This window comes from Duganella sp. Leaf61, assembly GCF_001421905.1.
Classification (GTDB): domain Bacteria; phylum Pseudomonadota; class Gammaproteobacteria; order Burkholderiales; family Burkholderiaceae_D; genus Rugamonas; species Rugamonas zoogloeoides.
Genome location: NZ_LMLM01000006.1, coordinates 57,672 through 106,380 on the forward strand (window position 1 = coordinate 57,672; position 48,709 = coordinate 106,380).

The following is a 48,709-nucleotide window of genomic DNA, read 5'->3' on the forward strand; positions in this document are numbered from 1 at the left end:
TCGCGCCGTGCATCGTAGGTGGCGGCGCTGCCCTTGACCATCACGGTCTGCATGACCGGTGCTTGCGCGCTAGTGGAGTTGGCCTTGACCGGCGCCGGCGCAGGCGCGTCTTCGGCGCGGGCGGCATGGCTGACAAGGAATATGGAGCAAACGGCAGCAGCGATCCGGGTAGGACGCAGGACGGACTTGGACATGGGATGACCAGGAGATAGACGATGGGATGCGTCATTATGCATTGCCCATGTTAAACATTGATGAATTAGGGCACTACTGTTGCGTCCACGCGCCGGTTTGGCGAAATTTCATAACGGGGTTTGGTAAAAATCTCACCGGCGCGTGACTTCGCTACAACGGAAGCGATCCGTTTATAATGCGCGATCGTCTCTTCGTTATTGGAATGCCATCGTGTCCGACCGCCTTGCCGTTTTGCCCCAATACCTGCTTCCCAAGGGAGCGCTGACCAACTTCGCCGGCCGTGTTGCCGGCGCCAAGGGCGGCGCCATGACCACGCGCCTGATCCGCTGGTTCGTGGGCCGTTACGACGTCAACATGGGTGAGGCACTCAATCCGGACATCGCCAGCTACCCGAGCTTCAACGAATTCTTTACGCGCGCCTTGCGCCCGGACGCACGGCCGCTGGCCGACGCCGCATTCATCTGCCCGGTCGATGGCCGCATCAGCCAGTTCGGCGCGATCGAGGACGACCAGATTTTCCAGGCCAAGGGCCACAAGTTTTCGACCACCGCGCTGGTCGGCGGCGACGCCGCGCTGGCAGCCAAGTTTCAACATGGCAGCTTCGCCAACCTGTACCTGAGCCCGCGCGACTACCACCGCATCCACATGCCGGTGGACGGCAAGCTCACGCGCATGATCTATGTGCCGGGCGAGCTGTTCTCGGTCAATCCCACCACCGCGCGCGGTATCCCCGGCCTGTTCGCCCGCAACGAGCGCGTGGTATGCGTGTTCGACACGGCCCACGGCCCGTTCGTGATGACGCTGGTGGGCGCCACCATCGTCGGCAGCATGGCCACCGTGTGGCACGGCCTGGTCAACCCGCCGCGCCTGCCCAAGGTCACCGAATGGACCTACGACGACCAGAACATCGTGCTCAAAAAAGGCGATGAACTGGGCCGCTTCCTGCTCGGCTCCACCGTGGTGATGCTGTTCCCGAAAGATACGCTCTGCTTCAACCCCGCCTGGCAACCGGCCGGCCCGGTGCGCCTGGGCGAGGCGATGGCTGCGCTGGCCTGACGCAGTGGCCTGACGCAGTGGCCTGACGTACTGGCCAGACTACTGGCCTGATGTACTTGGCCTGATGCGGCGGCATGACGCAGTAACCTGAAGCAGTAGCCGGAGCTACTTGGGCCGCGCCGGCGGCACCTCGGCATCGGGCTGCTGCAACTGCCCGGCGCGCAGCAATTTGACCGCCTGCGCCACCGAGGCCGCCACGTTGTGCACCTCCTGCTGGAATGCCTGGTCGCGGTCCAGCACCTCGTGGCTTTCCGCATACGATTCGTAGTAGCCGATGTAGCGGTCCAGCGTGGACTGCTTGCCCGCGTCGATCAGCCCCATCCAGGTCAGCCAGTCCGACAGGTTGCGGCGCAGGGTTTCGATGCCGGCCACGTCGCCATGCACCACCAGCCCGAACGCGCGGCCCGCCAGGTGCTTGGGATAACCCCACCCCGCCAGTTCGATCGCCTTCGCCTCCGCCGCCTTCTTGCCATGCGTGGTGGTGGGATCGGGATTGCCGCCATCGGCACAGACCAGCCGGTCGATCATCGACTTGAGCACGGCCGGCGCCTGGTACCAGTAGGTGGGCGTAAGGATGATCACGCCGTGCGCGGCTACCCATTTTTCGTAGATTTCCGCCATCCAGTCGCTGGTCTGGCGCTCGGCGTGGTTCGGGTAGCACGTGCAAGGCCAGTGGCACAGCGGCATCGCCGTCGAAACGCAGCCCTTGCACGGATGGATGTGCAAATCGTAGCTCGAGGTGAGCAGGCTCAGGTCGAGCACATCGCTGTCGATATCGGACCGGGCCAGCGTCTGCTGCGCCCATTCCACCATGCGGTGGGTCTTGGAGATTTCGCCGGGACAGGTACCGTCGTTGCGGGCCGAGGCGTTGATCAGCAACACGCGCGACCGCGTGGCGCCATCCTTCTGCACGCGCTCGGCCTCGATCAGGCGGTCGCGCGTTGCCTTCCACTCCACCGACATATCGTAGTCAGGATCTGCAAAGCCGGGGCCGGCCTTTTGCGTGACCGGCGCCTTGCGGCTGTCGTCATAGTTGCGCCAGGCGACCTCCTCGACCTGGGCCAGCGCGTCGTGGACATCGTCAAAGCGCGGATCTGCGTAGGAACGCATGAACTGCAGGTGAAACTCGTTGCGGCCCAGTTTGGCGGGCGCCTGGCCGGTGCGGACGTCGGGAATGGGTTTGGTCATGATAGTCTCCTTGATATTCCAGCGTGGCACGTGGAGATATCTCCCTCTGTACGCTTGCGTACCTAGATTTCTAAAAGTCTCATCAAGAAGCTTCCTACATTTGGACGGCATGTGCGCCTACGCGGAAGGCAAGGGGGAAGGCATAGAATGTGAGTTCGGGCAATGACAATGTTAAATTTAACGTTATCACTTCAGCACTTTTCAGCACTTTCCAGGAGAATCATCATGAACCAAGCGAACAAACGCGGTTTCAAACCCGGCGCCAACATGCCGCACGACGATTACGATCCCATGGAACAGGGCATGTCCGACAGCGGCAACCACGCCGTGGGCCATCCCGGCAACGACAACCCCACCACCAACGCACAACACGGCCGCCAGCCCGCCCGCTCCGAGCAAAGCGTGCGCCAGGGCAACCTGGGCCGCAGCTACTACGACAGCAAGCAAGCCGCCTCGGCAGCCGCCCAAACCACCCACCGCTACAACGCCGCCGGCGCCAGGGGCGACAGCAATACCGGCAAAAGCCGCTAAGCACGCCACTGCAGAACACGGGCGCAACCAGCGCCCATTTTATGCATTGAGCACAATTTTCGGAACGCCAAACGAACCTCCAGAGCGAGGCGCAGCAACGAAGCCCCGGAGGCTTCGTTTTGCGCGCCATTAGATGAAATCGGTTTCGCCGTCTATATCTACCGGGTAGCCACTAATCGCACGCGACGTCTGCATCCCCGCCATCACCGCCGCCTCCACGCAACCGGCATTCAGGCCGGTCTTGATCCAGTCGCCCGTCAGGAACAAATTACTGAATCCCGACTGATCGGTGCGCAGCCGGTATTTCGTACTTCCCACCACCGACATCACATAACGCTCCGACGGATCAACATTGGCGCGCCAGTACTGGGCGTCGAAGCGCTGCACGCCGGTGGCGTCCGAGCCATCGACCAGCCACTGCCACGGGAACGCGCCAGCGGGGCCGGCAGCCGACCACAGCGCAGCGATCTCGTGGCTGAGCTGGTTGATCGCGCCCTCCTTCGCCTGCAGCGCCATGCGCGCCGGGAAGCCGGTGTCGGTGGCCGGCGGGTAGTCGGTCACGGTCAGCGCGCTGCAGAAGTACGAGACGTTGCGCGGCTCGAGTCCGGCCGGCCAGTCTTCGCGCACCAGCAGCTGGTCCATCGGCGCCCAGGTGTCGTACGGCTCGGTAAAGCCGCTGAGCACAGGTTGCTGGCCTTGCGGCTGGTAGCTCCAGCCCATCTGGGTCAGATCCTTGTCCAGCCACACCTGGTAGGCTTGCGTCGCTACCGTTTTGACTTGCTCGGACGTGGCCAGCAGCGCCGGGCTTTGCGCCAGCAACTGCGGGCATAGCACCGGCAGCGAGCCGATCGAGATACCGAACACCACCTGATCGAAATCGATACCGCGCTTGAGCGTGTGCGTAGGCAGCGGCTTGCCGAAGCGTTCCTGGTACTGCTGCGGCCAGTCGGTCCAGTGCGACTCCAGGTTGATTTCCTTGACTTGCAGCAGCTCGGCCTGGTCGGGATCGAGCTGCTCGTACAAAGGCTGGCTCGGCCAGCACGCCAGGCCCTTGACGTCCACCAGCGGGTAGTACTCCTGGCCGGCGGCCATGGTGACCTGCTCGGTCATGCGGATGCTGCCGATCTGCGCCCCGTCCGGCACCAGCTCTTCGACCTTGTGGAAGAACTTGAACTTGACGCCGCGCGCCACCAGCGCCTCGTACAGCGGCGTAAACACCACGTCGCCCATGCCGGCCTGCATCTTGAACATGATGCCGCCCTTGTAGCACAGGCCGATGCGCGCCATCGCCCGCAGCAGCGTGCCGGCCTCGATATTCGGCTTGCCGAAGTCGCCGCCCTCGTAGGCAAACACCAGGTCGTAGAAGCCGCGCACCGGCGCCGAGTTGACCGACAGCTCTTCGTTGCCGCCATGCTTGCGCAGCCAGGCGCGGAAATCGATGTCGTTGATGACATCGAAGCCGTTCTTGAGCACGCCGTCGTCGAACACGCCCTTCATGACGGTAGTGCCGAGGTCGATGCAGATGAACAGGCGGCGTACGTCGTCCATGATGTCGGCGCCGGCGCCAGTGGCGTTGGCGCTTTCCGCGCGCGCCAGCAGCTTGTCGTAGCGGCTGTGCAGGCGCGAGCGCACGCCGGCCATCACACCGGCCAGCGCGTGGTGCTCGAGCGCGCTATGGCGGCGGGTATCGGGCGACAAATTGGCCACCATGCCGGACAAGGCGCTGCCCAGCAATTTGAAGTCGTCGGCCAGCTCGCCCACGGTGTTGGCCACGCCCTCGGCCAGGTGGTACAGCCAGTCGGGCACGATGCCGGTGTGGTGTGGGTGGTCTTCGAGGTCCAGCGCCTCGGTCAGGCGGTCGAGGCTCTTGATCCATTTTTCGATCCAGCCGACCATGGCCACGGCCAGCTGCCACAAGGTGATTTCCTGGTCGCCCTCGCCCGGCACGCCCGGCAGGGTCGGGAACACGATCGACCAGTTGCGCCAGTGGCCGCGCACGTCTTCCGACAGCGCCACGTAGTCGTGCTGCTTGAAGGCGTCCTGCCAGGTGGCCAGCGGGGCGCCGGGCGGACGGTGCAAGCTGCCGTAAGCTTGCTTGATCATCTTGAAGGCATTGGTGTAGAAGCCGAACCAGATGTGCAGGCCGTGCTCCTCGATGCGCTGGCCGTACTGCGGGTTGCGCCCGCTGGCGCCCTTGCCGCCCAGCCGCCAGCCCTGCTGGTACACGGTAATGTCGTAGTTGTTCTGCCAGCCCGGCTGGTCGCTCAGGTAGTACGCCGCTGTCATGGCCGACACGCCGCCGCCAAGCACGGCAATCTTTTGCGGCGCGATGGTGGAATTATCGATCAGCTCCTCGCCCGGCTGGGCAGTGAAATCGAAATTGAGGTTGAACGGCAGGATCGCTTGCTGCGACCCCAGCTTGAAGCCGAGGGTCTGGTCGAGCGGGAAGCTGTCGAAGGCGTGCAGCACGGCCTGGTACTCGTAGCCGAGCAGCTTGCCGCCGTGGATTTTCTCGATGGTGGCAGGCGCGGCCAGGATGGCCTGGTACACGGCCTTGATGCCGGCGCTGTCGGGGAACTGCTTGAGGAAGATCTGGTCGATGCGCGGGTTGCGCAGCAGCGAGATGATGTCGTCCCATCCGGCCACGTCGAGGTTGAAGAAATCGGGGATCGACAGGAACAGCGTGATCGCTTCCTCGATAAGGTCGAGCACGCTGTGCACGGGCTTTTCGATCCCGGTCTTGTGGGTGGCGTTGACCTCCAATAACGGATGCAGCGCAATGCGGGTCTCCGGCGAAAACGGCTGAAAACCCTTGGCGGCCACCGAACAGCGCAGCGGTTCGGTGCCGGCGGTGGGGATCTCGTATTCACACAGGTATTTCGGGTAGCCGAACAGCTCGCGGCCGTTGATCAGCGCCATGCCGTCATCGACAAAAATGTGCGCCGGATAGTAATAGATGTGGGCCAGTTCGCCCTCCTCGTCCATGGCGCCCACCATGATCCAGGTGACGATATCGATCTCGGTGATCCAGCCCTTGGCCTGGTCCACCGGCACCGCCGAATTGGCGTGATTAACGCGGGTAAACGTGGTGAGTACGTACGGGGAAATCGCCTTGAAGCGCATCCGGGTACCGGCCACGCGGTTGAGCGTGTCGTCGAGCGTGGCCTGCAGGCGGGCGCTGTCGCCCTTGATGAAAAAGCCGTACATCTCGGCGTTTTTCAATTGCAGCGGCGAGTGCATCATCGCCGAACCGCCCTGATAAATGTATGAAGGTCTGGTTGCCATAAAAGCCTAGGTTAAGGATTGAACAAGATCAATAGTGTAGGACAAAACTCGGGCAAATTGCCGATTAAGTTGCCGAAATAAAATTTTCGCTGCTGGTGTACGATCTGGCGATGACCGAACACACTCCCCACAAACCCGATGGCCGCACGTCCATCCTGCTGCCCTCCGGCTTCGTCCTCAACCTGCTGGCGCCCGACGCCACCGGACTGCCGATCACCGATATCGCGCTGTGCCTGGCTTCGCAGCCGCGCTGGGGCGGCGCCGCCCGCCCCTGGTACTCGGTGGCCGAACACTCGATCATGTGCTCGCGCCTGGTAGCGCCCGAACACGCGTACGCCGCGCTGCTGCACGACTGCGAGGAATTCCTCGGCGACTGGCCGTCGCCGGTCAAGGTCATGCTCGGAAGGGATTATGTAAAAGAACGCATGCATCCCGTCAAGCAGGCGCTGCGGCGCCGCTTCGGCTTCCAGGACGACGTCCCGGCAATCAAGCACGCCGACCTGGTGTGCATGGCCACCGAGCTGCGCGACCTGCTGCCACCGGCCTGGATGGAATGGGGCCACCTGCCGCCACCGGCCGAAGCCGTCATCGTGCCGGTGGGACCGGAGCGCGCGTATGCGTTGTTCCTGGAACGGTTCGAAGAGCTGCGGCCTTTACATGTAAAGACCGCCGGTTGACATGACAAAACTTCGCGTTTGACAGCGGGCCACTACGGTTTTACTGGACTTTCAGGCTGGCACAGCCTTTGCAACAAGGCCCGTGCAGTACCAAAACCGGGAACTCCAACTAAACCAAACTCAAGAGGTCATCATGTCCACCGTACAAAATCCATTCGCAGGCGCTTACCTGGTAAAAGGCACGATCGGCAACGTCGGCACTCCGGGCGCGCCCATCGTCACCTTCGCCGTGGTGGTGGTGCCGTCCACCCACAGCGTGACGGGCAGCGTGCACGTCACCCAGGCCGTCGAGAACGGCAGTTACACGGGCCAGGTGTCGGGCACCATCTATGCCACCGGCTTCGGTAACGTCACCCAGGTCGTCGCTCTGAACGGCGCCATCCGTCCCGACAGCCCGTCGACGGTCGTGCTGCCCTTCGAAGCCCAGCTGGCCATCAACGGCGAGTGGAACGGCACCGGCGGCTTCAACTACGCCAACGTGCACGTTGAAAACGTACCGGTGGCCCGCGTAGTGCAATAAGCGCGCAGCGCGTCATAGGGAGTGGCCATCGCTCACTCTTTCGGGTGATGGCCATGGTGAATTTAACCTTTTTAACCGTTTCACCATACCTTCGTATAACTATCCGTAACCGCCAGCTTTGCGCAAAATGTGCTCATCCAACCACACGAGGAGCACGACCATGAATACCCTGACTTCCGCATCCATCGTTATCGCCGACGTACACCCGCTGATCCGTGCCGGCATGGCGTCGCTGATCGAAAAGCAGGATTCGTTCACCTTGCTGGGCCAGGCCGCCAGCGGCATGCAAGCGATGGAAATGTGCGACCGGCTGCAACCGGACCTGCTGCTGATGGACCTGAACATGCCCGACTGCGATGGCATCGAAGCGATCGGCCGCATCAGCGCGCGCCATCCCGGCGCCAAGATCATCATCCTCAGCGGCCACGAAGGCGAAGACGAAGCCGACCGCGGCATGCGCGCCGGCGCCAGCGCCTACATGGCCAAGAGCGCGCCGCTCGACGATTTGATGGCCTGCATCCACACCGTGCTGTCAGGTAAAAAATACATGATGCCGGAAATGGCGATCAAGCTTGCCAGCCGCATCCACGGCAACCAGCTGACCCCGCGCGAGCGCGACATCCTCGGTCACCTGGCCACCGGCATGAGCAACAAGGTCATTGCCCGCGCCGCCGGCATCGGCGTCGGCACCGTCAAGTTTCACGTCAAGAGCATCATGTCCAAGCTGAACGTTTGCACCCGCACCGAGGCAGCCATGGTGGCGGCGCGCCGGGGCCTGGTCCATTTTTCCTGATATTTTCAGTCGAGCAACACCGTTACAAAGTTTGCAAGTTGTGCTAGCATAACTATTTTTGCTGAGCACCAAAAATGATCGTCGGGATAGATTTAGGCACCACCAACAGTTTGATCGCAGTATGGGAAAACGGCGCCGCGCGCCTGATCCCGAACAGCCTGGGAGAAATCCTGACACCGTCGTGTGTCAGTGTCGACGAGGACGGCACCATCCTCGTCGGCCGGGCTGCCCGCGAACGGCTGCAAACCCATCCTGACCGCACGGCAGCCGTATTCAAGCGCTACATGGGCAGCGACCGCACGCTGCGCCTGGGCCAGCGCGATTTCCGGCCCGAGGAATTGTCGGCGCTGATCCTGCGCTCGCTGAAGGAAGACGCCGAGGCCGTACTGGGCCACCCGGTGACGGAAGCCATCATCACCGTGCCCGCCTACTTTTCCGACAGCCAGCGCAAGGCTACGCGCGCGGCCGGCCAACTGGCCGGCCTGAAGGTGGACCGGCTGCTGAACGAGCCGACCGCAGCGGCGCTGGCTTACGGCATCCACCAGCGCGATGCCGAAACCCGCTTCCTGGTCTTCGACCTCGGTGGCGGCACCTTCGACGTGTCGGTGCTCGATTTATTCGAGGGCGTGATGGAAGTGCGCGCTTCGGCCGGCGACAATATGCTGGGCGGCGAAGACTTCGTGCTGGCCATGGTCGATCATTTTCTGGCCCACCACAAGCTGCCGGCCACGCTCAAGAACGAGCCGTATTTCATGCAGCGCCTGCTGGCGTCGTGCGAACGGGCCAAGCGCGCGCTCAGCGAATCTGCCAGCGCCAGCATCGAGATTTACCACGATAACACCCAGTACACGCTGGCGCTGGACGAAGCGGCGCTGGAACGCATCTGCACGGTGCTGCTGCGCCGCCTGCGCGATCCGATCGAACGGGCGCTGCGCGACGCCAACCTGAAAATCTCCGAACTCGACAACATCGTGCTGGCCGGCGGCGCTACCCGCATGCCCGTGGTGCGCAAGCTGGTGGCGCGCATGTTCGGCCGCTTCCCTGCCTGCGACATCAATCCCGACGAAGTGGTGGCGCTCGGTGCAGCCGTGCAGGCGGGCCTGAAAATGCGCGACGCCGCGCTCGACGAAGTGGTGATGACCGATGTCTCGCCGTATTCGCTGGGCATCGAAGTGTCGATGCAGCTGGGCGAGCGCAATTTCGCCAGCGGCCACTTCGATCCCATCATCGAGCGCAATACGCCGGTGCCGGTCAGCCGCGTCAAGCAGTACCACCCGGTGAGCGACAAGCAGAAATGGCTGGAGCTGCGCGTGTTCCAGGGCGAGGCGCGCATGACGCGCGATAACATCCTGCTCGGCAGCCTGAAAGTGAAACTGGCTGGCGGCGCCATTGCCGACAGCGGCGTCGATATTCGCTTTACCTACGACGTCAACGGCCTGCTGCAAGTGGAGGCCACCGTGACCGCCACCAGCGCGGTGCACACGCTGGTCATCGAAGGCAATCCGGGCCTGCTGTCGGAAGCTGATATCGCCAAACGTTTCGTCTCGCTGTCGGAACTTAAAATCCACCCGCGCGATCGCATCGAACACCGCACCCTGCTGGCGCGCGGCGAACGGCTGTACCAGCTGATGCGCGGCCAGGGCCGCGAATGGTTCGGCGCCCAGATCGTGCTGTTCGAACAGGCGCTCGACAGCCAGGACAAGCGCGTGGTCGAACCGGCCCGCAAGCAGTTCGAGGCCATGCTCAACGATATCGAGCATGACAGCTTTGTTATGCCACTCAACGAACCGCAATAAGGCTGTGATGGAACTGATGTTTTTGCAACGGCTGTCGCTACAGCGGCTGTCGCTACAGCGGCTGTCGCTGGCCGGGGATGCCGACGAGCGCACCATTCGCCGCGCCTATGCGCGCGAACTCAAGCTGATCGACCAGGAGCACGACGCGGCCGGTTTCCAGAGCCTGCGCGAAGCGTACGAGGCGGCGCTGTTCTGGGTGCGCAATCCCGAGTATTTCGCCGGTGATGATGATGGCGATGGCGATGGCGATGGCGACGAAAAGCGCGCGCAAGTGCAGGCCGACGCGCCACCCGCCCCTGATGCCGGCGGCACCGAGATTATCGAAGCCACCGCATTGCCAGCCGAGGTGCTGCCGGCCGACGAAGACCCGCAAGCGCTGGGCGACGAAGTTTTCGAAGAATTCACTGCGCGCCTGCCCGCGCTGGCCGCCGCCGCAAAGGGCCCCATCGAAAGCGAAACGCCGTGGACGCAAGCCCTGCAAACCTGCCTGGACGACTTGCGCCTGTTCGGCATCGACGCGCGCGAGCAATTCGAGCGGCGCGTGGCGGTGCTGCTGGCAGAAGGCTGGCGGCCGGGCCACGAGGCGCTGCTGGTAGCGGCCGTGGATACTTTCGGCTGGTCGGCCGACCGCCGCCGCGTGCAGGGATTGGGCTACGCCGGCATGCTGATCGACCTGGCCATCGACGAACGCGCATTGTTCGATTCGCAGCACGACGACGAAGCCGACGCCCAGCGCCGGCTGCTGCAACAACTGCGCGATCCGGTTATGCCGAGCTGGCGCGTGTTGGCGCTACAGGTGCACGCACTCGATACGATGACGGCACGGTTTCCAAACTGGTTGTCCATGGTAGTGGACGTCGACACCATTGTCAGCTGGCGCAAGATGGAGGAAAACATGCCCGGCTGGCAGCGCGTGCTGGCACTGCTGGGCCTGAAGCGGCGCGCAACGATGAGAGATGCACGGGCTGAGGACACGTTTCGCTGGTATTGGGTATGGGTCTTGCTGGTCGTTATATTCTTTGCAGTCCGAACCCTGTCGAACACGGGGGCCGACCATCACAACGTGCCGCCAGTCATGGCTCTCGACGAAGAGGCCCTGATAAATCAGGCGGAACACCAGTACTTCGCCGGACAGATGGAAGCGGCGATGACAAGCCTGGACCAGGCCAACGCCCTGAAGCCCGACTTTGCCGACGCCTATGCCATGCGCGCCTACCTGTGGCAACTGGCCGGCGCAGACCAGCCAATCGACAGCATGCTGGAAAAAGCGGCCACGCTCAATCCCGATTCCGTACGGCTGCTGCGCCTGCGCGCCGCGATCTCGGCCAATCGCGGCAACTACCAGGAAGCACTGCGCGATATCGACCGGCTGCTGCCCGGCGACGAGGACCTCTATTTCACGCGGATCTTGCAGGTCGAAGTCCTGCTCAATGTACAGCGGTCGCCGGAAGCGCTGGAACAACTGGAATCGATGCTCACGCATTTCAGCGACAAGCCGCGCGTGTATCACCTGATCGCCTTTATCCACAAAAAAAACGGCAACCTGGAAAAGGCCATGGAGGTGCTGATGCGGGGCGTGGCCAGCGCGCCCGACGCCACGATGTACCTTGACCGCGCCCTGCTGCGCCCGGCCAGCGACCGGGCCGGCAGGGAGCGCGACTTCGACTCGGCCCTTGCGCTCACCGACAATCCGATAGGAGTACTCAGTGCACGGGCATGGTGGGAGCGCGAAGCGGGCCGTCCGGACGACGCCATCGCCACCTACAAGCGAGCGATGGAGCGCCTGGACGATACCGATACCGTGATCCAGCTGCTGGCGTTGCGCAGCGTGGCCTACACCATGGCGGGCAAGCCGGACCAGGCCGCTGACGATGTGGAAAAGGCCCGCACCCGGGCCGACACGGCACAGCGGCTCAACAATCTCGCATGGATCCTGGTCACCAACAATGTTGCCCTGCCCACCGCGCTGACGCTGGCGCAAGAAGCCAATGCCGGCCAGCCGGACGCACCAGCCTTCCTCGACACCGAAGGCGTGATCCTGCTGCGCCTGGGCAAATTCGATCAGGCGGTCGCGCGTTTCGACCGCGCCCTGGCGCTGGCGCCCGCCATGGCCGGCACCGAGTTCGTACGCGGCATCGCCAGACAACACCTGGGCCAGCATGCCGGCGCTGCAGCGGATCTGAAAGCGGCGCGGGCAAAACGCCCCGGCATCGACGCCGAGTACGCCAGCTACGGCATCAAACCGTAATCAGATAGTAAGCTGGCGCACCGAACTCCCCCAATGGCAGAGGTGCCATGCTCCCGCGCGCGGTACACTCGCGGGAGCATATTGCCCCTATATCACGAGGAGTCACCATGATCGACCGCCATACCGCCCACTACGTTCCCTTGGCCACCGCCCGCACCAAGGACGTGGTCAAGCACCTGCTCGCCCCCGGCGAGCGCCACAAGATCGACATCGTGCGCATCGGCGACCGCCACCAGCGCGCCGAGGTCGATGCCTGGCTCGTCGCCGACGAAGACGGCCCGGTACATTTCTTCTACCAGGACGGCGTCGACGGCCACGACGTGCAGTTCGGCTTTGCCGACGAGGTGCGCGAAGCCATCGACGAAGCGGAAACCGAAGTCTAGGCAGGAGCCTCAGCCCCGCCTTAATGGAGGTGGCGTAACGACAGCGGACCTTTACCATTCATCTATTCAAGATGACACGTAAAGGACCGCCATGAAAATCAATAAAACCCTGCTGCTGCCCCTGCTTGCAGCGTGCGCCCTGCTGATCGCCGTGGCCAGCCAGGCCGCTGCGCCGCTGGTCAAGACCCAGGCGCCCGGCTACTACCGCACCATGCTGGGCGAGTTCGAAATCACCGCGCTGTCCGATGGCAGCCATCCATTCCCCATCGATACGGTGATGACCCATATCGAAGCGGCGCTGATCAAGCAGGACCTGGCCAAGGCCGAACTGGCGCAGCCAGTGCAAGGTTCGATCAACGCCTTCCTGATCAACACTGGCAAGAAGCTGATCCTGGTCGATGCCGGCGCTGGCGTGCTGTACGGCGATTGCTGCAACAAGCTGCTGAGCAACCTGCGCGCCGCCGGCTACCAGCCGGAACAGGTCGATGAAGTGCTGCTCACCCACCTGCACAAGGACCACGCGGGCGGCATCATGGCGCAGGGCCAAGCGGTGTTCCCGAACGCCGTGCTGCGCCTGTCGCAGCTGGAAGCCGACTACTGGCTGTCCGCCGCCAATCAAGCCAAGGCGCCCGACTTCCTTGCGACCTTTTTTGATGCAGCCAGGGCCGCCGTGGCGCCATACCAGGCCGCCAACCACTATCAGCCGTACCAACAGTTCGGCCAGCTCGACGCCGGCATCGAAGCGCTGCCGGCGCCGGGCCACACCCCGGGCCACGCCATGTACCGCGTGCAAAGCGCCGGCCAGTCGCTGCTGATCTGGGGCGATATCGTGCACGTGACCGCGATCCAGCTCGAGCACCCGCAAGCCACCGTCAAGTACGACAGCAGCGAAGCGGACGCCGCTGCTACCCGCGCCCGCCTGCTGCAATCTCTCGCCAACGATCACACGCTGGTCGGCGCTGCCCATATCGCCTTTCCCGGCCTGGGCCGCATCCGCCAGAACGGCAAGGCGTACGACTGGCTGCCGCTCAACTACGACGGCGCGCCCGGCACCATCAACTGACGAGCACCCCATACGAGTGCGCCGGCACTGCACTTTTGGCAGGAGCTTTTCAACGGTGCGCTGACTACACTGGGCAGGTAGTCACCCCTCACACACCAAGGAGCAACAACATGGCAAACAGCAATCTCTCAGTTGACAGCGTCATCACCGAAGATGGCACCCGCATCCATTTCAAGGACTGGGGCACCGGACCGGCCGTGGTGTTCAGCCATGGCTGGCCGCTGCAAGGCGATGCCTGGGAAGACCAGATGATCTTCCTGGCCAGCCACGGCTACCGCGTGATCGCCCATGACCGCCGCGGCCACGGCCTGTCGAGCCAGCCCTGGGGCGGCAACGACATGGACACCTATGCCGACGACCTGGCCACGCTGCTGAACGCGCTCGACATCAAGGAAGCCACGCTGGTGGGCCACTCCACCGGTGGCGGCGAAGTGGCGCGCTACATCGGCCGCCATGGCAGCGCCCGCGTCAAGAAGGCCGTGCTGGTGGGCGCCGTGCCGCCGCAAATGGTCAAGTCCGCAACCAACCCGGGCGGCTTGCCGATGGAAGTGTTCGACGGCATCCGCGCCGGCGTGCTGGCCGACCGCTCGCAGTTCTTCAAGGACCTGACCTTGCCGTTCTACGGCTACAACCGCCCCGGCGCCAAGGTGTCCGAGGGCGTGCGCGACACGTTCTGGGCCCAGGGCATGCAGTGCGGCATCAAGAACGCCTATGACTGCATCAAGCAGTTCTCGGAAGTGGACTTTACCGAAGACCTGAAAAAGATCGACGTGCCGGTGCTGGTCGTGCACGGCAGCGACGACCAGATTGTGCCGATCGACGCCGCCGGCAAGGCCTCGGCCAAGATCATCAAGAACGCCAAGCTGGTAATTTACGAAGGCGCGCCGCACGGCTTGCCAACCACCCACAAGGACAAGCTCAACGCGGACTTGCTGGAATTCCTGCAGTCCTGATCACCCGATAGGGTGAGTCAAATCCCTCCCCTGTTCAATCTTCTGCCTCACTCTTTCGGAGCTAAACGCCATGGCGATCACGGTCCATAATCAATCGGTGGGCAAGAAGGCACTTTTAAAGGAAATACATCATGAGCAAAGCAAATACCAGGCAGGTGCTGCAAGACTTCGGTTCTCTGGCGGACGTGCGCATCGGCCTGTCGGCCGAAGTGCGCACCCACAGCGTGCAGGCGCTGAACCGCCTGCTGGCCCACACCATGGCCATCCGCGACGCCTACAAGAAAGCCCACTGGCAGGTGTCGGGCGCCACCTTCCATCAACTGCACCTGCTGTTCGACCAGCACTACAACGAGCAGGTCACCATCATGGATGCCATCGCCGAACGCGTGCAAACCCTGGGCGGCGTCACCTTCGCCCTGGCGCAGGACGTCATGGAAGAATCGACCATTTCGCGCAGCGCCCCGCGTGGCCGCGAGACGGCGGCAGCCCAGCTGTCCGGCCTGCTGGACGCGCATGAAACCATCCTGATCGAAGCCCGCCCGCTGGCGCGCGCTGCTGCCGACAACGGCGACGACGGCACCAACGACCTGATCGTCAGCCAAGTGGTGCGCAGCAATGAGCTGCACAGCTGGTTCATCGGCGAACACCTCGCCGCGCAAACCCAGGCCGCCAAGTAGGCAACATGCCCGCACCCGCAGACCTCGCGACGGACAAGTCGCTCGACAACGAGCAGTTGTACCGTCGCTACCTGGCCGAAAAGGCCCGCCGCCTGCAGGCGGAAGAGGCGCTGCGGGAAGCCGAGGAAGAACTGGCAAGACTGGCGCGCATCTCGTCCATGGGCGAGTTTGCCGCCTCGCTGGCGCACGAGGTCAGCCAGCCGCTGGCGGCCATCGTGCTGCAGGCCGAAGTGGGACTGATGTCCCTGCAATCCGATAACACCGAGCGCGTGCGCGATGCGCTCCAGCTGATCCGCCACGCGGGCGCTACTGCTGCCGACGTGGTGCGCAGCATCCGGGGCATGTCCTGCCGCACCAGCGCCGAACCCACCACCTTCGATGTCGATGAAGCGCTGCGCGAAGTGCTGCGCATGCTGCGGGCCGAATTCCACAAGCACGGCATCGCCGTCCACGACGCGCTGGCGCTGAACGGCCACCAGTTGCGCGCCGACCGCGTGCAGTTGCAGCAAGTGATGATGAACCTGGTACTGAACGCCATCGAAGCGATGAAGGACGTGCATACCCGCCCGCGCCAGCTGCACGTGCGCTCGGTGCTGGCCGATATTGCCGGCACGGTCCGCATCAGCGTGGAAGATAACGGTGTGGGCGTGCCGGCCAAGCTGGCCGAGCGCCTGTACGATCCGCTGTTCTCCACCAAGCCCGGCGGCACCGGACTGGGGCTGGCGATTTGCCGCACCATCGTCCAGGCACATAACGGGCGCATCTGGTCCACCTCGCGCCAGCCGCATGGCGCCGCCTTCCACATCAGCCTCAAAGGACATCCCGGATGAATACGCCCGACGACACCATTTCCGTCCTGATCGCCGACGACCACCCGCTGATCCTGGCCGGCCTGGCCGCCCTGATCGCCGCCATGCCCGGCCTCGCCCTGGCAGGGCAAGCCGGCAACGGCGCCCGCGCGGTGGAACTGTACCGCCAGCATCGCCCGCAAGTCACCATCATGGACCTGAGCATGCCGGTCATGCACGGGCTCGAAGCGATCGGCCAGATCCTGGCGTTCGATCCCGATGCCCGCATCGTCATCCTCACCACGTACCAGGGCGACGAAGACGTGCACCGGGGCATGCGCGCCGGTGCGCGTGGCTACCTGCTCAAGGACAGCAGCCCGGAACAGCTGGTTGCATGCATCCACGCCGTGGCCCAGGGCCGCAAATTCCTGCCGCCGGAAGTGGCCAGCAAGCTGGCCGCACACACGGAAGTTGCACGGCTGTCGCCGCGCGAGCTGGAAATCCTGGCGCACTTGGCCACCGGCAAGAGCAACAAGATGATCGCGCGCAGCGCAGACATCGAGGTGGGCACGGTCAAATTTCACGTCAACAATATTCTTGCCAAGCTCAACGTCGGAAGCCGCACCGAGGCCGCCACCGTGGCGTCCCGGCGCGGCTTGCTCAGCGCGTTTTAGTTACTTGGCCGCTTATTTGGCTGGCACGGGCGCCAGCGTCTTGTGGTCCGGGTTGGCGCGCGAAGCAGCCTTGTGCACCATGGTGTAAGCGTAGTCCACGCCCATGCCGTAGGCGCCCGAGTGTTCCTTGACGATGGCCATCACGTCGTTATAGGTTTCCTTGTGGGCCCAGTCACGCTGCCATTCCAGCAGTACTTGCTGCCAGGTCACCGGAATCACGCCGGCTTGCACCATGCGCAGCATGGCCATATCGTGCGCTTCTTTCGAGGTGCCGCCCGATGCATCGGACACCATGTAGATTTCGTAGCCGCCTTCGAGCATCGCGCACAGGGCGAACGTGGTGTTGCACACTTCCGTCCACAGGCCCGACACGATCACTTTCTTCTTGCCGTTGGCAGCCAGCGCGTCGCGCACTTTCTGGTCGTCCCACGAGTTCATCGAAGTGCGTTCCAGGATATCTTTGCCCGGGAACACGTCCAGCAGTTCAGGGTAGGTGTGGCCCGAGAACGATTCGGTTTCGACGGTGGTGATGGTGGTCGGGATATTGAAGACCTTGGCGGCTTTGGCCAGCGCAACGGTATTGTTTTTCAGAACCTGGCGATCGATCGACTGCACGCCGAACGCCATTTGCGGCTGCTGGTCGATGAAGATCAGCTGCGAGTTTTGCGGGGTCAGGACTTCGAGTTTTGGGTTCATCATCATGCTTCCAGAGTGGTGTAAAGGAACCCTCATGGTAGGGCGCGCAACCGCCCTTCACCACTGCAATAAGATAGGCTCCGCCATAGGGGGGACTCTGCTAAGCTGCGGCCATCCCCATGATCAGGAAGATCCATGAATAACGACGATACCGCGCAACGCGCCAAACTGACCAGCCTGGGCCGCGCCCTGCGCGGCCTGCACAAGCAGCTGATTCACATCGAGAGCCAGTACTTCGGCGCCGTGGGCGGCCCGCTGGAACTGCTGCAACTGGTCACCAACCATCCCAACTTTGCCTGGCTGCAAAAACTGTCGGGCCTGATGGCGCAGATGGACGAACGCCTGGACGAAGAAGAACCGGTGACAGCCGAAGACGCGGTCACCTTCCGCCGCGCCATCGAAGCGCTGATCGGCCCGTCCGAACAGGGCGACCTCGAGTTCCGCGCCAAGTACAACGCCATGTTGCACGATGGCCCAGAGCTGGTGATGGCGCACGGCGCCGTACGCAAGCAATTGTCCGAAATTGTGGCGATTTAAAGATATCCACACGAATTGTGGATAAGGTTGTGAATAACAGCCACTTGACAGCCGGGACCGCCTTTAATGGCGGGCGTTTCAACAAAATGCCCAATCGGAAGGCAAAATTTTAGCCGAATAAAATCAATGACTTACAGCGAGGGCCGAAAGGCCCTCGCGTGTTTTTGAGCCCGCTTGAAAAATATTTTTGTGTGCATAAATACGGTCCATGGAATCTCAGGCCGCGAATTCTTTGACAAATCCGCATACGAGGAATAGTGTAACTCCAGAGTTTCGCAATTTCTTCCAAGAACTCGTTTCGGGATCAATGCATGAATCAGAATGATGACGACACAGACTGGATGATCGACGACGACGAAGCCGTCGCCGCTGAAGCGCAGTCAAGCGGCAAGGCGGCCGCTGCCGCGCCACCGCCGTGGCGGGTACTGATCGTGGATGACGACGTCGATGTCCACGTTGTGACAAAATTTTCACTCAGCAATGTTTGCTTCCGTGGACGGCGCCTGAGTTTCCTGCATGCCTACAGCGGCGAAGAAGCGCTGACCACGCTGCGCAACACCCCCGACATCGCACTGGTGCTGCTGGACGTGATCATGGAAACCAGCGATGCCGGCCTCAACGTGGCGCGGCAAATCCGTGACAATCTGCACAACAGCCTGGTGCGCATCGTGCTGCGCACGGGACAGCCGGGCCAGGCGCTCGAGCACAGCATCATTCTCGACTACGACATCAACGATTTCTGGTGCAAGACCGACCTCACCACCCGCAAGCTGTTTACTACCGTGATCTCGTCGCTGCGCGCCTATGCCGGCCTGCAAGAGGCGCAGGAACACGCCGCCGTCCTGCAAACCCAGCTCGACCATGCGAGACGACTGCTGGACGCCGTGGACCAGCACGCCGTCATCGCCACGTTTGACGCGCGCGGCCGCATTGCCAGCGTTAATGACAAGTTTTGCGCCAAATTCCAGTTTTCGCGCCAGGAACTGGTGGGCGCCGACCTGCGCCTGCTGCACACGCCGCCCTACCCGCCCGACCAGTTGGCCGACGCCCTGAGCGCACTGGGCGCCGGCGAAACCTGGACCGACGTGGTCACCGGCTGGCGCCGCGACGGCCAGGAACTGCGGCTGCGCGTGACCGCAAGCGTGGTGGACGACCCGGTCGCGCCGTACGTGGTGGTGGGCAGCGTGATGCAGCCTTTGAAGAAACCGCTTTGATCCCGCGCAGACAACTCTAAGTACAGGATTTTCAAGCGTTTTTTACGATATCCACAAGCTCTGTGGATATCTATGTGGATATCTACCCATTGACAACGAAGCGCGCCTGTAACGGCGCGGGGTTCAACAAACTGCCCATCCAACAGGCAGTTTTTATCCCCATATAAATCAAGCACTTACGTTGATATATTTTTCAACACGAAAAATTTTCAAATTCATTCTTGCCATCATGATGTGTGCATAAGTAAACCCGCCACTTACATGAGGTAAAGCCTATGGATGGCTAATGCACGGCCTGACGCCGTTGCTGCGGATGGAGCAGCACCCGTTCGATGATTTGGGGCTGGACGTTGTGCGACCGCAGGTATTCGATGGCGCACACGGTATTGAAGGTGGACTGGACAATGATGCCGCGCTCGACGATGGCACTGCTATGGCTATCGCTGCGTTGGTAGTGCTGTTGCATGGTCGGGGGGAAGTGCAAATCGTTCATCATGAGCCTCGCTAAAAATTAGGGGTTTTGATCAGGATCAAGCAGACATGCAACGGGAGTATGCGCGACCGTTTTGTAAAGTCAATGTCAGGATCCTATCATTTCGCAATTAAAATGTTGCGCGAATTTGATGGGCGTGGACACGAAGCAATGAGCAGGGTCATAATGCCAAGATGACTGAAGACCATCCCCGCCCCGCCTCCCTTACCGACCTGTTTATGTCATTTACCGTGCTGGCGTTACAGGGCTTCGGCGGCGTGCTGGCCGTGGTCCAGCGCGAGATGGTCGAGCGCAAGCGCTGGCTCACCCAGGAAGAATTCATCGAAGACTGGGCCGTGGCGCAAGTGATGCCCGGTCCCAACGTGGTCAACCTGTCGCTGATGATCGGCGACCGTTATTTTGGCCTGCGCGGCGCCATGACGGCGCTGGCCGGCATCCTGACCGTGCCGTTACTGCTGGTGTTGTGCCTGGCCGTACTGCATTCGCAGTACGCCAACCATCCCGGCGTGGCTGGCGCGCTGCGCGGCATGGCGGCGGTGGCGGCCGGGCTGATTGCCGCCACCGGCATCAAGCTCGCTGCCGCACTGCGCAACCATCCGCTGCCCGGCTGGTTCAGCGGCGCCGCCGCCGTGCTGTGCGTGGCGATGCTGGTGGTCTTCAAGGTGCCGCTGGCCTGGACCCTGCTGCTGCTCGGTGGCACGTGCGTGGGCCTGACGTACCGGATCTTGAAAAAGCGCAGCCTGAAAGCGGCAACGCCATGAGCGGCGCACCGATCCACATCGTGCTCAGCCTGGCGGACTGGTGCAGCCTGTTCGGCCATTACCTGCTGTTGTCGCTATTGTCGGTGGGCGGCGCGATTTCCACCACGACCGAGATGCACCGCTACCTGGTACTCGAACAAGGCTGGCTGACGCAATCACAGTTCAACGACTCGGTGGCCATCGCCCAGGCGTCGCCAGGGCCGAACGTACTGTTCGTGGCATTGATGGGCTGGAACGTGGGTCTGAATGCGGGCAGCTACGTCGCCGCGTTTGCCGGCGTGGTGGTGACCATGTCCGGCGTCCTGATCCCCAGCACCTGCCTGACCTACATGGCCGCGCGCTGGGCGCGCCTGCACCGCGACAAGCTGGGCGTGCGCGCCTTCAAGCAGGGGATGGCGCCGGTGGTGGTGGGGTTGATGGTATCGGTGGGCATTACCCTCGGCAGCGCCCACCGCGATTTCGCCCTCGACTGGCCACTGTGGCTGCTGTCGGTGGTAGCAGGCGTGCTGATCTGGCGCACCCGCATCCACCTGCTGTGGCTGCTGGCAGCCGGCGCCATCCTGGGTTGGTTCCAGCTGGTTTAGAAGCTACTTGTTCTGGTAGCCGCCGTAATATTTGACGGGGCTCCAGTCGGGCTTGACTTCGGGCGACGATGGCGCCAGTTGCTTGAATTGCTCACCGGCGTACACCACCTTGCCGTTGACGATGGTCAGCGCGCTTTCCAGGTTCTTGATCTGCTCGACGTCCATGCTGAAATAATCTTGCGGCAAGATCACCAAGTCGGCGTACTGGCCTTTTGCCAGCGTGCCCTTGAGCTTTTCTTCGCCGCTCATCCAGGCGCTGCCCTGGGTCATCAGCTTGAGTGCCTGGTAACGGCTCAGCACGTCCTGCGGTTGCCACAATTTCAGGCCGCCGGCGGTTTTACCGGTCACCGCCCAATAGATCGACGGCCACGGACCGTAGCTGCTGACACGGGTGCCGTCGGTGCCGAGGCCCACCGGGATGTTCATCTCCAGCATTTTCTTGATCGGCGGCATCTGGCGGGTCTGGGCGCCGTATTGTTTCCAGTAGTGTTCACCCTGGAAATACATGCGGTTTTGCACGGCGATGCCGCCACCGAGCGATTTCACGCGTTTCAGTTGCTTGTCGCTGATGGTCTCGGCATGGTCGAAGAACCAGCGCAGGCCGTTCAGCGGCAAGTCCTTGTTGACCTTTTCGATCACGGCCAGGTCGCGGTCGATGCTCTCGTCGTACGTGGCGTGGATGCGGAACGGCCAGCGGTTCTTGATCAACAGGCGCAGCACGGGTTCCAGTTCGCCTTCCATTTCGTGCGGCATGTCCGGGCGCGGCTCGAGGAAGTTCTCGAAGTCGGCCGCGCTCCACACCAGGTTTTCGCCGCCGCCCTCGGTGTTGTAGCCATTCGCATAGAACAGGTGTTCGTTCTTGTCGGGCCTGGTCTGGGTGAGCCAGCGCTGGTAGTCTTCGAGCTCCTTGCCCGGCTTTTGCGCGAACAGGTAATACGAGGTGCGCACGGTCAGCTTGCCATCCCTGGCCAGTTCCAGGCTGACGGCGTAATCGTCGGGATAAGCCTGGCCGCCGCCGCCGGCATCGATCGCGCTGGTCAGGCCCAGGCGGTTGAGGTCGCGGTAGTACTGGATGGTGGAATTGAGCTGTTCATCACGCGGCAGCACGGTGGTCTTGGCCAGCGTGGTGTACAGGATCATCGCGTTCGGTTTGGCGATCAGCTTGCCGGTCGGCATGCCGTCGGCGCCCAGTTCCACCACTCCGTCCTTGAACCTGGTCTCGGCGGTGTAGCCCAGCGTTGCTATGCCTTTTTTATTCAGGAAGCCCAGGCCGTACAGGTACAGCAGGAATACCGGCTTGTCCGGCACTGCTTCGTTGATTTCTTCCAGGGTCGGCAGGCGCTTTTCCTCGAACTGGAATTCGTTCCAGCCGCCGACGACCTTGATCCAGGCGCCGTCCGGCGTGCGCGCGGCCTGCTCCTTGAGCATCTGCATCGCCTGTTTCAGCGACGTCACACCGTCCCAGCGCAGCTCGGCGTTGTAGTTGAGGCCTTCGCGGATGATGTGCAGGTGCGAATCGTTCAGGCCGGGAATCACGGTCTTGCCGTCGGCATCGATCACTTGCGTGGCGGTGGTCTTGAGTTTCAGTACGCTGGCATTGCTGCCGACGGCGGTGATCTTGCCGTCTTTCATGGCGACGGCCTGGGCGAAAGCGCCCTCCCTGGTCATGGTGGCGACCTTGCCGTTGGTGATGATCAGGTCGGTGGCGTGCGCCGTCGTGGCGGCCAACACCGTTATAGCAAACGCGAGCTGCGTCATTTTCATTGTCTTGCTCCTAAAAAAATGGACTGCTGCGACACGATGTCGCAACAGTCCAGGTCAGTGCAATGAAATGAAGCCAGCCCAACGGACCGGCCCGTTTCAATTACTCCTTGATGGCTTCGATGGCGAGGGTCAGGGTGACTTCATCGCCTACATTCGGTGCGTATTTACCGGCGTTGAACTCGGTACGCTTGATTTTGGCCGTGGCGTTGGCGCCGCAAGCCATTTTCTTCATCATCGGGTGATCGGCGCACTGGAAGTGCGTAACAGTCAGGGTCACTGGCTTGGTGATGCCCTTGATGGTCAGGTTGCCGTCGATGGTGGCAGGCACGTCACCCTTGAAGTTGACCTTGGTCGACTTGTAGGTGATGGTCGGGAACTTGCCGGTGTCCAGGAAATCTTCGCCCTGGATGTGGCCGTCGAACAGTTTCGAGCCGGTATCGACCGACTTGGTGTCGATGGTCGCTTCCACCGAGCCGGTCTTGGCAGCGCGGTCCACCGTGAACTTGGCGGTGGTGTTGTTGAAGCGGCTGGTCTGGATCGAGTAGCCGAAGTGGCTGTAGCTGAAGCTCGAGAACGTGTGGTTGGCATCGGAAGTGAAGGTTTCCGGTGCGGCAAATGCGGACATCGAGATACCGGCGGCGACCAGCAGGGCAAAGATTTTTTTCATTGTCAGACTCCTGTGTGTTGGGAACAGTGAGACATGCGACCGGTCCGGGGTTCCGGCCAAGTCCATGTCTCGGGTGGCAATGATTATGCTCTGCACAATTGACGTTGTAAAACGAAAAATTTGCCTCGTTACTATCGAGAAAATCGATCATAACCAGCGGTTAAGTTCAATCTCGTGCACAGGTGGGAATGATACTGGGGGATGGGAGGGAGAGGAATCTGTCGGAAGGGTGAGGATTGAGTCACCTTGAGCCTGCCACCCTCCGAATGGAGGATGGCGCAGTGGGACTCAAGGCTCAGGCAGCAGCCGCGATCTTGCCGGCTTGCCTGGCTGGTGCCGGATGGAGGATGCTTTCCAGCAGTTGCTGCTCCAGCGCCGCAAACGCCGCGTTGCCGCGTGCGCGCGGGCGGGGCAAGTCCACTTTCAGGTCCAGCGTGATGCGTCCTTCTTCGATCAGCACCACGCGGTCGGCCAGCGCCAGCGCTTCCTGCACATCGTGCGTGACCAGCACTGCCGTGAAGCCGCGCGCCAGCCACAGGCTTTCGATCAGTTGCTGCATCTCGATGCGGGTCAACGCATCGAGCGCGCCCAGTGGCTCGTCGAGCAGCAGCAATTGCGGTTCGTGCAGCAATGCGCGCGCCAGGGCCACGCGCTGGCGCTGGCCGCCCGACAGTTCGACCGGCCAGTCGTTGGCGCGTTCGCCCAGGCCCACGGTGTTCAAGGTGGCGGCCGCCGCGTTGAGCGACCGGGGCAGGCCCAGCGCCACGTTTTCCAGCACCGTCTTCCACGGCAGCAGGCGCGCTTCCTGGAACATGATGCGGATGCTGCTGCCGATGGCGCCCTTGCCCACCGCGATGGTGCCCTGCTCCACCGTCTCCAGCCCGGCGATGGCGCGCAGCAGCGTGCTCTTGCCGCAGCCGCTGCGGCCCACCACCGCGACGAATTCGCCGGGCTGCAGTTGCAGTTCGATGTCGTGCAACACCGCGCGCTCGCCGAACGATTTACTTAAACCCTCGAGCGACAGCGACACGCCCTGGCGCCGCGCCGGCGGCCGGTTGACATCGGCCGCCGACAGCGACGACAGGTTCTCGCGGGCCAGGCCGCCGACATCGAACAAGGTGGTGGAAATATTCATACGGTTTACTCCAATTCAGATCGATTAGCGGTAGGCCGGATTCCAGCGCAGGAAGCGCTTTTCCATCCCGCGCGACGCCAGGTCGGCAGCCTTGCCCAGCAGCGCGTACAGCAAAATCCCCACCAGCACCACGTCCGTTTGCAGGAACTCGCGGGCGTTCATGGTCATGTAGCCGATGCCGGCCTGCGCCGAAATGGTCTCGGCCACGATCAGCAGCACCCATACCAGCCCCAGCGAAAACCGCACGCCCACCAGGATCGACGGCAGCGCCGCCGGCAGGATCACGTCGCGGTACAAGGGCCAGCCGGACAGGCCATAGCTGCGCGCCATCTCGATCAGGCCCTGGTCGGCCGAACGGATGCCGTGGAAGGTGTTCAGGTACACGGGAAAGAACACGCCGACCGCCAGCAGGAACAGCTTGGCCGTCTCATCGATGCCGAACCACAGGATCACCAGCGGAATCAAGGCCAGCGCCGGGATGTTGCGCACCATTTGCAGCGTGGTGTCGAGCAGCGTTTCGGCGCGGCGGAAGCTGCCCGTCAACAGGCCCAGCAGCAAACCGAGGCCGGCGCCGATGGCAAAGCCCGACGCCGCGCGCCACAGGCTGGTGCGCAAGTGCACCCACAACTCGCCCGACACGGCCAGCGCCCAGAAGGCCTTGGCCACGGCCCATGGCTCGGGCAGGATGCGGCTCGAGAGCCAGCCTGCCTGCGAGGCCACCTGCCACAGCACGATCAGCGTGACCGGCAATATCCACGGCGCCAGCGCGCTCGGCGCTTTATTTTTCACCTGAGCCATTACGCCGCCTTCTTGGGAATGATATCGCTGGCCATGATCTCGCCGAACGGACCGCTGAGCGACTGCGTGCCCGCCGCTTTGCCTTTGCCCAGCAACGGGAACACCAGTTCGGCGAAGCGATACGATTCTTCCAGGTGCGGGTAGCCGGAGAAGATGAAGGTCTCGATACCGAGGTCGGCGTATTCGCGGATGCGGGCCACCACTGTTTCGGCATCGCCCACCAAGGCCGTGCCGGCGCCGCCGCGCACCAGTCCCACGCCAGCCCACAGGTTGGGCGAGACTTCGAGCTTGTCGCGGCGGCCACCATGCAGGGCCGCCATGCGCTGCTGGCCCACCGAATCCATCTTGCCAAACGCCTTCTGGGCCTTGGCGATGGTCTCGTCGTCGAGGTGGCTGATCAGCTCATCGGCCGCGCGCCACGCTTCCTCGTTGGTGTCGCGCACGATCACGTGCAGGCGGATGCCGAATTTGACGGTGCGGCCATGCTTGGCGGCGCGCGCGCGGATGTCGGCGATTTTTTCGGCCACCGCTGCCGGCGGTTCGCCCCAGGTGAGGTACACGTCCATCTGCTCGGCCGCCAGCGCGTGCGCCGGTTCGGACGAGCCGCCGAAGTACAGCGGCGGATACGGCTTTTGCACGGCCGGGTACAAGGTTTTGGAACCCTTGACCTGGATATGCTTGCCCTCGAAATCGTAGCCGGCATCGCCGCCCTCGCCCGCCAGCGAGGCGCGCCATACGCGGATGAATTCGTCGGAAATCTCGTAGCGCTTGGCGTGGTCGGCAAACAGGCCGTCCGCTTCCAGTTCGCCCTGGTCGCCGCCGGTGACGACGTTGATCAACAGGCGCCCGTTGGACAGGCGGTCGAAGGTGGCCGCCATGCGCACGGCCAGACCGGGCGTGGTGAGGCCGGGACGGATGGCGACGAGGAACTTGAGCTTTTGCGTGACCGAGATCAGCGACGACGCCACCACCCACGCATCCTCGCACGAGCGCCCGGTGGGCAGCAGCACGCCGTCGTAGCCGAGGGTGTCGGCGGCGACCGCGCACTGCTTGAGGTAATCGGCATCGACCGGACGCGCGCCCTTGGTGGTGCCAAGGTAGCGGCTGTCGCCGTGGGTGGGAATGAACCAGAAGATATTCAACGACATGATGTAAATCCTTATTTTTTCGCTACCTGGCTTGGCGCCAATTGGGCTTCTTTGACGGCAATCGGCTTCGGAATCAGCTTGAGACGGGCGAAAGCGTCGGCCACCTGCTGCTGCTGCGCCAGCACGCCGGCGCTGATCGGCTTGACGCCGTAGGCATAGCGCGAGGCGGCCAGCGCCACAACCTCGTTTTCCAGGCCGGTCTGGGTGGAGAGGATGGCTGCCACATCCTTCGGATTGGCAGCGCCCCACTCGTCAACCTTGGCGATTTCCTCGAGCACGATGCGCACGGTGTCCTGGTTCTTTTCGGCGTACGGCCGCGCGGCCAGGTAGAACTGGTAGTTGTTGACCAGGCCCTTGCCGTCGGCCAGCACGCGGGCGCCGATCTGCTTCTCGGCAGCGGCCAGGAACGGATCCCAGATCACCCACGCATCGACGCTGCCACGCTCGAACGCGGCGCGCGCATCGGCTGGCGGCAGGTAGATCACCTGCACGTCCTGGTAGGCGACGCCGGCTTTTTCCAGCGCTTTCACCAGCAGGTAGTGGACGTTGGAACCCTTGTTCAGGGCGATCTTCCTGCCCTTGAGGTCAGCCACGCTGCGCACGGAGGACGACTTCGGCACGACGATCGCCTCGCTGGCCGGCGACGGCGGCTCATTGCCGACATACACCAGGTTGGCGCCGGCGGCTTGCGCAAAAATCGGCGGCGCCTCGCCCACGGTGCCGAAATCGACACTGCCCACATTCAGTCCCTCGAGCAGCTGCGGTCCGGCCGGGAATTCGGTCCATTTGACCGTGATGTTTTTACTCGCCAGGCGCTGTTCCAGCGTGCCACGGCCCTTGAGCAAGGTGAGCGTGCCGTACTTCTGGTAGCCGATGCGGATTTCCTGCTTGACCTGGGCAGCGTTGGCTTGGGCCAGCGTCGGCGCGTGGGCGGTGACGCCCAGCACGCCAACGGCAAACAGCAGTCCCAGGGTATGGCGCCGCGCGGTGCGTTGCTGCGCACGACTGGCGGCCGGTCCGGTTGCGTTGATGGTCTTGATTGTCATGTAGGCGTCTCCACTCAGCGCGCCAGGCGGATCGGCTCGACCGGCGCCACGAACGGCGCCTGCGCTTGCTGTGCCTGCCACGATTTGTGGCCGTGCAGCGCAGCGGCCAGCCCTTCCACGCCAGCCTGCACGCGCCAGGCGATGGCCTGATCGACAGCCAGGCCGCTGACCTCGTTCCACACCAGTTGCGACGAGGTGGCGTAAATCCCCGCCAGCACGTGGCGTGCGTCAAGCGCGTGCAGCACCGGGCGCAGCGCGTAGTCCAGCGCCAGCATGTGCGACTGGCTGCCGCCGGTGGCGAGCGGCAGCACCAGCTTGCCGGCCAGGCCGTCCTGCGGCAGCAGGTCGAGGAAGGCTTTCAGCAAACCGGTATAAGAAGCTTTATACACCGGGGTGGCGATGATCACGACATCTGCTTCGCTAACTGCGGCCAGCGCGCGCTTGATGGCCAGGTCCGAGGTCTCGGCGTGCAGCAGCGCATGGGCCGGCAGTTCGCGCACCTGCACCTTGGTGTAGCGGTGTCCGGTACTGCGCTCAGCCAGTTTTTCAGCGACATGGTCCAGCAAACGGCCGGTGCTCGATACCGCAGCCGGGCTGCCGCCTAATAGAAGAATGCTCATGATCCGATCCCCGTCAATTGTTTGTGCTGGCCAGAATAGAGCCGTCCGGTTGAAATCAGAACGAATAGTTTTGCGCTTCCATATGCGGTTTACGACACATGACTTTTTTGCATATAAATAGCCGGAATTCTTCGTGTACGAGGTTTGGAGCCCGGTGCGATACTGCGCCACCGCATCCTTAACGACAACGGACATACCATGTCTAACGCACTCAGAACAGCGACGCCCGATCCGGCGCCGCCGACGTCTCCCGATCCGCTCAAGGTGGCCGCCGACCTGGCGCGCCGCCTGGGCGAAACCGCCAATGCCCGCGACCAGGCCGGCGGCCACGCGGCGCAGGAACGCGGCGCAATTCGCGCCTCGGGCCTGCTCACGCTGTCGATACCGACCGAATTCGGCGGCCAGGGCGCCGACTGGCCCACGGTGCTGCAAGTGGTGCGCATCCTGGCGCGCGCCGACAGCGCACTGGCCCATATCTTCGGTTTTCACCACCTGCAACTGGCGGGCATCCAGCTGTATGGCACACCGCAGCAGCAGCGCCGCTTTCTCACGCTCACCGTCGAGCAGAATCTGTTCTGGGGCAATGCCCTCAATCCGCTCGACCGCCGCACCGCGGCCGTGGATGCGGACTACGGCTACACGCTCGATGGCATCAAGAGTTTTTCGTCCGGCTCCGTGGGGTCGGACTGGCTGACCGTCTCGGCCTGGCACGAGCCCACCGGCACCGCGCTGATCGGCGTGCTGCCCACGCGCCAGCCGGGCGTGGAGGTGCAGGCCGACTGGGACGCCTTCGGCCAGAAGCAGACCGACAGCGGCAATGTCCACTTCAGCGGGGTGGCGCTGCCGGCCACGCAGGTGCTGCAGGCGCCCGGCGTGGCGGCCACGCCGCAATCGACGCTGCGCTCGCAGGTGGCGCAACTGATCATGACCAACCTGTACCTGGGCATTGGCGAAGGTGCGTTCGAGGCAGCGCGCACCTACACGGTGGAGGAGGCGCGGCCGTGGTTTGCGTCCGGCGCCCAATCGGCTGCTGCCGATCCGCTGGTGCAGCACCGCTTCGGCCAGTTGTGGCTCAAGCTGCGGCCGGCCGCCGTGCTGGCCGACCACGCGGCACACGAACTCGAACGGCTGTTCCGCATTGGCCCGCAAGTTACCGCCCGCCAGCGCGGCGAACTGGCAATCGCCGTGGCGGAAGCCAAGGTGCTGGCCCATACCGCCGGCATCGATATCAGCAACCAGATGTTCGAACTGACCGGCGCCCGGTCAACGTCGGCCCGCTATGGCTACGACCGTTTCTGGCGCAACGTCCGCGTGCACACGCTGCACGACCCGGTCGACTACAAGATCCGCGACCTCGGTCGCCATGCGCTCGACGGCTCGCTGCCCGAACCCACCGCCTACTCCTGAAATACCCGATGACTATTCCACTGATCCGCATCGAACATGCGAGCAAGACCTTTACCCTGCCCGACGGCGGGCGCTTCGACGCTGTGCGCGACGTGTCGCTCGACGTGCGCCAGGGCGACATCTTCGGCCTGATCGGCAAGAGCGGCGCCGGCAAATCGACCTTGCTGCGCCTTTTCAACTTGCTCGAACGGCCCGACGCCGGCGCCATCACCGTCGCCGGCCGCGAGCTGACGTCGCTGTCGAAGCGCGACCTGCGCGATGCGCGCCGCAATATCGGCATGATTTTCCAGCAGTTCAACCTGCTGCAAAACGCCACCGTGTTCGACAACGTCGCCTTCCCGCTGCGCATCCACGGCGGCCAGAAACCGGAACAGATCGCCGCGCGCGTCAACCAGTGCCTGGAACTGGTGGAGCTGGGCGTCAAAGCCGACAGCTATCCGGCCCAGCTCTCGGGCGGCCAGAAGCAGCGCGTGGCCATCGCCCGCGCGCTCGCCAGCGGCCCCGCCGTGCTGCTGTGCGACGAGCCCACGTCCGCGCTCGACGCCGAAACCACGCGCGCGCTGCTGGCCACGCTGCGCGACATCAACCGCCGGCTCGGCGTCACCATCGTCATCGTCAGCCACGAATTGTCGGTGCTGGCCGAAATCTGCAACCGCGTGGCGGTGATCGAGGATGGCGCGATTGCCGAGGAATTCGCGCTGAGCGAACCGGCAGGCCACAGTGCGCCGCGCAAGACGGCACTGGGCCGCGAACTGGCTGCCTTCAACGCTGCCAATACGCTGGCCGGCACACACCGGGAGCTCAGTTATGTCTGACGCCATGTCTGAACTGTTTTCCACGCTAGGCGTGTCGTTCAACGCCATCGTCGGCATGCTGCCCGAGATGGGCACCGCCGTCGGCCAGACGCTCACCATGCTCGGCATCGGCCTGTCGGCAGCGGTACTGATCGGCGGGCCGCTCGGCATCGTGCTGTTCCTGGTGGCCGATGGCCAGTCGCTGCAAAACCGCCCGGCCGCGCTGGTTCTGGGCTGGCTGGTCAACACCGTGCGCTCGTTCCCGTTCATCATTCTGCTGGTCGCCCTGGTGCCGTTTACGCGCATGATCGCCGGCACGTCGATCGGACCGCTGGCGGCCGCCGTGCCGCTGTCGTTTGCCGCCGTTCCGTATTTCGCCCGCATGGTTGAGCAGAACCTGCGCGAAGTGCCGCGTGGCGTGATCGAGGCGGCGCACGCCATGGGCGCTTCGGAACTGCAGATCGTGCTGCGCGTGCTGCTGGTAGAGGCGCGCTCCGGCCTGGTGCTGGCGTTGACCGTGCTGGCGATCAGCTTCCTGTCGTATTCCGCCGTGGCCGGCGTGGTGGGCGGCGGCGGCATCGGCGACCTGGCGATCCGCTACGGCTATTACCGCTTCGAGACCGACATCATGGTGGCCACTGTCGCCATCCTGATCATCATGGTGCAACTGATCCAGTTCACCGGCAACCGCATTGCAAAACGCATCGACAAACGTTAAGGAACAACCATGATCAAACCGATACGCCGCCACGCCGCATTGACCACGATACTGGCAGCACTGGCGCTTGCGCTCGGCGCCAACGCGCCGGCTCACGCCAAAGACCCGAAAGAAATCGTCATCGGCACCAGCGCCGGTCCCTACGCGGACCAGATCAAACTGGGCATCAAGCCGCTGCTGGAAAAGAAGGGTTATAAAGTCAGGCTGGTGGAGTTCAACGACTACATCCAGCCCAACTTCGCGCTGGCAGAAGGTTCGCTCGACGCCAACGTGTTCCAGCACATCGTGTACCTGAACAAGTTCGCCACCGAGAACAAGCTGCCCATCACCGAACTGGTCAAAGTGCCGACCGCGCCGATCGCCATCTACAGCAAGCGCCACAAGACGCTGGCGGATGTGAAGGAAGGCACGACGGTGGCGCTGCCCAACGATCCGACCAACCAGGCGCGCGCGCTGGTGCTGCTCGACCAGCTAGGCTGGATCAAGCTGCGCGACAAGTACGATCCGGTGCGCGCGTCCGAACGCGACATCGCCGCCAACCTCAAAAAGATCAAGCTGATTCCGCTGGAAGCGGCGCAGCTTCCCCGCTCGCTGCAAGACACCGACTACTCTTTCGTCAACGGCAACTACGCGCTGGCATCGGGCTTGAAACTGAAGGACGCGTTAAAGACCGAGAAAATCTCGGACAACTATGTGAACCTGGTGGCAGTGCGCACGGCCGACAAGGACAAGCCATTTGCTAAGGATATCGCTGCCGCCTACCGCTCGCGCGAATTCCTCGACATCACCAACAAGCACTTCGCCGACTATTCCAGGACCGACTACCAGCTGGCGTTGGCCAAAGAGGTGGCAGCCAAGCCGACCAAGTGACATGAGCAAGCAAATCCGCTTCAATGCCTTCCAGATGAACACGGTGAGCCACCAGTCGCCGGGCCTTTGGACCCACCCGTGCGACACCGGCCACCGCTACACCGATCCGGACCACTGGACCGACCTGGCGCGCCTGCTGGAGGCGGGCCTGTTCGACGCCGTGTTCCTGGCCGACGTGCTGGGCGCCTACGATGTGTACCAGGGCAGCGCTGACCCCGCCCTGCGCCACGCGGTGCAGGCGCCATTAAACGATCCGCTGGCGCTGGTGCCGCTGATGGCGCAAGTCACGACCCACCTGGGCTTCGGCGTGACCTGCGCCCTCACCTACGAGCATCCGTACACGTTCGCGCGGCGCATTTCCACGCTTGACCATCTGACGCGCGGGCGCATCGGCTGGAATATCGTCACCGGGTATCTCGACAGCGCGGCGCGCAACCTGGGCCTGGACCGGCAACTGGGCCACGACGAGCGCTACGACCTGGCCGACGAATACATGGACGTGGTCTATAAACTGTGGGAGAAAAGCTGGGACGACGACGCCGTGGTCAACGACAAGGCGCGCGGCGTGTATGCCGAGCCGTCCCGCATCCACGCTATCAACCACGAAGGCCGCTTTTACAAGGTGCCGGGATTTCACCTGTGTGAACCGTCGCCGCAGCGCACGCCGTTGCTGTACCAGGCCGGTACCTCGCCGCGCGGCACGGCCTTTGCGGCGCGCCACGCCGAGTGCACGTTCGTCAGTGGTCCTAGCAAGACCGTGGTGCGCAAGTATGCCGATGACCTGCGCACCGCAGTGCGCGCGGCCGGCCGCGACGGCGACGACCTCAAAATTTACGCCCAGGCGCTGATCGTCACCGCCCCCACCGAGGCCGAAGCATGGGCCAGGTACGAGGACTACCGCAACCACGTCGATATCGAGGCGGCGCTGGCCCTGCTGTCCGGCTGGACCGGCATCGACTTCAGCCAGTTTCCGCTCGACGCCACCGTCGAGTATATCGAATCGGACGCGGGCCGCTCGGCGCTGGCGTCGTTTACCCAGGCCGACCCCGACCGTGCCTGGACCGTGCGCGAGGCCGCACTGTTCATCGGCCTCGGTGGACGCGGTCCGGTGCTGGTAGGCGATCCGCGCCAGGTGGCGGACCAGCTGGAAGCATGGCAGGACGACACCGGCATCGACGGTTTCAACATCGCCTTTGCCGTGGCCCACGACAGCATGCGCGACGTGGTGGAACTGATCGTGCCGGAACTGCAGCGGCGCGGGCGGTATCGTACGGCGTACGACGGCGGTACCTTGCGTGGACAGGTGCTCGGTGGCGGCGCGCGGCTGGCGCCCGGTCACGTGGCGCACGCGGTACGGCTCTGACACTGAAAGATTGCCAAAGCATCAAAACTGCCGCACACTGGCGCCTGCATATTTTTCGGAGCCTGGCTTTTCCTTCCCTGTCGGACCTCGCGCCTGGCCCACCAACACGCTGCTGTTCCTGGCGGGCCGATGAAGGCTTGCTCTAGTCGTTGCGCATTTGGGCCTGGGAGACATTGCTGTTGGGCGCCACGCTTTGCGTAAGCCACACGTTGCCGCCTATGGTTGATCCGGCGCCGATGGTAATGCGGCCCAGGATGGTGGCGCCTGCATAAATCACTACGTCGTCTTCGACCACAGGGTGGCGCGGCACGCCCTTGATCAACACGCCCTGGTCGTCGGCCGGGAAGCGCTTGGCGCCCAGCGTGACGTGCTGGTACAGGCGCACCCGCTGGCCGAGAATGGCGGTCTCGCCGATCACCACGCCCGTGCCGTGGTCGATGAAGAAGCTGCCGCCGATCTGGGCGCCGGGGTGGATGTCGATGCCGGTGAGCGAGTGGCCGATGTCCGAGATCAGCCGCGCCAGGAACGGCGAGCCGAGGCGGTGCAGGCAGTGCGCCAGGCGGTAGTACAGGATGGCGATGGTGCCCGGGTAGCACAGCATGATCTCGGCCACCGACGTGGCGGCCGGGTCGCCGGAAAACGCCGCATGCACGTCGGAAACCAGCAGCGCGCGGATGGCCGGCAGGTTGGCGGCAAATTCGCGGGTGATGGCGTGGGCCTGCTGGGTGAGCACGGCGTCGTCGGGCACTTCTTCGGTAGCCGAGAATTGCAGGCCGCGCCGCACCTGTTCGGTGAGGCGGTTGAGCGTGGTGTTCAAAGTATCGCCAACAAAGTAATCGATACTCTCGTCGGTCAGGTTGGGCCGGCCGTAATGGGTGGGAAACAGTACCGCCGACAGGCCGTTGACGATGATTTGCAGCGCCTCGCGCGAGGGCAGCTCGCGCACCCGGCCCTGGTGGCGGATATTATGGGTGGCCTCGCGCGACACGCGCAGCTGTTCGATCACGCTGGCCAGGTTCCAGTGCGATGGTTTGACGCCGGTGGCGTCGAAGGTATCAATAGTCATGTCTCGATAATCTAAAATTTTTGGCGGTAGTGCTGCCGATATTGAAGCATACGCGCGCGTTACCGCCAGGTGAACGAATCAAAATGTCGCCCGATATGCGCTGGCCGCATATCGCGTAAAATGCCGGGTCCAACGAACAATACGCCTTTAATGAATATTCTGCTGACCATCCTGCTGGCCGGCCTGACCATGGTCGGCCCGCTCGCTATCGATACCTATTTGCCATCGTTCCCTGCCATCGGCGTGGCGTTCGACGCCAGCCCGATCATGGTGCAGCAAACCCTGAGCATGTTCCTGTTCTGCTTTGCGTTCATGATGCTGTTTTACGGCACCCTGTCCGATTCGTTCGGCCGCCGCCCGGTGATCCTGGTGTCGCTGGTGCTGTACATCGCCGCGTCGATCGGCGCCGCGCTGGCGCCGTCGATCGGCGTGCTGCTGGCCTGCCGCATCGTGCAGGGCCTGGCGGCAGGCGCCGGTTCCGTCGTTGGCCGGGCCATCGTGCAGGACCGCTTTGCCGGTGCCGCCGCGCAAAAAATCCTGGCCCACATCATGATGGTGTTCGGACTGGCGCCGGCCATCGCCCCGGTACTGGGCGGCTGGCTGCAAGTGAGCTTTGGCTGGCGCTCGATCTTCTGGTTCCTGGCCGCCTTCGGCGTCGTGATGTACGTCGCCGTCACGCGCCTGCTGCCGGAAAGCCTGGCGGTGAAGGATCGCCACCCGTTCCACCTCGGGGTCATCGCGCGCAATTACTGGAAGGTGCTGTGCCACCACCATTTCCTGCTGCTGGCGATTGCCGTAGGCATGAGCTTTGCCGGTGTGGCGCTGTATATCGGCTCGGCCGCGTACTTCGTGATGAACATTTTGCACCTGCCGGAAACCGCGTTTGCCTGGATGTTCGTGCCGCTGATCGGCGGCATGGTGGTAGGCTCGGCGCTGTCGGGCAAATTCGCTCACAAGTTTGCGCGCAAGGCGCAGGCCTGGATGGGCTTTGCGGTGATGATCCTGGCCGGCGTGATCAACGTCGGCTACAACCTGTATTTCACCGCAGCCGTGCCGTGGGCGGTGCTGCCGCTGTTTATCTATTCGTTCGGTCTGTCGCTGATGATGACACCGATCACCCTGATGGCGCTCGAATACTTCCCGAACAACAGCGGACTGGCGTCGTCGATGCAGTCGTTCGTGCAGATGCTGTTGTTCGCGCTGGTGTCTGGCCTGGTGGCGCCACTGTTGTTCGACAGTGCGCTCAATCTGGCGTGGGGTGTGCTGGGGAGCCTGGTGGTGGCGGTGCTGGCGTGGTTGCTGGCGCAGGTGGGCAAGCCGGTGGTGCACTGAATGTGCCATCCCCGCCGGGCGGGGATGACGGAACACATTACGGCCATGGGGCAGGATTGAGGTTTTCGTACTGGGCGCCGCCCTGCTCCGGCTCGCGCGCCTCGGGCACTTTGCCCGGTGCTTGCGCCGGGTTGCGTAAGCCCAGGATTTCCTTGCGCGCTTCCACGAAATCGGCGCTGGTGAGCGGGTTTTCCTGATCGGGCCAGTTGGCTTCGGCCCATTGTTGCAGTTGTTCGAAGCGTTCCCACAGTTCGTTGATGAACTCTCGGCGTGCCTGGTCGTCGATCATGTTTCCTCCTAGGTATTTCGGGTAGTGTCGGCCGGGGCCGCCAGTGCGTCGGTGCGTATCCGCACAAAACCCTGTCCCCGGTTAAAATAGCGCCTCAATCTACCTCAATCTCCGCAGATGCGCCTCATCCAATTTACAGATTTTTCGCTGCGCACGCTGCTGTTCCTGAGCGCCAACCGCGACCGCCTGGTGACCATCCAGGACATCGCGGACCTGCACGGGATTTCGAAAAATCACCTGATGAAGGTGGTGTACCAGCTGGGGCAAACCGGGCTGGTGGAGACGGTGCGCGGCCGCAACGGCGGCCTGCGGCTGGCCAAGGAACCGGCCGACATCAATATCGGACAGCTGGTGCGCACCACCGAGACCGATTTCTTCATGGCCGAATGCTTCGACCGCGCCCAGGACACCTGTCCGCTCACCAACGATTGCAAGCTCAAGCACACGCTCAATGACGCGACCAAGGCGTTCCTGGCCGTGCTCGACCAGCAAACACTGGCCGACATGCTGCCCTCCATTCCTACCGAGTCCGGCAGCAAGCCGGTGCGCATCATGCGCAACGCGGCCAGCCATTAACAGCGCCTGATAAAGCCGTCAGTGCAAGGCGGTACGAATGTGCCGCGAGGCGCTGCAACGCAGCGGTAGCATTGACGGTGACGGTGGCGATGGCAATGGCAATGGCGATGGCAATGGCAATGGCAATGGCGATTTTAACGATTGTTTTGATTGGCCCAGGCAATGATATTGCTTGCATCCATGGCGCCCGGCTGGCGCGCGACTTCGCGGCCGCCCTTGAACAGGGCCAGCGTGGGTATGCTGCGGATCGCGTAGCGGGTGGCAAGGTCCTGCGCCTGCTCGGTATCGACCTTGACCACGCGAAAGTGCGGCTCCAGCCTGGCGGCGGCCTGCGCATAGAACGGCGCCATCGTCCGGCAAGGCCCGCACCACGGCGCCCAAAAGTCCACCAGCACCGGAATGTCGCTGCGCTCGATATGCTTTAAAAATCGCGCACTGGTCAGATCGACCGGCTGGCCGGTAAACAGCGGTTTCTGGCACTTGCCGCACACCGGCTGCGCCGCCAGCTTGGCGGCGGGGAGCCGGTTGACGGCGTCGCAGTGGGGGCAAACGATGTGCAATGAATCGGTCAAGGCGGCGGCATTCGTCATATCTTTATCTCCAGGGCAACAAGCCCCGATGATAAACCATCGTTGACGATGGTGCCGTCTGCCTCAGGAGGGGGAATCCGATGCTCACGCCTCCTTGCGGGCGCCGCTTTGCTTGCCGGTTTGCGCCGCAGCATGCGCTGCGGTTTGTGCCGCCGTGGCCTGGCCGGACACTTGGGTGCCGGTGCTGCTGCCATAGAACTGATTATCCTGGCCATCGGCCATGCGCCGCGCACCGTTTTGCCGGAACGGATCGGTGGCGCGCTCCATGGCCGATTGCTGCTGTTGCAGCGCACGCTGAGCTTCTTCCTGGGCGGTGCGGGCGACCTCGTCGGCCAGCGCCTTGGCCGTGCGGGTGGTCGATTCCACGTGTTCGCCGGCGACCTTGGACAGTTCCAGCTGGGTGTCGGCAGCGATGCGCGACAGGTGCTGCTGGTACGCGCGCAGCTTGTCGGTGGCCGGCTGGGCGCGGCTGGCGGCAGCCGACATCATGTCGGTGGCGCGATGGGCGGTGAGGCAATCGCAACCGGTGTGTGCGACATCTTCCAGCATGGTTTGCGCCATCTGCAAATTGAGGTCGCTGAACTGCTGAGCGGTACGAAACATCGAGCGGGACATGTCGTTGAAAAATGCCATCTGGGCGTCGAGATGCGATTTGACGGCGGGTGTGACAGATTGAGAATATGGAAACATGGCGTACTCCTCCACGAACAGGATTGCGGTTTGATCAACGGGAAGCGAACCGGGCGCATTGCGCCAGCGCAGGTCGAAGTGCAAGCCTAAATGAGCATCCCGCACGAAGCATGATCTGGATCAAAGGTGTACAATCGAGATATTGCCCCAGGGGAATTTCATCATGGCCATCTCTGCCCTACACATCGGCGCCAGCGGCGTTACCGCCGGCCTCAGCGCGCTGTCCAACAGCGCTCACTCGATCGCGAATGCATCCACACAAGGCTTTCAGCCGGCGCAGGTGAACTTCCGCGAGTCGCCCCCGGCCGGTGGTGGCGTCTCGATTTCCTTGCAAGGACAGCAACTGGCGGCAGGCGATCAACCCAGCGCCACCAACCTGGCAAGCGACATCACCAATTCGCTGGTGTACAAGGCGCAGACGCAAGCATCGCTGTCGGTGATCAAGACCTCCGACGAAACGCTGGGCTCGCTGCTCGACATCAAGGCTTGACACTGGCGCGCGGCGCCGTCACATTGGCCGCTTTTTCGCCAATGACGGTCGCGGCCAGATGAACGACTTCGATCCCCATACCCTGCTGGCATCCCTGCCGGCGCGGCTCGGCGCCATCGTGCGCCGCTGGTCGCACGACACCCCGCACGCCCCTGCCCTGCACGACGGCTGCCGCCACTGGACCTACGCCCAGCTGGCCGCCGCCATCGACGATACCGCCGCCACCTTGCGCGCGCTGGACGTACGCGCCGGCGACCGCCTGATGGTGGTCGGCGAAAACTGCGCAGCGCAAGTGGCGCTCACCTTTGCCGCCGCCGATCTCGACGCCTGGATCGTCCACGTCAACGGCCGCCTATCCGCGCACGAGGTGGACCAGATTCGCGACCATTGCGGCGCGCGCCGCGTGATCTATACCAGCGCGCCCGGCTGCAATACGTCGCCCGAGACCGCCGCCCACGGCCTGCGCCACGCGGCCACGGTTACCGACTCGCCCTTCGGCGCCTGGATGGTCGGCACGTTGCATACCGGCCGCGTACCGGAGCCGGAGCACGCGGCGTCCGAGTACCAGGTGGCAGCGCTGGTGTACACCACCGGCACCACCAGCGCCACCGGCGCGCCCAAGGGTGTGATGCTCAGCCACCGCAACCTGCTGTTCGTCGCTGCCGTGTCGAGCCGCCTGCGCGGGTTGGTACCGTCGGACCGCGCATACGGCGTGCTGCCGATCACCCACGTCTATGGCCTGACGTCGGTGATGCTGGGCACCCTCTACGCGGGCGCCTGCTTGTACCTGTGCCCGCGCTTCACGCCCGATGCGCTGCTGGCCGCGCTGCGCGAGCACGCACTCACCATCGTCCAGGGCGTGCCGGCCATGTATGCGAAGCTGCTGGAAAAGCTCGGCAGCGTTGACGCCCCTTTACCGAATCATTTGCGCTTCGCCTACGCGGGCGGTTCACCGCTCACGCCCAGCCTCAAGGCGCGCGTGGAGCAGGTATTGGGCGTGCCGCTGCATAACGGCTACGGCCTCACCGAGACCTCGCCCACCGTCAGCCAGACGCGCCTGGACCAGCCGCGCGCCGATACCTCGGTCGGCCATGCCATCCCCTGCGTGGAGGTGCGCGTGGTGGATGCGCATGGCGTGCCGGTCGCCCCCGGCGTCGATGGCCAGCTGTGGGTGCGCGGCCCGAACGTCATGCTCGGCTATTACCGCGATGCGGAACTCACTGCCGCCAGCATGCGTGGCGGCGGCTGGCTCGATACCGGCGACGTGGCGCGCAGCGACGCGGACGGCGCGCTGTTCATCGTGGGCCGCACGAAGGAATTGATCATCCGCGCCGGCTTCAACGTCTATCCGCTGGAAGTGGAAACGGTGCTCAACGCCCACCCGGGCGTGACGCAATCGGCGGTGGTGGGACGCCCCGGTGCGCATGGCGACGAGGACGTGGTCGCTTACATCGAGCTGGACGTCCGCCATCCGGTCGCACTGGAAGACCTGCACGCCTGGCTGGCGCAACACCTGGCGCCCTATAAACGGCCGGCCGAGATCATCGTGATGGCGGCCCTGCCGGCAGCGGCCACCGGCAAGATCCTCAAGGGGCGGCTAAGAACCTGCCCCGGCAAGGAGTGAGGCGCGGCTTGCGCACCCCGTCAGCGGCGCCGGCCTCGCTGCCGTGACCGATGTCTCTGCGGTGCTGGAATCGGTGCTCAAGGCGCCGGTTGGCGAATGGCAGCAGAGTAGTCGGGCGCCTGGTCCGCCACCCGCGCGCGGGCCGTGATATGGGCGGCCTGGCGCAGCGTGCCGAAATTTTGCGGACCGGCCAGCACGCCCAGGTCGAACAGGTAGCGATCGAGGTAACCGGAGGCCAGCAGGCGCCAGTCGAGCGGCAGCGCGGTATCGATCCTGCGCGCCATCTCGAACACGATGGTGGTGCAGTTGGCGGTGAGCGTGTTGTAGAAGCGCGGCGTGCGCTTGAGTTGCGCACCCTCGTCAAGGTACGACAGGAACAGCGAGCGCATGGTTTTCTGCGGAATGTTCAAACGATATAAATACATATCCTCGCCACGCGCGTTGGTGCGTACGCGCAGGATGTCGCGCTCGTCGGCGGCGATCAGCACCGTTTCGTAGCGCTTGAAAAAGCCGGCGATGGCGTCAAAACTTTCGCCGCGCTCCTTGCGGATTTCGATGGAAAATGTGAGATAGCGGCCGTCGGCAAAACCGAACGACACCAGCGTGTGGGCGATGGCAGGGCCCATCCAGTACGACAGCGCCACATCAACCGAGCGCAGTTGATCGAGATCGTAGCTGCGGCGTTCCCAGCGCGGCGTGTAGTCGTCGTCGCTGCGCCAGTCGAAGTTGCGCACCTGGTCGAGCGTGACCACGCTGTCCTGTACGTCCCCGGTCACCATGCGCGCCACGTCGTCGGCCCACACGCGGTCGTGGCTCGGTTGCAAAGTGCCCCACCATACCAGCAGCGCTACCATGGCCACGCCCCACGGCAGCAGCACGCGCGCACGGCGCAGGCGCCACCACCAGAACAGCGTGACCGGCGCGATCGATACCCACAGGCCCATGGCCGGCACGCGCAACGCCTCCACCTGCAACGGCGGCTGGTACCACAGCGCCAGCGCACCCCAGGCGGTAGCGACGCCAATCGCAATCGAGGCGACCACGCGGCCGATGGCTTTCCATAGTTTTCTCATGGCCCGATTATAGGGCCGCCCAGGCGGGCCGGGCTTTCCGATTGATCCAGGGTGACATGCGTGGACCACATGTAAGGAAATGTGAACCGGGCGACTGCCGACGCTGGCTTGTGGCACACTAACAACACGTCAACAGTAAATGAGGAACAGCATGACTGACGGCCCTGACGACAAGGACAGCACACCGCACCGTCGCGCCTCCGACCAGGAACGCCGGCCGGCGCGCAACGACAGCAACAGCGCCACGCCGCGCTACCTCGATCCCGGCGACACCGTGTTCAGCCTGTGGGGCCGGGTGCTGATGGCGCGCTACCGGCGCGTGGCCGCCTCGGTCACCCGCCACATCGTGCAGCGCCCGCTCCACATCGGCATCTCGGCGCGCATCTTCCATCCCGAAGCCGGCTCCACCGGCCTGCGCAGCAAGAACCTGCAATACCTCGAAGAGTCGATCGCCCAGTGGGTAATGTCGCGCGACGTGCTGGTCTTCATGATCCCCACCGTGAACACCGACGGCCTGCTGCACCCGTCGAACATCCGCCTGCGCGACTACGCGCGCCACCTCGACGGCCTGGTGCTGCAAGGCGGCGCCGACGTCTCGCCGCAAAGCTATGCCGAAACGCCCACCCGCCCCGAGTGGAGCGGCGACCGTGCACGCGACATGTACGAGCTGGAACTGCTGCACGAGTTCGTGGAAGCGGGCAAGCCGGTACTGGGCATCTGCCGCGGCTGCCAGCTGATCAACGTGGCGTTCGGCGGCACGCTGTACCAGGACATCGCCTCCGACGTGCCCGATTCGCTGGCCCACGTCAACGACGACTACGACCGCAACCGCCACGACATCACCTTCCCGGCCGGCTCGTCGCTGTCGCGCATGTTCAAGGGCCAGGCCAGCGGCACGGTCAACTCGATTCACCACCAGGCCGTCAAAACCCTGGGCCGCGACATGATGGTGGAAGCGCTGTCGGTGCCCGACAACATGGTGGAAGCAATCCGCTACCGCAAGGCACCCTTCGTCATGGGCCTGCAATGGCACCCGGAATTCCACCGCGCCGGCGGCGTGGAGCTGCTCGACTGCACGGGCATTCTTGACCAGTTTTTGCGGGTAGCGCGTGAGACGCGGTTCTAAAATTTCGATCGGCTGACCTTACATTGTTGCATCTCAGTATTAATTTATTGTTCTCCTCAATAATGGCCGTTCGCCCGGGCGGCTATGGGGATCAGAATGATAATGAAAGACCTGCTGAAATACTACGAGGCGGAGTTGGCGCTGTTCAACGCGCTGGCTGGCGATTTTTGCTCGCGCTATCCGGCGGTCGCCGGTCGGTTGGGCATGAGCGGCGAAGGCTGCAACGATCCTCACGTCGAGCGCCTGATACAGGCTTGCGCCCTGCTCAACGCGCGCACCGCCAAGCGCCTCGACGATTCGCATGTGCAGTTCGTCGAATCGGTTTTACACAACAATTTTCCGCACTGCCTGCGCCCCTTTCCTTCCTGCTCGATCGTGCATGCGGTTACCGATGATCCGCTCGATCACACCGCCGTGATCCCGCGCGGCACCGTCATGAGCGCTGCCGAACACGATGGCGTATTGTGCAAGTTCACCACCACCGATGACCTGGTTCTGCAACCGCTCAGGATCGACAGCGTGCGGCTGCAGTCCGCGCTCGAGGTGCCGCGCAGCTTGCGCCTGCCCGTCAACGCGGGACCGGCCATCAGCATCTCGCTCACTGCCACCGCTGCCAGCAGCGGTCATGCGCTGCGTCTCTACCTCAACGCCGACGCCGGCCTGGCCGCCGCGCTGCGCGACGCGCTGTTCCTGCGCACCACCTGCGCGCTGGTGGAAAGCGGCGACGCAATATGGTCGCTGCTGGTGCAGCCGCCGCTGCGTGCGGTCGGCTTCCGGCCGGACCAGGCGCTGCTCCCCACCGGCAACCACCCGTCGCCCTATCGCCTGCTCACCGAGTATTTCTGCTTTCCCGAAAAATTCAATTTCGTCGATCTCGACATGGACGCCATCGGCACCGCATTGCCGCCCGACTGCCGCAACTTTACCCTGCACCTGGTACTGGCCGATACCAACCACGACGATACCATGAACCGCCTGAAGTCGCTCGACGCCAGGCATTTGCTCACCAGCTGTGCACCGGTCGTCAACCTGTTCCGCCACCCTGCGCGCCCGATCGAACTCGATCACACGCGCGCGGAATACCCGCTGACAGTGGAAAGCCCGCGCGCGCACACGTTCGAGATCTTCAGCGTGGACCAGGTGAGCATGCTGCGCCACGACGGCGCGCGCAGCCGGGTCGCCGACTTGCACCCGTTATACGCGATGCGCCATGGCGAAGCGGCTGGCCAATACTGGACCGTCCGCCGCGATGAGGCGCTGGCCATCTCGGCGCCCGGCCACGCCATGAAGATCGCTTTCATCGACAGCGCCATGCAGCCCTTGACAGCCACCACCGCAGTCCACACCGCAGCCACCACCGCATCCGTTTCCATCAACCTCACCTGCACCAATGGCGAGATGCCATGCCGGCTTCCCTTTGGCAAAACAACCGGCGACCTGCACCACGAAGGACCGGCCAGCGACGTGCCGGTGCTGCTGCTGCGCCGGCCCACCCGGCCACGGCGTTTCGCCATCAACCAGAGCACCCAATGGCGCCTGGTGTCGCTCCTCAATCTCAATCACCAGAGCCTGAACCGCGACGGCCTGCCGATATTGAAGGAGATGCTGGCGCTGCACAACCTGGCCGCTTCCGACGTCACGCAGCGGCAAATCGACGGCATCACCGACTTGCAGCACCGCAGCGCCAGCGTCTGGCGCACTGACAGCAGCGGCGGCAGCCTGGTGTACGGCATCGATATCATGCTCGCCGTGGACGACCACGCGTTCGCTGGCGTCGGGCTGTCGCTGTTTGCCCAGGTGATCGATCACGTGCTGGCCCTGACCGTCCAATTCAACAGTTTCACCCGCCTGATCGTGCTGTCGAACTCCGGAAAGGAATTGCTGCGATGCCCGCCCCGAAGCGGCCACCAGGCCCTGGTTTGATCGGGCAACTGCTGGCAGACCCGACGCGGTTCGAGCTGTTCCAGGCCGTGCGCCTGCTGCTGCGCTGGCTCGAACAATCCGGCATCGCGGATTCACCGGCACGTCTGCGCTTTCACAGCCGCATGGCCAGCAGCTTCCCGCCCAGCGAGCTGGCGGCGCTGTGGGCGCGCACGCGCGACAACCGCGAAGTGCGCACCGGCGAGCAGTTGCTGGACTTGCTCGAAAACGATCCCGCGCAAGTCATCCACCTCACCCCGGCATCATTCAGCCTGCTCGGTAACAGCAGCGCCCTGCCCGCCCACTACACGCAAACCATCGCAGATGCCGAACGCCAGCACCACGACGCCGGCCCGCGCGTCTTCCTCGACTTGCTGGGCACACGCGCCACCATGCAGTTTTACCAGGCCTGGGCGGCGCACCGCATCGATAGCCAGCCGCCGGGGCGCGACCAGTTCCTGGCGCTGCAACTGGCGCTGGCGGGCACCCCGCCTGCAGGCACTGGATTGCCACCGCAAGCGCTGGCCCGCCATGCCGCGCTGTTCCGCCAGCGACCGGTGACGGCGGCGGCCATCACCGCTGTCATCACTGATTATTTCGATGTGCCGGTGACGTTTCAACCGTTCGTCGGCGGCTGGTACCTGCGCGAGGACCGGCTGCACCTGGGCGTCGAACACTGCACGCTGGGCCAGGGCGCCATGCTGGGTGCGCGCTGTCATCGTGCCGACGTGGCTGCCGAGATAAAAGTCGGCCCGCTACGCCGCGAGCGGTACGAGCAGTTTCTGCCCGGCGCAAAGGCGGCGCAAGAACTGGCGGACATCCTCGCCATGTTCGGCGTGGTCAATGTCCGCTACCGGGTGCGGCTGGTCTTGCATGCCGCTGATATCGAACCCTGCCAGTTGTCCGCCAGCGTGGGCCTCGGCCACGGCGTATTCCTGCACGGCCGCAGCGGTGACAGCGACGATTTTTGCCATGACATCGTCCATCCTGGAACAGTACGCACCGCATCCTGAAGTTGCGCCTCCGCAATAACTTGCCGATAGGAACAGTGATACTGGGCAACTGACCGCACAGGAGCACACATGGCCATCGACAAAGCGCTAGCGCTGCTCAACACCAGCAACCGACCATTGCGGCTGCGGCTGGATTTTGACGATGGCGTCAGCGACGACCTGCTGCTGCCACACCGCATCTCCGGCACGGAAACCGTGTGCGGCGGCATCGAGTACCGCGTGCTGTGCGTATCAACCGACGCCACGCTGCCACTGAAGCAGTTCATCGCCGTGCCAGCAGAGCTGCAACTGGTCACCGATCGCGGCGACCTGCACGCGGTATGCGGCATCGTCGCCGAAGCCTGTGCCGGCATGAGCGATGGCGGGCTGGCCACCTATCAGCTGGTGCTGCGCGATGGACTGGCGTTGATGGAGCAGCGCACCAACACCCGTATCTTCCGCAACCAGAGCGAGCTGGATATCGCCGCTATCCTGATGTCCGAGTGGAGGCAAACCAATACGGTGATGGCCGCCACGTTCCACTACGAGATCGACGCCGCACTGGCGCAGCGCGCGTTCCCCGCGCGTGAATTCACCATGCAGTACAACGAATCGGATGCGCAGTTCCTGCGCCGGCTGCTCAAGCGCCGGGGCATCTCGTGGTACGTACGGCCCGGCGCAGCGGATGCCGACCATCCCGCCCACACGCTGGTGCTGTTCGACGACGCCGCGCGCCTGCCCGCAAGCGCCGCAAAAACCATCCGCTTCCACCGCAACCACGCCACCGAGGAGCGCGACGCCATCACCGCCTGGACCGGCGCGCGCCAGTTACGCCCGGGCACCGTCAAGCGCTTCAGCTGGGACTACAAGCGGCCGAAAGGCGTCGAGTTCATGCAAACCGCCAGCGAGGCATTGGCCGACCAGGGTAGCCACGGCAACCGTTTTGCCGCCGCGCTCAGCGACTACCTGGTCGAGACGCCGCACGCCGGCAGCGACAACGACGACCTGCGCCAGTTGGGCGCGCTGCGCATGGCGCGGTTCGATATGGAGACCAAGTGCTTTCACGGCGAGAGCGGCGTGCGCGATTTACGGGCCGGCGAGTGGTTCACACTATCCGGCCACCCGGAGATCGACCAGCACCCGCCAGCCGAACGCGCTTTCGTGATCACCGCGCTGGAAATCGAAGCCCGCAACAACTTCCCGCAAGCGCTCGATGCGCGTCTCGATGGCCTGTACGCGCAAAGCGGCTGGCGCGCCGTCGCCCACGCGCACAGCGACCGCTATCGCAACCGCTTTACGTGCGTGCGCAAGGATGTGCATCTCGTGCCGGCCTACGATCCGCGCATCGACGTGCCGGGCGCCCGGCCGCAGAGCGCCATCGTCGTCGGCCCCGCCGGAGAGGAAGTCCATTGCGATGCGCTGGGCCGGGTCAAGGTACGCTTTCCTGCCACCAGGGCGCAGGATCACCAGCATGCGAGCGGCGCCGGCGCCTCCAATAGCGAGACCGACAGCGCCTGGATCCGCGTGGCCACGTCATGGGCCGGCGCGGGGCCTGCCCGGCAGCAAGCGGGTACCGTGAGCTTGCCGCGCGTGGGCAGCGAGGTGCTGATCGACTTCCTCGGCGGCGATCCCGACCGGCCGGTGATCGTGGGCCAGCTGTTCAACGGCATCGGCGTGCCGCCGGAACTGGGCAAAGGCGGCGGCCTGCCCGGCAACCGCTACCTGTCAGGCATGCGCAGCAAGGAAATCCGGGGCCAGCGCAAAAGCCAGCTGCGCTTCGACGACACCACCGGCCAGATCAGCGCTCAACTGGCCAGCGACCACGCCAGCAGCGCTTTAAATCTCGGCTGTCTGACCACCCCGCGCCAGGCCGGCAGCGCCGATCAGCGCGGCGAAGGCTTCGAGCTGCGCACCGACGGCAGCGGCAGCCTGCGCACGGCCCGTTCGCTACTGATCTCGGCATGGCAGCGGTTAGACGCCGCCGGCGCGCAGCTGGACCAGCAAGAACACCTGGCGCTGATGCAGGACTGCCTCGACCTGTTCAAGTCGCTGGGTACGTACGCAGCGCAGCACCAGGCGCTGGCGCCTGACGCTGCCGGCGCCAGCGAACTGCAGCAACAGCTCTCGAGCGCCAGCACAGCCAAGCCGGCCGACCTGCCGACCATCTCCATCACCGCGCCCGACGGCATCGCACTGGGCACGCGAAAAGCCATGGTCCACTACGCCGTGGGCAGTATCGACCAGGTAGCCCTGCAACACCTGCAGTTCAGTGCCGCGAAGTGCTGCAACATCAACGCAGGCCAGGGCATTTCATTGTTCGCGCACCAGCAAGGCATTACCCAGATCGCCCACCACGGCAAGTACCGGATGCAAAGCCAGCACGACCTGATGCAACTGGATGCCGCACGCGACCTGCGGCTCACCTCCGCCACCCGCATCGTCGGCGTGGCGCAAGACGAAATCACCCTGATGACCCAGGGCGGCGCCTACCTCAAGCTCTCCGGCGGCACCGTGGAACTGGGCGGCCCCGGCGCGCTCACCATCAAGACCGATGGCCACCACTGGAACGGCCCCGCCAGCCAGCGCGGCGAACTGCCCACCTTCGGCGAAGGCCAACTGGGACGCACGCTGCGCCTGGTCAGCCCCCTCGACGGCGCGCCGTGCGAAGGCGTGCAGGTATCGGTGGCAACCGAGGACGGCAAGGTCGTCTCCGGCGTTACCGATGCGGACGGCAAAGGCCCGACCATCACCGGCGACCAGCTGCAACAGCTGACCGCCACCTTTTTCATCCCGCGCGATTGAACGGACGCAGAGATGCCATGGCGCTGAAACCCGATAACGACTGCGTGGCCTTCGCCAGGGGCAGCGCCCACACCGATTTCGATGCGACCCACTACGACATCCCGCACGCCCTGCCTTTGCCGGGCATCGTAATCCTCGTCCACGGCGTCAATTCCGATGGCGAGTGGTACGACGCCTGCGAACAAGGACTATGCGACGGTTTGAATAACCGGCTGGGGCGCAGGAACGACCAGATGAAGTATCCGGGCCCGGCGTCGGGACAGCTCAAGGCCATCAAGTATGCGCAGGAATTGACGGGCGAAGGCTACATCAACCCCGAACTCAATTCCAACAATTTTTTCGACATGGGCAACGCCTGCTCGCCGGTAATCCGCTTCAGGTGGGGCTACAAGGCCGGCGGCGAAGAGTTGCAGGCGTTCGGCGACAAGATTTATCTCAACGAACAAAACTACTGGGGCGGCGGCCCGTTCGCCAACGGCTGCACCTCGCTGCCCGACCTGTGGAACGAAGGGTTGTCGGAGAAGCTGTTCCTGTGGATGCAGGTCCAGCACCTCAATCCGGTCAACGAACGCGAAGTATACGCGTGCCCGCCACGCGGGTACTTCGTGCTGGCTGCGTATCGCCTGGCCAAGCTGGTCGAAGCGATCCGCAAGGCGCAAGCCGATGTGCCGATCACCATTGTCTGCCACAGCCAGGG

47 protein-coding genes and 1 pseudogene (1 of these 48 running past the window's edge) are annotated in these 48,709 nt (G+C 63.8%); 31 read left to right on the top strand and 17 right to left on the bottom strand.

The annotated features are described in order from the left end of the window. Nucleotides 1-194: the start of a TonB-dependent siderophore receptor gene (locus ASF04_RS07755; RefSeq protein ID WP_056139650.1), read on the bottom strand. The gene continues 2,056 nt to the left of window position 1, outside the view; 194 of the gene's 2,250 nt are visible here — the first part of the coding sequence; the start codon lies at nt 192-194; its stop codon lies off the left edge, out of view. Between the two features lie 211 nt (nt 195-405). Between ASF04_RS07755 and asd the strand changes: the two genes are divergently transcribed. After that, the gene (gene asd, locus ASF04_RS07760) at nt 406-1,251 is read left to right on the top strand and encodes an archaetidylserine decarboxylase (protein ID WP_056139652.1); all 846 of its coding nucleotides are present in this window, start codon (nt 406-408) and stop codon (nt 1,249-1,251) included. A 105-nt stretch (nt 1,252-1,356) separates the two neighbouring features. Here asd and ASF04_RS07765 read toward each other — a convergent pair whose 3' ends face one another. Next, nucleotides 1,357-2,439 (bottom strand): flavodoxin family protein, encoded by a 1,083-nt coding sequence (locus ASF04_RS07765; RefSeq protein ID WP_056139654.1) that lies wholly within the window; start codon nt 2,437-2,439, stop codon nt 1,357-1,359. 225 nt (nt 2,440-2,664) lie between these two features. On the opposite strand from ASF04_RS07765, the gene ASF04_RS07770 reads away from it, so the two are divergent. After that, entirely contained in the window at nt 2,665-2,970 is a 306-nt protein-coding gene (locus ASF04_RS07770) for a hypothetical protein (protein WP_019922505.1), read from the top strand. A 129-nt stretch (nt 2,971-3,099) separates the two neighbouring features. Here ASF04_RS07770 and ASF04_RS07775 read toward each other — a convergent pair whose 3' ends face one another. Next, the gene (locus ASF04_RS07775) at nt 3,100-6,213 is read right to left on the bottom strand and encodes an NAD(P)-binding protein (RefSeq protein ID WP_156368569.1); all 3,114 of its coding nucleotides are present in this window, start codon (nt 6,211-6,213) and stop codon (nt 3,100-3,102) included. Between the two features lie 152 nt (nt 6,214-6,365). Here ASF04_RS07775 and ASF04_RS07780 point away from each other — a divergent pair, with 152 nt between their 5' ends. From ASF04_RS07780 to ASF04_RS07830, 11 genes are all read left to right on the top strand, one after another. After that, a complete protein-coding gene (locus ASF04_RS07780; protein ID WP_056139726.1) occupies nt 6,366-6,932 on the top strand; it encodes a hypothetical protein in 567 nt (188 codons plus the stop codon). A gap of 133 nt (nt 6,933-7,065) precedes the next feature. Beyond that, nucleotides 7,066-7,452: a DUF1842 domain-containing protein gene (locus tag ASF04_RS07785; protein WP_056139657.1), complete on the top strand. Its 387-nt coding sequence runs from the start codon at nt 7,066-7,068 to the stop codon at nt 7,450-7,452. A gap of 160 nt (nt 7,453-7,612) precedes the next feature. Further along, nucleotides 7,613-8,245 carry a response regulator transcription factor gene (locus ASF04_RS07790; protein ID WP_056139660.1) on the top strand — a complete coding sequence of 211 codons (633 nt, stop codon included), beginning with the start codon at nt 7,613-7,615 and terminating at the stop codon, nt 8,243-8,245. A 74-nt stretch (nt 8,246-8,319) separates the two neighbouring features. Next, nucleotides 8,320-10,041: a molecular chaperone HscC gene (locus tag ASF04_RS07795; protein WP_056139661.1), complete on the top strand. Its 1,722-nt coding sequence runs from the start codon at nt 8,320-8,322 to the stop codon at nt 10,039-10,041. 7 nt (nt 10,042-10,048) lie between these two features. Continuing rightward, nucleotides 10,049-12,289: a tetratricopeptide repeat protein gene (locus tag ASF04_RS07800; protein ID WP_056139664.1), complete on the top strand. Its 2,241-nt coding sequence runs from the start codon at nt 10,049-10,051 to the stop codon at nt 12,287-12,289. Nucleotides 12,290-12,396: 107 nt separating this feature from the next. Continuing rightward, on the top strand, nt 12,397-12,672 hold the full coding sequence (locus ASF04_RS07805; protein WP_056139665.1) for a hypothetical protein: 276 nt from the start codon (nt 12,397-12,399) through the stop codon (nt 12,670-12,672). Between the two features lie 91 nt (nt 12,673-12,763). Next, nucleotides 12,764-13,735, top strand: coding sequence for an MBL fold metallo-hydrolase (locus ASF04_RS07810; protein ID WP_056139667.1), 972 nt, complete (start codon nt 12,764-12,766; stop codon nt 13,733-13,735). A gap of 110 nt (nt 13,736-13,845) precedes the next feature. Next, on the top strand, nt 13,846-14,688 hold the full coding sequence (locus ASF04_RS07815; RefSeq protein ID WP_056139669.1) for an alpha/beta fold hydrolase: 843 nt from the start codon (nt 13,846-13,848) through the stop codon (nt 14,686-14,688). A 131-nt stretch (nt 14,689-14,819) separates the two neighbouring features. After that, nucleotides 14,820-15,365, top strand: coding sequence for a Dps family protein (locus ASF04_RS07820; protein ID WP_056139671.1), 546 nt, complete (start codon nt 14,820-14,822; stop codon nt 15,363-15,365). Between the two features lie 5 nt (nt 15,366-15,370). Continuing rightward, on the top strand, nt 15,371-16,195 hold the full coding sequence (locus tag ASF04_RS07825; RefSeq protein WP_056139673.1) for a sensor histidine kinase: 825 nt from the start codon (nt 15,371-15,373) through the stop codon (nt 16,193-16,195). Further along, nucleotides 16,192-16,827, top strand: a complete 636-nt coding sequence (locus tag ASF04_RS07830; protein WP_056139675.1) for a response regulator transcription factor — start codon at nt 16,192-16,194, stop codon at nt 16,825-16,827. Before ASF04_RS07825 ends, ASF04_RS07830 begins: the two co-directional genes overlap by 4 nt. 12 nt (nt 16,828-16,839) lie before the next feature. On the opposite strand, the gene ASF04_RS07835 is transcribed toward ASF04_RS07830, so the two are convergent. Further along, nucleotides 16,840-17,526: a hydrolase gene (locus ASF04_RS07835; RefSeq protein WP_019922489.1), complete on the bottom strand. Its 687-nt coding sequence runs from the start codon at nt 17,524-17,526 to the stop codon at nt 16,840-16,842. 132 nt (nt 17,527-17,658) lie between these two features. On the opposite strand from ASF04_RS07835, the gene ASF04_RS07840 reads away from it, so the two are divergent. Further along, nucleotides 17,659-18,060, top strand: a complete 402-nt coding sequence (locus ASF04_RS07840) for a hypothetical protein (RefSeq protein WP_056139677.1) — start codon at nt 17,659-17,661, stop codon at nt 18,058-18,060. A 311-nt stretch (nt 18,061-18,371) separates the two neighbouring features. Continuing rightward, on the top strand, nt 18,372-19,274 hold the full coding sequence (locus ASF04_RS07845) for a PAS domain-containing protein (RefSeq protein WP_056139678.1): 903 nt from the start codon (nt 18,372-18,374) through the stop codon (nt 19,272-19,274). 283 nt (nt 19,275-19,557) lie between these two features. Here ASF04_RS07845 and ASF04_RS07850 read toward each other — a convergent pair whose 3' ends face one another. Further along, nucleotides 19,558-19,770: a hypothetical protein gene (locus ASF04_RS07850; protein WP_227012236.1), complete on the bottom strand. Its 213-nt coding sequence runs from the start codon at nt 19,768-19,770 to the stop codon at nt 19,558-19,560. Nucleotides 19,771-19,940: 170 nt separating this feature from the next. Here ASF04_RS07850 and ASF04_RS07855 point away from each other — a divergent pair, with 170 nt between their 5' ends. Together ASF04_RS07855 and ASF04_RS07860 are read left to right on the top strand one after the other, a co-directional pair. Beyond that, on the top strand, nt 19,941-20,528 hold the full coding sequence (locus ASF04_RS07855) for a chromate transporter (RefSeq protein WP_056139680.1): 588 nt from the start codon (nt 19,941-19,943) through the stop codon (nt 20,526-20,528). After that, the gene (locus ASF04_RS07860) at nt 20,525-21,112 is read left to right on the top strand and encodes a chromate transporter (protein WP_056139682.1); all 588 of its coding nucleotides are present in this window, start codon (nt 20,525-20,527) and stop codon (nt 21,110-21,112) included. The genes ASF04_RS07855 and ASF04_RS07860 overlap by 4 nt, the downstream gene beginning before the upstream one ends. 3 nt (nt 21,113-21,115) lie before the next feature. Here ASF04_RS07860 and ASF04_RS07865 read toward each other — a convergent pair whose 3' ends face one another. The 7 genes from ASF04_RS07865 to ssuE all read right to left on the bottom strand — a co-directional run bounded on the left by ASF04_RS07865 (nt 21,116) and on the right by ssuE (nt 28,290). Beyond that, a complete protein-coding gene (locus ASF04_RS07865; protein WP_056139683.1) occupies nt 21,116-22,876 on the bottom strand; it encodes an amidohydrolase in 1,761 nt (586 codons plus the stop codon). 100 nt (nt 22,877-22,976) lie between these two features. Continuing rightward, complete coding sequence (locus ASF04_RS07870; RefSeq protein ID WP_056139684.1) at nt 22,977-23,543, bottom strand: YceI family protein; 567 nt, start codon at nt 23,541-23,543, stop codon at nt 22,977-22,979. Nucleotides 23,544-23,838: 295 nt separating this feature from the next. Then, complete coding sequence (locus tag ASF04_RS07875) at nt 23,839-24,678, bottom strand: ATP-binding cassette domain-containing protein (RefSeq protein ID WP_056139685.1); 840 nt, start codon at nt 24,676-24,678, stop codon at nt 23,839-23,841. Nucleotides 24,679-24,702: 24 nt separating this feature from the next. Beyond that, nucleotides 24,703-25,476 (bottom strand): aliphatic sulfonate ABC transporter permease SsuC, encoded by a 774-nt coding sequence (gene ssuC / locus ASF04_RS07880; RefSeq protein ID WP_056139686.1) that lies wholly within the window; start codon nt 25,474-25,476, stop codon nt 24,703-24,705. After that, nucleotides 25,476-26,618: an FMNH2-dependent alkanesulfonate monooxygenase gene (ssuD, locus tag ASF04_RS07885; RefSeq protein WP_200931075.1), complete on the bottom strand. Its 1,143-nt coding sequence runs from the start codon at nt 26,616-26,618 to the stop codon at nt 25,476-25,478. The genes ssuC and ssuD overlap by 1 nt, the downstream gene beginning before the upstream one ends. A 17-nt stretch (nt 26,619-26,635) precedes the next feature. Then, entirely contained in the window at nt 26,636-27,670 is a 1,035-nt protein-coding gene (locus ASF04_RS07890) for a sulfonate ABC transporter substrate-binding protein (RefSeq protein ID WP_056139689.1), read from the bottom strand. 14 nt (nt 27,671-27,684) lie between these two features. Then, nucleotides 27,685-28,290 carry an NADPH-dependent FMN reductase gene (gene ssuE, locus ASF04_RS07895; RefSeq protein ID WP_056139690.1) on the bottom strand — a complete coding sequence of 202 codons (606 nt, stop codon included), beginning with the start codon at nt 28,288-28,290 and terminating at the stop codon, nt 27,685-27,687. Between the two features lie 198 nt (nt 28,291-28,488). On the opposite strand from ssuE, the gene ASF04_RS07900 reads away from it, so the two are divergent. From ASF04_RS07900 to ASF04_RS07920, 5 genes are read left to right on the top strand one after another with little or no spacing between them, the layout of a single operon-like run. Further along, nucleotides 28,489-29,697 (top strand): acyl-CoA dehydrogenase family protein, encoded by a 1,209-nt coding sequence (locus ASF04_RS07900; protein ID WP_056139730.1) that lies wholly within the window; start codon nt 28,489-28,491, stop codon nt 29,695-29,697. Between the two features lie 8 nt (nt 29,698-29,705). Further along, the gene (locus ASF04_RS07905; RefSeq protein ID WP_056139692.1) at nt 29,706-30,512 is read left to right on the top strand and encodes a methionine ABC transporter ATP-binding protein; all 807 of its coding nucleotides are present in this window, start codon (nt 29,706-29,708) and stop codon (nt 30,510-30,512) included. Nucleotides 30,513-30,516: 4 nt separating this feature from the next. Continuing rightward, complete coding sequence (locus ASF04_RS07910) at nt 30,517-31,209, top strand: methionine ABC transporter permease (RefSeq protein ID WP_056139732.1); 693 nt, start codon at nt 30,517-30,519, stop codon at nt 31,207-31,209. Nucleotides 31,210-31,218: 9 nt separating this feature from the next. Next, nucleotides 31,219-32,079, top strand: coding sequence for a MetQ/NlpA family ABC transporter substrate-binding protein (locus ASF04_RS07915; RefSeq protein ID WP_056139693.1), 861 nt, complete (start codon nt 31,219-31,221; stop codon nt 32,077-32,079). Between the two features lies 1 nt (nt 32,080). Continuing rightward, a complete protein-coding gene (locus ASF04_RS07920) occupies nt 32,081-33,442 on the top strand; it encodes an LLM class flavin-dependent oxidoreductase (protein ID WP_056139695.1) in 1,362 nt (453 codons plus the stop codon). A 142-nt stretch (nt 33,443-33,584) separates the two neighbouring features. On the opposite strand, the gene epsC is transcribed toward ASF04_RS07920, so the two are convergent. Continuing rightward, a complete protein-coding gene (gene epsC / locus ASF04_RS07925) occupies nt 33,585-34,508 on the bottom strand; it encodes a serine O-acetyltransferase EpsC (protein WP_056139697.1) in 924 nt (307 codons plus the stop codon). Nucleotides 34,509-34,658: 150 nt separating this feature from the next. Here epsC and ASF04_RS07930 point away from each other — a divergent pair, with 150 nt between their 5' ends. Further along, a complete protein-coding gene (locus tag ASF04_RS07930) occupies nt 34,659-35,840 on the top strand; it encodes a multidrug effflux MFS transporter (protein WP_056139699.1) in 1,182 nt (393 codons plus the stop codon). A 37-nt stretch (nt 35,841-35,877) separates the two neighbouring features. Here ASF04_RS07930 and ASF04_RS07935 read toward each other — a convergent pair whose 3' ends face one another. Beyond that, entirely contained in the window at nt 35,878-36,129 is a 252-nt protein-coding gene (locus ASF04_RS07935) for a hypothetical protein (protein ID WP_019922468.1), read from the bottom strand. A gap of 117 nt (nt 36,130-36,246) precedes the next feature. Between ASF04_RS07935 and ASF04_RS07940 the strand changes: the two genes are divergently transcribed. Beyond that, nucleotides 36,247-36,705 (top strand): Rrf2 family transcriptional regulator, encoded by a 459-nt coding sequence (locus tag ASF04_RS07940; protein ID WP_056139701.1) that lies wholly within the window; start codon nt 36,247-36,249, stop codon nt 36,703-36,705. A 134-nt stretch (nt 36,706-36,839) separates the two neighbouring features. Here ASF04_RS07940 and trxC read toward each other — a convergent pair whose 3' ends face one another. Both trxC and ASF04_RS07950 read right to left on the bottom strand, forming a co-directional pair. Further along, nucleotides 36,840-37,277: a thioredoxin TrxC gene (gene trxC / locus ASF04_RS07945; RefSeq protein WP_200931076.1), complete on the bottom strand. Its 438-nt coding sequence runs from the start codon at nt 37,275-37,277 to the stop codon at nt 36,840-36,842. Nucleotides 37,278-37,379: 102 nt separating this feature from the next. Further along, nucleotides 37,380-37,985, bottom strand: coding sequence for a phasin family protein (locus tag ASF04_RS07950; RefSeq protein ID WP_056139733.1), 606 nt, complete (start codon nt 37,983-37,985; stop codon nt 37,380-37,382). Between the two features lie 163 nt (nt 37,986-38,148). Here ASF04_RS07950 and ASF04_RS07955 point away from each other — a divergent pair, with 163 nt between their 5' ends. Together ASF04_RS07955 and ASF04_RS07960 are read left to right on the top strand one after the other, a co-directional pair. Further along, nucleotides 38,149-38,475, top strand: a complete 327-nt coding sequence (locus tag ASF04_RS07955) for a hypothetical protein (protein ID WP_056139704.1) — start codon at nt 38,149-38,151, stop codon at nt 38,473-38,475. Between the two features lie 58 nt (nt 38,476-38,533). After that, the gene (locus tag ASF04_RS07960; RefSeq protein WP_056139706.1) at nt 38,534-40,099 is read left to right on the top strand and encodes a class I adenylate-forming enzyme family protein; all 1,566 of its coding nucleotides are present in this window, start codon (nt 38,534-38,536) and stop codon (nt 40,097-40,099) included. A 77-nt stretch (nt 40,100-40,176) separates the two neighbouring features. On the opposite strand, the gene ASF04_RS07965 is transcribed toward ASF04_RS07960, so the two are convergent. Next, entirely contained in the window at nt 40,177-41,172 is a 996-nt protein-coding gene (locus ASF04_RS07965) for a DUF4105 domain-containing protein (RefSeq protein ID WP_056139708.1), read from the bottom strand. Nucleotides 41,173-41,323: 151 nt separating this feature from the next. Here ASF04_RS07965 and ASF04_RS07970 point away from each other — a divergent pair, with 151 nt between their 5' ends. The 5 genes and pseudogenes from ASF04_RS07970 to ASF04_RS07990 all read left to right on the top strand — a co-directional run. After that, entirely contained in the window at nt 41,324-42,298 is a 975-nt protein-coding gene (locus ASF04_RS07970) for a gamma-glutamyl-gamma-aminobutyrate hydrolase family protein (protein ID WP_056139710.1), read from the top strand. 102 nt (nt 42,299-42,400) lie between these two features. After that, nucleotides 42,401-44,221 carry a type VI secretion system baseplate subunit TssF gene (gene tssF, locus ASF04_RS07975; RefSeq protein WP_056139713.1) on the top strand — a complete coding sequence of 607 codons (1,821 nt, stop codon included), beginning with the start codon at nt 42,401-42,403 and terminating at the stop codon, nt 44,219-44,221. Further along, nucleotides 44,185-45,231: a type VI secretion system baseplate subunit TssG gene (gene tssG / locus ASF04_RS07980; protein ID WP_082488624.1), complete on the top strand. Its 1,047-nt coding sequence runs from the start codon at nt 44,185-44,187 to the stop codon at nt 45,229-45,231. The genes tssF and tssG overlap by 37 nt, the downstream gene beginning before the upstream one ends. Nucleotides 45,232-45,300: 69 nt before the next feature. Beyond that, nucleotides 45,301-48,012 carry a type VI secretion system Vgr family protein gene (locus ASF04_RS07985; RefSeq protein WP_056139716.1) on the top strand — a complete coding sequence of 904 codons (2,712 nt, stop codon included), beginning with the start codon at nt 45,301-45,303 and terminating at the stop codon, nt 48,010-48,012. 17 nt (nt 48,013-48,029) lie between these two features. Next, nucleotides 48,030-48,709, top strand: a pseudogene (locus ASF04_RS07990) (hypothetical protein); the annotation flags it as partial.

Bases quoted from the DNA above. Each gene is read 5' to 3' on its own strand.
- ASF04_RS07765 (WP_056139654.1), bottom strand. From the start codon at position 2,439: ATGACCAAACCCATTCCCGACGTCCGCACCGGCCAGGCGCCCGCCAAA.
- ASF04_RS07770 (WP_019922505.1), top strand. From the start codon at position 2,665: ATGAACCAAGCGAACAAACGCGGTTTCAAACCCGGCGCCAACATGCCG.
- ASF04_RS07775 (WP_156368569.1), bottom strand. From the start codon at position 6,213: ATGATGCACTCGCCGCTGCAATTGAAAAACGCCGAGATGTACGGCTTT.
- ASF04_RS07780 (WP_056139726.1), top strand. From the start codon at position 6,366: ATGACCGAACACACTCCCCACAAACCCGATGGCCGCACGTCCATCCTG.
- ASF04_RS07785 (WP_056139657.1), top strand. From the start codon at position 7,066: ATGTCCACCGTACAAAATCCATTCGCAGGCGCTTACCTGGTAAAAGGC.
- ASF04_RS07790 (WP_056139660.1), top strand. From the start codon at position 7,613: ATGAATACCCTGACTTCCGCATCCATCGTTATCGCCGACGTACACCCG.
- ASF04_RS07795 (WP_056139661.1), top strand. From the start codon at position 8,320: ATGATCGTCGGGATAGATTTAGGCACCACCAACAGTTTGATCGCAGTA.
- ASF04_RS07800 (WP_056139664.1), top strand. From the start codon at position 10,049: ATGGAACTGATGTTTTTGCAACGGCTGTCGCTACAGCGGCTGTCGCTA.
- ASF04_RS07805 (WP_056139665.1), top strand. From the start codon at position 12,397: ATGATCGACCGCCATACCGCCCACTACGTTCCCTTGGCCACCGCCCGC.
- ASF04_RS07810 (WP_056139667.1), top strand. From the start codon at position 12,764: ATGAAAATCAATAAAACCCTGCTGCTGCCCCTGCTTGCAGCGTGCGCC.
- ASF04_RS07815 (WP_056139669.1), top strand. From the start codon at position 13,846: ATGGCAAACAGCAATCTCTCAGTTGACAGCGTCATCACCGAAGATGGC.
- ASF04_RS07820 (WP_056139671.1), top strand. From the start codon at position 14,820: ATGAGCAAAGCAAATACCAGGCAGGTGCTGCAAGACTTCGGTTCTCTG.
- ASF04_RS07825 (WP_056139673.1), top strand. From the start codon at position 15,371: ATGCCCGCACCCGCAGACCTCGCGACGGACAAGTCGCTCGACAACGAG.
- ASF04_RS07830 (WP_056139675.1), top strand. From the start codon at position 16,192: ATGAATACGCCCGACGACACCATTTCCGTCCTGATCGCCGACGACCAC.
- ASF04_RS07835 (WP_019922489.1), bottom strand. From the start codon at position 17,526: ATGATGAACCCAAAACTCGAAGTCCTGACCCCGCAAAACTCGCAGCTG.
- ASF04_RS07840 (WP_056139677.1), top strand. From the start codon at position 17,659: ATGAATAACGACGATACCGCGCAACGCGCCAAACTGACCAGCCTGGGC.
- ASF04_RS07845 (WP_056139678.1), top strand. From the start codon at position 18,372: ATGAATCAGAATGATGACGACACAGACTGGATGATCGACGACGACGAA.
- ASF04_RS07850 (WP_227012236.1), bottom strand. From the start codon at position 19,770: ATGATGAACGATTTGCACTTCCCCCCGACCATGCAACAGCACTACCAA.
- ASF04_RS07855 (WP_056139680.1), top strand. From the start codon at position 19,941: ATGACTGAAGACCATCCCCGCCCCGCCTCCCTTACCGACCTGTTTATG.
- ASF04_RS07860 (WP_056139682.1), top strand. From the start codon at position 20,525: ATGAGCGGCGCACCGATCCACATCGTGCTCAGCCTGGCGGACTGGTGC.
- ASF04_RS07865 (WP_056139683.1), bottom strand. From the start codon at position 22,876: ATGAAAATGACGCAGCTCGCGTTTGCTATAACGGTGTTGGCCGCCACG.
- ASF04_RS07870 (WP_056139684.1), bottom strand. From the start codon at position 23,543: ATGAAAAAAATCTTTGCCCTGCTGGTCGCCGCCGGTATCTCGATGTCC.
- ASF04_RS07875 (WP_056139685.1), bottom strand. From the start codon at position 24,678: ATGAATATTTCCACCACCTTGTTCGATGTCGGCGGCCTGGCCCGCGAG.
- ssuC (WP_056139686.1), bottom strand. From the start codon at position 25,476: ATGGCTCAGGTGAAAAATAAAGCGCCGAGCGCGCTGGCGCCGTGGATA.
- ASF04_RS07890 (WP_056139689.1), bottom strand. From the start codon at position 27,670: ATGACAATCAAGACCATCAACGCAACCGGACCGGCCGCCAGTCGTGCG.
- ssuE (WP_056139690.1), bottom strand. From the start codon at position 28,290: ATGAGCATTCTTCTATTAGGCGGCAGCCCGGCTGCGGTATCGAGCACC.
- ASF04_RS07900 (WP_056139730.1), top strand. From the start codon at position 28,489: ATGTCTAACGCACTCAGAACAGCGACGCCCGATCCGGCGCCGCCGACG.
- ASF04_RS07905 (WP_056139692.1), top strand. From the start codon at position 29,706: ATGACTATTCCACTGATCCGCATCGAACATGCGAGCAAGACCTTTACC.
- ASF04_RS07910 (WP_056139732.1), top strand. From the start codon at position 30,517: ATGTCTGAACTGTTTTCCACGCTAGGCGTGTCGTTCAACGCCATCGTC.
- ASF04_RS07915 (WP_056139693.1), top strand. From the start codon at position 31,219: ATGATCAAACCGATACGCCGCCACGCCGCATTGACCACGATACTGGCA.
- ASF04_RS07920 (WP_056139695.1), top strand. From the start codon at position 32,081: ATGAGCAAGCAAATCCGCTTCAATGCCTTCCAGATGAACACGGTGAGC.
- epsC (WP_056139697.1), bottom strand. From the start codon at position 34,508: ATGACTATTGATACCTTCGACGCCACCGGCGTCAAACCATCGCACTGG.
- ASF04_RS07930 (WP_056139699.1), top strand. From the start codon at position 34,659: ATGAATATTCTGCTGACCATCCTGCTGGCCGGCCTGACCATGGTCGGC.
- ASF04_RS07935 (WP_019922468.1), bottom strand. From the start codon at position 36,129: ATGATCGACGACCAGGCACGCCGAGAGTTCATCAACGAACTGTGGGAA.
- ASF04_RS07940 (WP_056139701.1), top strand. From the start codon at position 36,247: ATGCGCCTCATCCAATTTACAGATTTTTCGCTGCGCACGCTGCTGTTC.
- ASF04_RS07950 (WP_056139733.1), bottom strand. From the start codon at position 37,985: ATGTTTCCATATTCTCAATCTGTCACACCCGCCGTCAAATCGCATCTC.
- ASF04_RS07955 (WP_056139704.1), top strand. From the start codon at position 38,149: ATGGCCATCTCTGCCCTACACATCGGCGCCAGCGGCGTTACCGCCGGC.
- ASF04_RS07960 (WP_056139706.1), top strand. From the start codon at position 38,534: ATGAACGACTTCGATCCCCATACCCTGCTGGCATCCCTGCCGGCGCGG.
- ASF04_RS07965 (WP_056139708.1), bottom strand. From the start codon at position 41,172: ATGAGAAAACTATGGAAAGCCATCGGCCGCGTGGTCGCCTCGATTGCG.
- ASF04_RS07970 (WP_056139710.1), top strand. From the start codon at position 41,324: ATGACTGACGGCCCTGACGACAAGGACAGCACACCGCACCGTCGCGCC.
- tssF (WP_056139713.1), top strand. From the start codon at position 42,401: ATGAAAGACCTGCTGAAATACTACGAGGCGGAGTTGGCGCTGTTCAAC.
- tssG (WP_082488624.1), top strand. From the start codon at position 44,185: ATGCCCGCCCCGAAGCGGCCACCAGGCCCTGGTTTGATCGGGCAACTG.
- ASF04_RS07985 (WP_056139716.1), top strand. From the start codon at position 45,301: ATGGCCATCGACAAAGCGCTAGCGCTGCTCAACACCAGCAACCGACCA.